At 64.1% G+C, this 55,254-nt stretch carries 61 protein-coding genes (2 of these 61 only partly in view); 46 read left to right on the forward strand and 15 right to left on the reverse strand.

Translation table 11 applies throughout. From position 1 onward, the window contains the following. On the forward strand, nt 1-208 hold the 3' portion of the coding sequence (locus ABH945_RS10930) for a LysR family transcriptional regulator (RefSeq protein ID WP_074762665.1). Its footprint begins 893 nt before the window's first position; 208 of the gene's 1,101 nt are visible here — the last part of the coding sequence; its start codon lies off the left edge, out of view; its stop codon occupies nt 206-208. 144 nt (nt 209-352) lie between these two features. Here ABH945_RS10930 and ABH945_RS10935 read toward each other — a convergent pair whose 3' ends face one another. From ABH945_RS10935 to dprA, 3 genes are all read right to left on the reverse strand, one after another. After that, nucleotides 353-3,043 (reverse strand): DNA topoisomerase III, encoded by a 2,691-nt coding sequence (locus ABH945_RS10935; RefSeq protein ID WP_429250576.1) that lies wholly within the window; start codon nt 3,041-3,043, stop codon nt 353-355. Between the two features lie 265 nt (nt 3,044-3,308). Next, complete coding sequence (locus tag ABH945_RS10940) at nt 3,309-3,686, reverse strand: thioredoxin family protein (RefSeq protein ID WP_074762667.1); 378 nt, start codon at nt 3,684-3,686, stop codon at nt 3,309-3,311. Nucleotides 3,687-3,757: 71 nt separating this feature from the next. Beyond that, the gene (gene dprA, locus ABH945_RS10945; protein ID WP_429250577.1) at nt 3,758-5,035 is read right to left on the reverse strand and encodes a DNA-processing protein DprA; all 1,278 of its coding nucleotides are present in this window, start codon (nt 5,033-5,035) and stop codon (nt 3,758-3,760) included. Between the two features lie 243 nt (nt 5,036-5,278). Between dprA and def the strand changes: the two genes are divergently transcribed. From def to ABH945_RS11045, 20 genes are all read left to right on the forward strand, one after another. After that, nucleotides 5,279-5,782, forward strand: coding sequence for a peptide deformylase (def, locus tag ABH945_RS10950; protein ID WP_074762669.1), 504 nt, complete (start codon nt 5,279-5,281; stop codon nt 5,780-5,782). A gap of 31 nt (nt 5,783-5,813) precedes the next feature. Further along, on the forward strand, nt 5,814-6,803 hold the full coding sequence (gene fmt, locus ABH945_RS10955) for a methionyl-tRNA formyltransferase (RefSeq protein ID WP_429250578.1): 990 nt from the start codon (nt 5,814-5,816) through the stop codon (nt 6,801-6,803). 113 nt (nt 6,804-6,916) lie between these two features. Then, entirely contained in the window at nt 6,917-7,570 is a 654-nt protein-coding gene (locus ABH945_RS10960; protein WP_429250579.1) for a LysE family translocator, read from the forward strand. 105 nt (nt 7,571-7,675) lie between these two features. Then, nucleotides 7,676-8,533 carry a zinc metalloprotease HtpX gene (gene htpX / locus ABH945_RS10965; RefSeq protein ID WP_429250580.1) on the forward strand — a complete coding sequence of 286 codons (858 nt, stop codon included), beginning with the start codon at nt 7,676-7,678 and terminating at the stop codon, nt 8,531-8,533. Between the two features lie 176 nt (nt 8,534-8,709). Further along, nucleotides 8,710-10,290, forward strand: a complete 1,581-nt coding sequence (locus tag ABH945_RS10970; protein ID WP_406867757.1) for an integrase arm-type DNA-binding domain-containing protein — start codon at nt 8,710-8,712, stop codon at nt 10,288-10,290. A gap of 343 nt (nt 10,291-10,633) precedes the next feature. Continuing rightward, entirely contained in the window at nt 10,634-11,290 is a 657-nt protein-coding gene (locus ABH945_RS10975) for a hypothetical protein (RefSeq protein ID WP_406867758.1), read from the forward strand. 58 nt (nt 11,291-11,348) lie between these two features. Continuing rightward, nucleotides 11,349-12,812, forward strand: a complete 1,464-nt coding sequence (locus ABH945_RS10980) for a hypothetical protein (protein ID WP_406867759.1) — start codon at nt 11,349-11,351, stop codon at nt 12,810-12,812. Continuing rightward, on the forward strand, nt 12,805-13,002 hold the full coding sequence (locus ABH945_RS10985) for a hypothetical protein (protein WP_406867760.1): 198 nt from the start codon (nt 12,805-12,807) through the stop codon (nt 13,000-13,002). The genes ABH945_RS10980 and ABH945_RS10985 overlap by 8 nt, the downstream gene beginning before the upstream one ends. A 113-nt stretch (nt 13,003-13,115) precedes the next feature. Beyond that, on the forward strand, nt 13,116-13,709 hold the full coding sequence (locus ABH945_RS10990; protein WP_406867761.1) for an ankyrin repeat domain-containing protein: 594 nt from the start codon (nt 13,116-13,118) through the stop codon (nt 13,707-13,709). Between the two features lie 207 nt (nt 13,710-13,916). Further along, nucleotides 13,917-14,162, forward strand: a complete 246-nt coding sequence (locus ABH945_RS10995; RefSeq protein ID WP_406867762.1) for a hypothetical protein — start codon at nt 13,917-13,919, stop codon at nt 14,160-14,162. A 1,003-nt stretch (nt 14,163-15,165) separates the two neighbouring features. Continuing rightward, entirely contained in the window at nt 15,166-15,630 is a 465-nt protein-coding gene (locus tag ABH945_RS11000; RefSeq protein ID WP_406867763.1) for a hypothetical protein, read from the forward strand. Nucleotides 15,631-15,761: 131 nt separating this feature from the next. Then, a complete protein-coding gene (locus tag ABH945_RS11005; protein ID WP_406867764.1) occupies nt 15,762-17,549 on the forward strand; it encodes a DUF5906 domain-containing protein in 1,788 nt (595 codons plus the stop codon). Between the two features lie 183 nt (nt 17,550-17,732). Next, the gene (locus ABH945_RS11010) at nt 17,733-18,143 is read left to right on the forward strand and encodes a hypothetical protein (RefSeq protein WP_406867765.1); all 411 of its coding nucleotides are present in this window, start codon (nt 17,733-17,735) and stop codon (nt 18,141-18,143) included. 93 nt (nt 18,144-18,236) lie between these two features. Continuing rightward, a complete protein-coding gene (locus tag ABH945_RS11015) occupies nt 18,237-18,578 on the forward strand; it encodes a hypothetical protein (RefSeq protein ID WP_406867766.1) in 342 nt (113 codons plus the stop codon). Between the two features lie 89 nt (nt 18,579-18,667). Continuing rightward, nucleotides 18,668-19,042: a hypothetical protein gene (locus tag ABH945_RS11020; protein WP_406867767.1), complete on the forward strand. Its 375-nt coding sequence runs from the start codon at nt 18,668-18,670 to the stop codon at nt 19,040-19,042. Nucleotides 19,043-19,054: 12 nt separating this feature from the next. Next, complete coding sequence (locus ABH945_RS11025; protein WP_406867768.1) at nt 19,055-19,672, forward strand: hypothetical protein; 618 nt, start codon at nt 19,055-19,057, stop codon at nt 19,670-19,672. Nucleotides 19,673-19,684: 12 nt separating this feature from the next. After that, nucleotides 19,685-20,266: a hypothetical protein gene (locus ABH945_RS11030; RefSeq protein ID WP_406867769.1), complete on the forward strand. Its 582-nt coding sequence runs from the start codon at nt 19,685-19,687 to the stop codon at nt 20,264-20,266. A 91-nt stretch (nt 20,267-20,357) separates the two neighbouring features. Then, the gene (locus tag ABH945_RS11035; protein WP_406867770.1) at nt 20,358-20,822 is read left to right on the forward strand and encodes a hypothetical protein; all 465 of its coding nucleotides are present in this window, start codon (nt 20,358-20,360) and stop codon (nt 20,820-20,822) included. Then, nucleotides 20,812-21,462: a hypothetical protein gene (locus tag ABH945_RS11040; RefSeq protein WP_406867771.1), complete on the forward strand. Its 651-nt coding sequence runs from the start codon at nt 20,812-20,814 to the stop codon at nt 21,460-21,462. Before ABH945_RS11035 ends, ABH945_RS11040 begins: the two co-directional genes overlap by 11 nt. A 435-nt stretch (nt 21,463-21,897) precedes the next feature. Beyond that, nucleotides 21,898-22,488, forward strand: a complete 591-nt coding sequence (locus tag ABH945_RS11045) for an antirestriction protein ArdA (protein ID WP_429250581.1) — start codon at nt 21,898-21,900, stop codon at nt 22,486-22,488. A gap of 144 nt (nt 22,489-22,632) precedes the next feature. On the opposite strand, the gene ABH945_RS11050 is transcribed toward ABH945_RS11045, so the two are convergent. Both ABH945_RS11050 and ABH945_RS11055 read right to left on the reverse strand, forming a co-directional pair. Beyond that, entirely contained in the window at nt 22,633-22,980 is a 348-nt protein-coding gene (locus ABH945_RS11050) for a hypothetical protein (protein WP_234774529.1), read from the reverse strand. Between the two features lie 22 nt (nt 22,981-23,002). Beyond that, complete coding sequence (locus tag ABH945_RS11055; RefSeq protein ID WP_406867773.1) at nt 23,003-23,614, reverse strand: AAA family ATPase; 612 nt, start codon at nt 23,612-23,614, stop codon at nt 23,003-23,005. Between the two features lie 608 nt (nt 23,615-24,222). Between ABH945_RS11055 and ABH945_RS11060 the strand changes: the two genes are divergently transcribed. The 18 genes from ABH945_RS11060 (at nt 24,223) to ABH945_RS11145 (ending at nt 39,805) form a co-directional block, all read left to right on the forward strand. After that, on the forward strand, nt 24,223-24,639 hold the full coding sequence (locus ABH945_RS11060; RefSeq protein ID WP_406867774.1) for a hypothetical protein: 417 nt from the start codon (nt 24,223-24,225) through the stop codon (nt 24,637-24,639). A gap of 176 nt (nt 24,640-24,815) precedes the next feature. Further along, nucleotides 24,816-27,413 (forward strand): DotA/TraY family protein, encoded by a 2,598-nt coding sequence (locus ABH945_RS11065; RefSeq protein ID WP_406867775.1) that lies wholly within the window; start codon nt 24,816-24,818, stop codon nt 27,411-27,413. Between the two features lie 239 nt (nt 27,414-27,652). Further along, nucleotides 27,653-28,036 (forward strand): hypothetical protein, encoded by a 384-nt coding sequence (locus ABH945_RS11070; protein ID WP_406867776.1) that lies wholly within the window; start codon nt 27,653-27,655, stop codon nt 28,034-28,036. Between the two features lie 15 nt (nt 28,037-28,051). Beyond that, nucleotides 28,052-28,450, forward strand: coding sequence for a hypothetical protein (locus ABH945_RS11075; protein ID WP_429250582.1), 399 nt, complete (start codon nt 28,052-28,054; stop codon nt 28,448-28,450). Continuing rightward, nucleotides 28,447-28,683 carry a hypothetical protein gene (locus tag ABH945_RS11080; protein WP_406867778.1) on the forward strand — a complete coding sequence of 79 codons (237 nt, stop codon included), beginning with the start codon at nt 28,447-28,449 and terminating at the stop codon, nt 28,681-28,683. Before ABH945_RS11075 ends, ABH945_RS11080 begins: the two co-directional genes overlap by 4 nt. Beyond that, the gene (locus ABH945_RS11085; RefSeq protein ID WP_406867779.1) at nt 28,680-29,090 is read left to right on the forward strand and encodes a hypothetical protein; all 411 of its coding nucleotides are present in this window, start codon (nt 28,680-28,682) and stop codon (nt 29,088-29,090) included. Before ABH945_RS11080 ends, ABH945_RS11085 begins: the two co-directional genes overlap by 4 nt. 4 nt (nt 29,091-29,094) lie before the next feature. Then, the gene (locus ABH945_RS11090; RefSeq protein WP_406867780.1) at nt 29,095-29,289 is read left to right on the forward strand and encodes a hypothetical protein; all 195 of its coding nucleotides are present in this window, start codon (nt 29,095-29,097) and stop codon (nt 29,287-29,289) included. Nucleotides 29,290-29,291: 2 nt separating this feature from the next. Then, nucleotides 29,292-30,320, forward strand: a complete 1,029-nt coding sequence (locus ABH945_RS11095) for a glycoside hydrolase family 3 N-terminal domain-containing protein (protein ID WP_429250583.1) — start codon at nt 29,292-29,294, stop codon at nt 30,318-30,320. 13 nt (nt 30,321-30,333) lie between these two features. Then, nucleotides 30,334-30,771 carry a hypothetical protein gene (locus ABH945_RS11100; RefSeq protein ID WP_406867782.1) on the forward strand — a complete coding sequence of 146 codons (438 nt, stop codon included), beginning with the start codon at nt 30,334-30,336 and terminating at the stop codon, nt 30,769-30,771. 13 nt (nt 30,772-30,784) lie between these two features. Then, nucleotides 30,785-32,452 carry a hypothetical protein gene (locus ABH945_RS11105; protein WP_429250584.1) on the forward strand — a complete coding sequence of 556 codons (1,668 nt, stop codon included), beginning with the start codon at nt 30,785-30,787 and terminating at the stop codon, nt 32,450-32,452. Between the two features lie 230 nt (nt 32,453-32,682). Then, nucleotides 32,683-35,790: an autotransporter domain-containing protein gene (locus tag ABH945_RS11110; protein ID WP_406867784.1), complete on the forward strand. Its 3,108-nt coding sequence runs from the start codon at nt 32,683-32,685 to the stop codon at nt 35,788-35,790. Between the two features lie 87 nt (nt 35,791-35,877). Beyond that, nucleotides 35,878-36,498 carry a hypothetical protein gene (locus ABH945_RS11115; protein WP_406867785.1) on the forward strand — a complete coding sequence of 207 codons (621 nt, stop codon included), beginning with the start codon at nt 35,878-35,880 and terminating at the stop codon, nt 36,496-36,498. Nucleotides 36,499-36,533: 35 nt separating this feature from the next. Beyond that, nucleotides 36,534-37,271, forward strand: coding sequence for a hypothetical protein (locus ABH945_RS11120; protein WP_429250585.1), 738 nt, complete (start codon nt 36,534-36,536; stop codon nt 37,269-37,271). A gap of 329 nt (nt 37,272-37,600) precedes the next feature. After that, entirely contained in the window at nt 37,601-37,723 is a 123-nt protein-coding gene (locus ABH945_RS11125; protein ID WP_275890702.1) for a hypothetical protein, read from the forward strand. A gap of 296 nt (nt 37,724-38,019) precedes the next feature. Continuing rightward, nucleotides 38,020-38,436: a hypothetical protein gene (locus ABH945_RS11130; RefSeq protein ID WP_406867787.1), complete on the forward strand. Its 417-nt coding sequence runs from the start codon at nt 38,020-38,022 to the stop codon at nt 38,434-38,436. Nucleotides 38,437-38,525: 89 nt separating this feature from the next. Next, complete coding sequence (locus ABH945_RS11135) at nt 38,526-38,825, forward strand: hypothetical protein (protein ID WP_406867788.1); 300 nt, start codon at nt 38,526-38,528, stop codon at nt 38,823-38,825. Between the two features lie 97 nt (nt 38,826-38,922). Then, nucleotides 38,923-39,228 carry a hypothetical protein gene (locus tag ABH945_RS11140; RefSeq protein ID WP_406867789.1) on the forward strand — a complete coding sequence of 102 codons (306 nt, stop codon included), beginning with the start codon at nt 38,923-38,925 and terminating at the stop codon, nt 39,226-39,228. 25 nt (nt 39,229-39,253) lie between these two features. Next, nucleotides 39,254-39,805: a hypothetical protein gene (locus ABH945_RS11145; RefSeq protein WP_406867790.1), complete on the forward strand. Its 552-nt coding sequence runs from the start codon at nt 39,254-39,256 to the stop codon at nt 39,803-39,805. Nucleotides 39,806-39,983: 178 nt separating this feature from the next. Here the strand turns inward: ABH945_RS11145 and ABH945_RS11150 are convergent, their stop codons facing one another. Together ABH945_RS11150 and ABH945_RS11155 are read right to left on the reverse strand one after the other, a co-directional pair. Then, nucleotides 39,984-40,313, reverse strand: coding sequence for a hypothetical protein (locus ABH945_RS11150; RefSeq protein WP_429250586.1), 330 nt, complete (start codon nt 40,311-40,313; stop codon nt 39,984-39,986). Between the two features lie 82 nt (nt 40,314-40,395). Beyond that, nucleotides 40,396-41,571: a hypothetical protein gene (locus ABH945_RS11155; RefSeq protein ID WP_429250587.1), complete on the reverse strand. Its 1,176-nt coding sequence runs from the start codon at nt 41,569-41,571 to the stop codon at nt 40,396-40,398. A gap of 114 nt (nt 41,572-41,685) precedes the next feature. Between ABH945_RS11155 and ABH945_RS11160 the strand changes: the two genes are divergently transcribed. Then, nucleotides 41,686-41,928: a helix-turn-helix domain-containing protein gene (locus tag ABH945_RS11160; protein WP_234774550.1), complete on the forward strand. Its 243-nt coding sequence runs from the start codon at nt 41,686-41,688 to the stop codon at nt 41,926-41,928. Here ABH945_RS11160 and ABH945_RS11165 read toward each other — a convergent pair. The 5 genes from ABH945_RS11165 to ABH945_RS11185 are packed head-to-tail and all read right to left on the reverse strand — an operon-like array spanning nt 41,925 to nt 43,372. After that, the gene (locus tag ABH945_RS11165; protein WP_234774551.1) at nt 41,925-42,170 is read right to left on the reverse strand and encodes a hypothetical protein; all 246 of its coding nucleotides are present in this window, start codon (nt 42,168-42,170) and stop codon (nt 41,925-41,927) included. The two genes, ABH945_RS11160 and ABH945_RS11165, sit on opposite strands and share 4 nt — an antisense overlap. After that, on the reverse strand, nt 42,167-42,535 hold the full coding sequence (locus ABH945_RS11170; RefSeq protein ID WP_406867793.1) for a hypothetical protein: 369 nt from the start codon (nt 42,533-42,535) through the stop codon (nt 42,167-42,169). The genes ABH945_RS11165 and ABH945_RS11170 overlap by 4 nt, the downstream gene beginning before the upstream one ends. Then, nucleotides 42,532-42,732, reverse strand: a complete 201-nt coding sequence (locus ABH945_RS11175) for a hypothetical protein (protein ID WP_234774553.1) — start codon at nt 42,730-42,732, stop codon at nt 42,532-42,534. Before ABH945_RS11175 ends, ABH945_RS11170 begins: the two co-directional genes overlap by 4 nt. Next, the gene (locus tag ABH945_RS11180; RefSeq protein ID WP_234774554.1) at nt 42,729-43,115 is read right to left on the reverse strand and encodes a hypothetical protein; all 387 of its coding nucleotides are present in this window, start codon (nt 43,113-43,115) and stop codon (nt 42,729-42,731) included. Before ABH945_RS11180 ends, ABH945_RS11175 begins: the two co-directional genes overlap by 4 nt. Beyond that, a complete protein-coding gene (locus tag ABH945_RS11185) occupies nt 43,112-43,372 on the reverse strand; it encodes a hypothetical protein (protein ID WP_205182967.1) in 261 nt (86 codons plus the stop codon). Before ABH945_RS11185 ends, ABH945_RS11180 begins: the two co-directional genes overlap by 4 nt. A 202-nt stretch (nt 43,373-43,574) precedes the next feature. Here ABH945_RS11185 and ABH945_RS11190 point away from each other — a divergent pair, with 202 nt between their 5' ends. The 3 genes from ABH945_RS11190 to ABH945_RS11200 all read left to right on the forward strand — a co-directional run bounded on the left by ABH945_RS11190 (nt 43,575) and on the right by ABH945_RS11200 (nt 46,397). Next, the gene (locus ABH945_RS11190; RefSeq protein ID WP_406867794.1) at nt 43,575-44,543 is read left to right on the forward strand and encodes a hypothetical protein; all 969 of its coding nucleotides are present in this window, start codon (nt 43,575-43,577) and stop codon (nt 44,541-44,543) included. 214 nt (nt 44,544-44,757) lie between these two features. Next, nucleotides 44,758-45,258 carry a DUF4365 domain-containing protein gene (locus tag ABH945_RS11195; protein ID WP_301234474.1) on the forward strand — a complete coding sequence of 167 codons (501 nt, stop codon included), beginning with the start codon at nt 44,758-44,760 and terminating at the stop codon, nt 45,256-45,258. Nucleotides 45,259-45,410: 152 nt separating this feature from the next. Continuing rightward, entirely contained in the window at nt 45,411-46,397 is a 987-nt protein-coding gene (locus ABH945_RS11200; protein WP_429250588.1) for a hypothetical protein, read from the forward strand. 15 nt (nt 46,398-46,412) lie between these two features. Here ABH945_RS11200 and ABH945_RS11205 read toward each other — a convergent pair whose 3' ends face one another. Genes ABH945_RS11205 through ABH945_RS11215 form a run of 3 tightly spaced genes read right to left on the reverse strand, consistent with a single transcriptional unit; the run spans nt 46,413 to nt 47,637 of the window. Further along, complete coding sequence (locus ABH945_RS11205; RefSeq protein WP_234774559.1) at nt 46,413-46,868, reverse strand: hypothetical protein; 456 nt, start codon at nt 46,866-46,868, stop codon at nt 46,413-46,415. Continuing rightward, nucleotides 46,865-47,194, reverse strand: coding sequence for a hypothetical protein (locus tag ABH945_RS11210; RefSeq protein WP_406867796.1), 330 nt, complete (start codon nt 47,192-47,194; stop codon nt 46,865-46,867). The genes ABH945_RS11205 and ABH945_RS11210 overlap by 4 nt, the downstream gene beginning before the upstream one ends. Further along, nucleotides 47,191-47,637: a hypothetical protein gene (locus ABH945_RS11215; RefSeq protein WP_234774561.1), complete on the reverse strand. Its 447-nt coding sequence runs from the start codon at nt 47,635-47,637 to the stop codon at nt 47,191-47,193. The genes ABH945_RS11210 and ABH945_RS11215 overlap by 4 nt, the downstream gene beginning before the upstream one ends. Before the next feature lie 981 nt (nt 47,638-48,618). Between ABH945_RS11215 and ABH945_RS11220 the strand changes: the two genes are divergently transcribed. The 3 genes from ABH945_RS11220 to ABH945_RS11230 all read left to right on the forward strand — a co-directional run. Next, nucleotides 48,619-48,951: a hypothetical protein gene (locus ABH945_RS11220; protein WP_234774562.1), complete on the forward strand. Its 333-nt coding sequence runs from the start codon at nt 48,619-48,621 to the stop codon at nt 48,949-48,951. After that, the gene (locus tag ABH945_RS11225; protein ID WP_406867797.1) at nt 48,948-51,536 is read left to right on the forward strand and encodes a type IV secretory system conjugative DNA transfer family protein; all 2,589 of its coding nucleotides are present in this window, start codon (nt 48,948-48,950) and stop codon (nt 51,534-51,536) included. The genes ABH945_RS11220 and ABH945_RS11225 overlap by 4 nt, the downstream gene beginning before the upstream one ends. Nucleotides 51,537-51,632: 96 nt before the next feature. Further along, nucleotides 51,633-55,254: the 5' portion of an AAA family ATPase gene (locus ABH945_RS11230; RefSeq protein ID WP_429250589.1), read on the forward strand. Its footprint extends 1,481 nt past the window's final position; 3,622 of the gene's 5,103 nt are visible here — the first part of the coding sequence; the start codon lies at nt 51,633-51,635; its stop codon lies beyond the right edge, outside the window.

Below are 55,254 nucleotides of genomic sequence, written 5' to 3' on the forward strand. Positions count from 1 at the left end.
CAGTCTGCTTGGCGAACAGTGGATCAAGGACGGGCTGGAGCGTCACACGACGTCGTCGTTTGATTCCGCCGACTCTTCGATGCCGCCGGAAGCATTCGACGGTGCTGAGCCGTTGTCGCGGCTGCTGGACAGCGAGTTGTCGCCGGTCTCGTCGAATCTGGCGAAGACGACGAATCGTCCTCGGCCGACGGCGTTGTCGCCGCTCTGAAAGATGGTTTAGTCGGCATGTGTCGCTGGTGAAAAAAAGGCGCAGTCACGTTAAGTGACTGCGCCTTTTTTTGGGCCATTGCGGAAGAGCGATTCAAGCAACGGGCTGGAAACAATCTGCGTTCCAGCCGTCACCGGCTCCCGATCAGGAGCCTGTTTTACGCGCTACCGCTTTCTTCGCAGGTGCTTTCTTGGCGGCAGCGGTTTTGGTCGCAGGCGCCTTCTTGGCCGCTGCCGTTTTCTTCGCCGCCACCTTCTTTGCCGGCGCTGTCTTCACGGCTACTGCTGTGCCTTCGTCGTCGGAGTCCGACTCTGCTTCCGGTGCGGACTTGGCAGCCGACTTGGCCGCCGCAGTCTTGGCGGCAGTCTTCGCCGACGGTTCCTTCTTCTCGAACTCGAAGCCGACCTTGCCGTCGGGCTGCCGGACGAGGAAAGCCTTGAAGTTACGGCCCGTGCGCGACGACTTGAAGTTGGTCAGCAAATCCGTGCGGCCTTCTTCGAGCAACTTCGCCATCTGCTCGCGGGCAATTTCCTGCTGCAAGATCACCTTGCCCGAGCGGAAATCGCAAGTCTTCGGGTTGGCAACCGAGTTCTCGCAGACGTAGCTCATGCCGTGCTCGAACACGCGGCCCTTGCACTTCGGACACGCGCCGACCGGCTGCTGGTCGGAGAAATCAGGCGGTTCGCCGTCTTCGCCGCCCGCATCCTGACCGAAGTCGAATTCGAGCTTGTAGTTCTTGATTTCGTCGTCGAGCGACAGCTTCAGGATTGCAGAGAACGGACGGCCCATCTTGCTGCGGAAACCCGACAGCGGTCCGATCGTCTTGTTCTGCAACAGCTCTTCGACTTCCGGGATTTCGAACTGACGGCCGCCCGGAATCTTCGAGATCGAGAACTCGCATTTCGAGCACGCGAAACGCCGGTAGTTCTCTTTCACCTGACCGCCGCAATTCGGACAAGGTGTCTGCAACGTCGCGTAATCACCCGGGATCGTGTCCGAATCGTATTCCTTCGCGCGCTTGACGATGGTCTGCGTCATGCGGGCGATTTCCTGCATGAACGCGTCGCGCGGCAGGTTGCCACGCTCCATTTGCGAGAGCTTGTATTCCCACTCGCCGGTCAATTCCGGTGCGGTCAGTTCCTTCACGCCGAGGCCGCGCAATAGCGTCATCAGCTGGAATGCCTTCGCGGTCGGAATCAGATCGCGGCCTTCGCGGATCAGATACTTCTCACCCAGCAGACCTTCAATGATGGCGGCGCGTGTAGCCGGCGTGCCGAGACCCTTGGCGGCCATTGCTTCGCGCAATTCGTCATCTTCGACGAGCTTGCCCGCGCCTTCCATCGCCGACAGCAACGTCGCTTCGTTGTAGCGTGCGGGCGGCTTCGTCACCAGTTGCTGGGCGGCGATCTTGTCGGTCTTGACCTTCTCGTCCTTCTGCACCGGTACGAGGTTCGCGTCTTCACCGCTGATTTCGCGGCCATAGACCTGCAACCAGCCCGGTTCGACCAGCACCTTGCCTTCGGTCTTGAAATGATGACCGACCACTTCGGTGATCCGCGTGGTCACGCGATATTCGGCGGCCGGGAAGAACACCGACAGGAAGCGCTTCACGACCAGGTCGTAAAGCTTCTGCTCGGGCTCGGACAAATTCTTCGGCGCCTGCGCCGTCGGAATAATTGCGAAGTGATCGCTGATCTTCGAGTTATCGAAGATGCGCTTGTTCGGCTTCACCCAGCCCTTGTCGAGCACCTGCTTCGCAAACGGCAGGTAGTTGTTGCTCTCCTTGAGCATGCCGAGCGTGTCCTTGACCGTATCCATATAGTCTTCCGGCAGCGCGCGAGCGTCGGTCCGGGGATAGGTCAACACCTTGTGCTTTTCGTACAGCGCCTGGGCAAGACCGAGCGTGTTCTTCGCCGAGAAGCCGAAGCGGCCGTTAGCCTCGCGCTGCAGGCTGGTCAAATCGAACAGTGCCGGCGACAGTTGCGTGGACGGTTTCGATTCTTCCGTCACCGTGCCGATCTGGCCGCGGCAGGCAGCGACGATCGTCTCGGCGGCAGGGAGCGCCCACAAACGCGAATCGCGCTTTTCCGGATCGAACTCGTCGCGCTTGAATTTCGGGTCGAACCAGCGGCCTTCGTAGAAACCGTGCGCGCAGACGAACTCCGCCTTCACTTCCCAGTAATCGCGCGGCACGAAGCGGCGAATCTTTTCTTCGCGTTCGACGACGATCGACAGCGTCGGCGTCTGCACTCGCCCGACCGTGGTCAGGAAGAAGCCGCCGCCCTTGCTGTTGAACGCGGTCATTGCCCGCGTGCCGTTGATGCCGACCAGCCAGTCCGCTTCGGAGCGGCAGCGCGCGGCATCCGCGAGCGGTTGCATTTCTTCGTCGCTACGCAGACGTGCAAAGCCGTCACGGATCGCGCCGGCCGTCATCGATTGCAGCCACAGACGCTGCACCGGCTGTTTGGCTTTTGCGTGCTGCGCGATCAGGCGGAAAATCAGCTCGCCTTCGCGCCCCGCGTCGCATGCGTTGATCAGACGATCGACGTCTTTACGCTTGAGCAGCTTCGTCAGCACCTTCAGGCGCGACTCACTCTTGGCGATCGGATTCAGATCGAAATGTGGCGGGATGACGGGCAGGTTAGCGAAGCTCCACTTGCCGCGCTTGACTTCGTAGTCTTCGGGCGCGGCAATTTCCAGCAAGTGGCCGACTGCCGAGGAAAGGACGTAGTCGTCGCTTTCGTAGTATTCGTCATGCTTGGTAAAGCCGCCCAAAGCGCGCGCGATGTCGTTCGCGACGGAAGGCTTTTCGGCGATGATCAGTGCTTTGGACATGACTCGATGTGAGGTTGGTAGATCCGGGTTGATGGCCTTGAGTGCGCTTTTGCTAGCGCGACCCTCGTTTGCGACCTTTGCGACCCATTAACGACCGCTTTATAGCACACGGCGCGAAGGCGGCGTGTCAAGTGCCATAAAATGCGCGCCATCATAATTGCGCGCTCTGTCATTGGGCAAGCAGCGTCAGACGTGCCGCGCGCTGTCTTGCGTAACGCTTCCGGCACCCTTTGCCGTCAAGCGCGGACGTCCGCTGATGGTTGCTCTAGGCAACCGTGAGCGCGGGCCGCAGCTTGGGCGCGCCGCTGACGCCGGGCACGGCCGTCAGGTCCGACAACATCCGTTCAACAATCGACGCCTGTGGCAAAACCGTACCGAAAAAACGTGTCGTGACCGAGTCTTCTATCAGGATGGTAGGGAAGTTCTCCACATCCAGATCGTCGAAGCGGTCTGCATGGTTTTCAATGTCGATCCATGCGAAACAGATATCCGGATGCCGGTCGGCCAGCTTGTCAAACGCGTCCCGGTATTCACGGCAGGTTCCGCACCATTCCGCGCACAGGCAGGCAACGAACAGTGTGTCGGGTTCGTTGACGCGCTCGGCAATCCGGTCTTGATCGGTGTCGAGGTTCAGCGCGGGCATGGGACGTTTTCCTTGGATACTTTGTTCAGGTGCTTTGGCGCGAATGTAGCACGGCCGATCCGGAACGGCGGTCAACCCTTATCAGCGCGAGCCTGTTTCGGGCTCGTGCGGACGAAGCGGCCGCCGGGCAGCACGGCCACCTGGCCGGCCAGTTCGAGTTGAAGCAGGGTGGTTTGCAAGGTCGAGTCCTCCATCTCGGTGCGGGCGGCCAGAATTTCAAGCGTGGCGGGGGAGTGGCCGAGCGCGATGAGGAGGCGGTGGGCCTCGGAATTGAGGGTATGGGCGGGCGCTTGAGGCCCGGATTCTTCCTCCTGCGCCGCGGCGCACACGTGCGAGCCCGCATGCTCACCCTGAATGCCTGCCGACGCGGATGCAGCAACCGGACGCTGCGATTCAGGGGTATCCCAAGGCAGCGTTTTCTGCGAAGTTCGCGCTGCGTTGACAGTCGGCCGACGTGCAAAGCCAAGTTCTTCGAGCACCTCGTCGGGCGTTTCCACCAACCTCGCCCCCTGCTTGATGATGCGGTGACAGCCGCGCGACAGCGGCGCGTGAATCGATCCGGGCAACGCGAAAATATCGCGCCCCATTTCATTGGCAAGCCTGGCGGTGATCAGCGAGCCGGAGCGCATCGCGGCCTCGACCATCACGACACCGCTGACGAGCCCTGCGATCAGCCGGTTACGCTGCGGGAAATTGGCGGCGCGCGCCGGAGTGCCAAGCGGCCATTCCGACAGGATCGCGCCCTGCACAGCAATTTGCCGCGCCAGAGCGTGATGCGCGGCCGGGTACACGAGATCCGCGCCGGTGCCGATCACCGCGACCGTGCCGCCGATGCCTTCAAGACCGCCCCGATGCGCCGCGCCGTCAATGCCGAGCGCCAGCCCTGACACGACGGTGACGCCCGCCGCGGACAACTCGCGCGCAAACCGCTCTGCATCTTCGACGCCTTGTGGCGTCGCGCTGCGACTGCCCACCAGCGCGACCGCCCGGTTGTGCAACAGATCGAGCCGGCCCTTTATATATAGCAGCGGGGGCGGATCGGGCATGGTCAGCAACGCGGGCGGGTACGCGGGATCATCCAGCGTCACGACCTGATTGCCGGGTTGCTCCTTCCATGCGATCACCGCGTCGAGCTGAGCGTCGAATTCGGGGGTTGTGGGAGCCAGTACGGCGCGTGCCGCAGCTTCGCCGGCGATTGCCGCCAGCGTCGCCTGAGTCTGGTTAAAAATCGCTTCAGGCAGACCTAGGGCGCTGAGCAGCAGACGCAGTGCGGCGGGCTTAAGCCCCGGTGCAAGCGACAGCCGCAGCCAGGCGGCAAGTTCGACAGAGGTTGCGGGGAGGGTGTGCATTGCGGGTCGCTCCTCTTGCAGGGCCTGCGGGCAGGCGGGCGCCATGCTAAAATTTTCATCATCCGAAATAACTGCGGCGCCGCGCCCACCCGCGCGGGCTCGTCGTTTAGCGCAAGTGGCGCGTTGAATCGAACCGGTTCGACAGCATCTATCCTCGGCGTATTGCGACGGGCTCACAACCTGGCCGAACGGCCAACGCGAGCCTTCTCCCGGTCAGCGGCGCCCAAAAATACACTCAAGATCATGGCTTTACTGAATATCCTCAATTACCCGGACAAACGGCTTCACAAGATCGCGAAGCCGGTCGAGAAGGTCAACGACCGCATCCGCCGTCTCGTCGCGGACATGGCCGAAACCATGTATGCCGCGCCCGGCGTCGGCCTCGCCGCGACCCAGGTCGACGTGCATGAGCGCGTGATCGTGATCGACGTGTCGGACACGCACAAAGAGTTGCTCGCGTTCATCAACCCGGAAATCATCTGGTCGAGCGACGAGAAGAAGCTGAACGAAGAGGGCTGCCTGTCGGTGCCGGGCATTTACGACAACGTCGAGCGCGCCGAGAAAGTGCGCGTGCGCGCGTTGAACGAGAAGGGCGAAACCTTCGAGCTGGACTGCGAGGGGCTGCTCGCCGTGTGCATTCAGCACGAAATGGATCACCTGATGGGCCGCGTGTTCGTCGAATACCTGTCGTCGCTGAAACAAACGCGCATCCGCAGCAAGATGAAGAAGCTCGCCCACGCGATGTAATGCGCGGCCACCTCGTCTACTGTTCCCATTCATGAGCCATTCGTTGCGCGTCATTTTTGCCGGTACGCCGGAGTTCGCCGCGGCCGCGCTGGCCGCGATTCACAGTGCCGGTTTTCCGGTGCCGCTCGTGCTGACCCAGCCCGACCGGCCCGCCGGACGCGGCATGAAATTGCAGGCAAGCCCGGTCAAGCGTTATGCGCAGGAGCACGGTCTAGCCGTTGCGCAGCCGACTTCGCTGCGCCGCGCCGGTAAATATCCCGAGGAAGCCGCAGCGGCTATCGACCAGCTGCGCGCCACGCCGCACGACGTGATGGTGGTGGCTGCCTACGGCCTGATCCTGCCGCAGGAAGTGCTCGACATTCCGCCGCTCGGTTGCATCAACATTCACGCTTCGTTGTTGCCTCGCTGGCGCGGCGCCGCGCCGATTCATCGTGCGATCGAAGCGGGCGACGCCGAAACCGGCATCACGCTGATGCAGATGGATGTCGGCCTCGACACCGGCGCAATGATCTCCGAAATCCGCACCCCCATTTCCGCCGACGACACCACCGCGACCCTTCACGACCGTCTCGCGCAAGACGGCGCGAAGCTGATTGTCGACGCGCTGCTCGAACTCGAGCGCAGCGGCAAGCTGGCGTCGACCCCGCAGCCTGCGGACGGCGTGACGTACGCGGAAAAAATCGGCAAGCACGAGGCCGCACTCGACTGGCGCAAGCCGGCCGAGGTCCTAGGGCGCCAGGTTCGCGCGTTCGATCCGTTCCCCGGCGGCGTGGGCACGCTCGAAGATGGCAGCTCGATCAAGATCTGGGCCGCTACGCCGATCAAGGCTGCGGGCAACGGCGGCGCGCCTGGAACGATCGCCGAGGTCAGCGCGGAAGGTGTTGCAGTGAACTGCGGTGAAGGCGCCTTGCGTCTCACGCAATTGCAGAAACCCGGCGGCAAGCGCCTGCCGGTGCGTGAATTCCTTGCTGGTTCCACGTTGGCTGCCGGACAGCGCTTTCAACTTCCCGAAGCAAATTAACAGCTTTGCCCTGTTACGAACATCGTCCGTCCGGACGATGTTCACTGCGCCCGCCGCATGGCCTGCCGCGCGTTAGAATCCTTCATGCAACAGCTTATGTTTCGAGGATTCCAATGTTCGGCATTACCCATTTCGAGTTTTTCATCGTCGCGGTATTTCTTCTGAACGTGACGCCCGGCCCCGACACGGCCTATATCGTCGGACGCAGCGTCGCTCAGGGGCGCGGTGCGGGCATGATGTCGGCACTCGGCATCTCAGCGGGTTGCTGCGTGCACTCGTTGGCCTGCGCATTCGGTCTGACCGCGCTGCTGGCTGCATCGACCACGGCGTTCACCGTCATCAAATTCGTCGGCGCAATTTATCTGATGTATCTCGGCGTGCGGCTGATTTTCGCCAAACCGTCGGCAGACGACGCAAACACGGCGACAGCGGGCGAAGTGCGCGCAGCCGGTGCACCCAAGTCGCTCAGGCAGCTTTTCCTGCAAGGCTTCTGGACCAATGTGCTGAACCCGAAGGTCGTGCTCTTCTTTGTGTCGTTCTTTCCGCAATTCGTCACGACCGGCAGCGATCATAAAACCTTCGCGTTCCTCACTCTCGGCGCGGTGTTCGTATTGATGAGCATGATCTGGAACAGCTTTGTCGCGTGGATCGCAGGCAGTGTGACGCAGCGCTTCTCCGGCAAGCCGTCGATGAAGAAGTGGCTGGATCGCGGTGTCGGCAGTGCGTTCGTCGGACTGGGTATCAAGCTCGCCACTGCATCAAGATGATTGAATTTTCTCTACCCGCCCATATCTAACAGTTCGCTTACAATCGGGCGACGCGATCACGCGGCGCAGAGATGAAGCCCGCACTTAGGGTAAGGAGTAGCAAACATGTTTAATTGGGTCAAAACCGCGATGTTGATGGCCGCGATCACGGCCCTTTTCATCGTGATTGGCGGGATGATCGGCGGGTCGCGCGGCATGATGATCGCGCTCGTGATCGCCCTCGGGATGAATTTCTTCTCATACTGGTTTTCGGACAAGATGGTTTTGCGCATGTACAACGCGCAGGAAGTCGACGAAAACAGCGCACCGCAGTTTTATCGCATGGTGCGCGAGCTGGCCACGCGCGCTAATTTGCCGATGCCGCGCGTCTATCTGATCAACGAAGACGCGCCGAACGCGTTTGCCACAGGGCGCAATCCGGAGCACGCGGCGGTTGCCGCTACCACCGGCATTTTGCGCGTGCTGTCCGAGCGCGAAATGCGCGGCGTGATGGCCCACGAACTGGCGCACGTGAAGCATCGCGACATCCTGATCTCTACTGTTTCGGCGACCATGGCCGGTGCGATTTCCGCGCTGGCGAATTTTGCGATGTTCTTCGGTAGCCGTGATGAAAACGGCCGTCCGTCGAATCCGATTGCCAGTATCGCTGTCGCGTTGCTGGCGCCGATCGCCGGTGCGTTGATCCAGATGGCGATTTCGCGTGCACGTGAGTTCGAAGCTGACCGTGGCGGCGCGCAGATTTCCGGCGACCCGCAAGCGCTTGCTTCGGCGCTCGACAAGATCCATCGTTACGCGAGCGGTATTCCTTTCCCTGTGGCCGAGCAGCATCCGGCCACCGCGCAGATGATGATCATGAATCCGCTCGCGGGCGGCGGCATCGCCAGTCTGTTCTCGACCCACCCGGCGACCGAGGAGCGCGTCGCGCGTCTGATGGAAATGGCACGTACAGGTCGTTTCGAGTGATTTGACAGCGTGCGGCGGCACCCCGTCCGGCCGTTGCCGCTGACCCTCGCGCTGACCGGTTTGGGTGGAAATAACCGGTTTTGACCGGGTAAGGAGGGATACGCGGCGGATACGCAGCAACATGATGATTGCGTATCCCTGTATTCTATGGGCTGACCCACCCTCACGCCCGCACCATGCCATCGCCCACCGCCGCCGGCAAAGTCCCGTTCACCGAAAAGACCATCGACGCCATGCGCCGCCTGCCGTTCGAGCAGAAGCCGGTGGGCCTCGACGCGAACGGCGCCCTCCTCACTGAGCCCGTGCCCGACGACGCGCGGGACTACTTCATCCGCGATGCGTCAACGCCAGGCTTTGCCCTGCGCCGGTACCGCACCGGGATTCAGACGTGGTACTGCGAGCGCAAACTGGCCGGACGGGTTTGCCGCTTCGTCTGCGGTGACTACCGCACAACCAGCCTGGGGCAGGCTCGCAAGGCCGCGCTGGCCGCGCTGGCGAAGATGCGCCAGGGCATCGACCCGAACCACGAGGTCGAGGCGAACACGCAGAAAACCATCGAACGCGACAGGGAACGCCGGTTGACGTTCGGGCTCATGCTCGAACGCGACGCCGAACGCCGATCGGCCGAGAAGGCGGCGGAGGGCAAGGCCGACACCAAAAACACCGCCCGCGATCGCAAGAACACCATCAACGTCGTGAAGAAACAAGCGATCTGGACCAAGCCGGTCGCCGACGTGACGGTGGACGACCTCACGGACCTGATCGGGGCGGTACGCAGGAAGCACGGCGATTCAACGGCGATCAAGGTCTGGCGGTACAGCCGCGCGGCGTTCGGCCGCCTGCTGTCGAGCGAAGCGCCGGACGTGCACGTGTTCGACGAGTTTTTGAAGAGTCAGGACACGGCCCTGCCGAAGCCCAAGCGGTCCCAGCGGTACCTTGCGACCGGCGAGCAGTCAGGCGTGGCCTGGTTGCGGTTCATCGCCGCACAGCGCGACGCTGAAACCGCCGTCAAGACCGGCCACCCGTGGACCCGGTCGGTGATGGCCGACGCGATCATTACCACGTTGTGCCTGGGGTTCCGCAAGATGGAAGCGTTGGCGCTGCGGGTCGAGGACGTGAACTTCGAAAAACGGTGGATACGCGTCACCGAGGACCGGGCCAAAAACAAGCGCGTGCACTACGCGCCATTGTGCCCGGGCCTGGAAGCCCTCTTGCGTGAGCGCATCGCGGCCAACGCGGCACCCCGCGGCCGGGACGTGGAACGCGCCAAGCGCGGCGTACCGATCCCCGTGAGCGAGTACGTGTTCCCGACCGAACGACGGACGGCCAAGAGCGGGCACATTCAAGGCGTCCAGTCCCTGCTCGACCTCGCCAGCGAGCAGTCCGGCACTTACGTGTCCCTGCACGACCTGCGGCGCTCGTACGGCGGGGAAATGTACAGCCTCATCGTCGGCGGCGACGCCTCGACCCGGGCCGACACGCGCCTAGTCAAACAAGCGCTCAACCACGTCGCCGAAGAAGACACCGAAATAACGCTGTCGTACGTCAACATCGACGCTCGGATCAACGCCCTGCGCCCGGCGGCCGAGGCCCATGAGCGCAAGATTTTCGGGCTTTGCGGCATCCCCGTGCCGGGCGTGGCCCCGGTGCCCGCGAACGACGCCACGGCCCTGCTCGACGCGCTCAAAGCGAGGGCGGCGGACGATCCCGCCCTGCTCGAACAACTGCGGGCGATGGTTGGCACGCTGCAACCCTGATCCAATCCCCTGCAGGGTGTAGGGGATTGGGCCATCCAAACCGGCGGAAATGACCGGGAACGACCGGAAGTCGCCGGTTGTTCCAGGAGCGTCCAAAACCCTAAAAAAACCGCTTGTACGGCCCTAACCTGGGCGCGTACAGTCCATTCACCGCGACGCCCGCCAGCGACGCCGCGGGGCTGGCAGAGCAGCGCCAGCGCGCCGTGAGGCGCACCTATGCGACTCGCCGGGAGGCAAGCCCGGTGCATCTCGCTCCACAGTTCGTCGTGTGGGGCCACCACGTAGCCCGTGGTGCGATCACGTCCAAGTGGATGTGATGCCGAGAATGCACCGGAGCCTTGCCATGCAATACCGTAACGCCCACGACGCCGCCCACGAAAAAGCCTGCAAGGGGCTGCTGGACGAGTGTTTTCCGCTGCCCGTCGTCTACCCGCTGATCTCCCACTTCCTGCCGATCGAGGCCATCCTCTGGATCGCCCTGCCGTATCCCTTGCGCATGGCACTCGTTCAAGCCCTCATGCAGTTCGACGAAAGCCTGCCCGTGGCGCGCGAGGGCACGGTCGCCTACGGCCTGCTGACGCTCGCAACGCCGGACCTTGACGAGGCCGAACGCCGCGCCCTGTACCTGCACCGTTCCAAGCGCTGCGCCAAGAACCGCCGCGACTTGGTGGCAACGCTGGCTCGTACCGAGCACCGCGCGCAGAAGGCCATCGACCACGTCACTGCCTTGTGGGCAGCGGCCGGCCAGCCCTTGACCGACGAAACCCCGGCGTACACCGGCTTTCAGTTCATGCGGGTGGCGGTTGCCATGAAAGCGCGTGACGATTTCGACGTGTTCCCGATGTTGAGCGCGATCCTGAACAGCATGGGCTTGCCCGACGACAGCATTCAAGGCGAGACGATCGACGCCAAGGTCGTGGCCTTTGGCGATCAGATCGGGTTCGACGATCACGTTGACGCCCCGTCGTACGCCGCGTCGGCCGGAGCCACCTTGCACTGATACGTTTGTTTGTATGTTTGTTTGATACCACCCAACGCACCATTCAGGAGTACTACACATGAGCATCGACCACGAAACGAACGAAGCCCTGAACGCCCTCGCCGCGCTGGACGAGGACACCGCCGAACGCGCGATCCGTGCGGACCGGGCGTACAACGAAGCGCAGTACGAATGGATCGAGGACTGGATCGCGGACAACGCCGACGACCCGGACGACGAGCAGCGCGACGACCTCCGGGACGAGGCGCAAAACACGCCGGATTACGAGGCGTTTTGCGACCAGGCGCGTGCGGACATCGCCGGGGAATACGGCATCACGTCCGACGTGCTGGACCACGCGATCACCCTGATGAACAACGAAAACGGCGAGGCGTTGCTGGACGAACGCCGCGCCGAACTCGACCCGGTCGGCAAAGCCATCGCCATGCTCGCCGCGCTCCCGGTCAAGATGCTGACCAGTTCGCTGGAAGCGGGCATTTTCTACAACGAGTTCGACGACGAACAACTGGCCGAGGCCGAGGCCGAGATCACGGCCGAACTGGCGGCGAGTCTTGGCGTCGACGGGGCGATGGTCAAAGCGGCGGCCATTGTGCTGGGGGCAGGCCGCTACGACGACCTGATCGAGCGCCATGGCAAGTGCGTCACCATGAACCACGCATACGTCGACGCGTTCATTCTCGTGTGCCTCGACGCCGCAACGTTCGATCGTGTGCTCGCCGCGCACAAGGCGCTCGACGAAGCCTGCGCGGCATGGCGCGACGACTGGTGCGAAAACGCCAGCACGTACCCGTTCCCGCCGGACAACGCGATGTACCGTGCGTTCACCGACGAGACCATGAGCGCGCTCGCCACGACGTACGACGTGGACCGCAACCTGATCGCTTTCGCCGACGACATCGACCGGCTCGTGGGGCGTGTCGGCTTCGACGAGGTGCGAGTGCTGTCCGCCGAACGCCTGATCGCCGAGGGCCGTGACCCGTCCGACGCCGAAGTGGTGCACGCCCGCGCCGCGCTGGCCGCGTTGCCCACCGACGCCGCGATGGTCGAGCGCGTGATCGCCGCCGAGCGTGCGTACAGCAGTTCGACGGCCCGCTGGTGCCTGGACTGGACGTACGCCCGGAACGCCGAAGCCGGCCTGCCGGAGGAGCAACCCGGGTACACCGCGTTCGCCCAGCGTTTGCTGGCCGACCTCGTGGCAGAGTACGACGTGACCGAGGCGCAACTGACGCACGCGGTGAGCAACAGCAGGCAATACCTCGGGCACGACGGCCTCCGCGCGAGCCACATGAAGCGTCTGGCGCCGCGGGTGGCCGCGTTCATGCTGCAGCCCGATGACGAGGAGTACGGGCCAGTGATTGTCGACACCGACCGCGATTTTCGCGACCAAAACGGCTACCCCGCATCTTGGGACGAACCGCAACCGCGGCAACGTCCGACGCCGAGCGCGGTGGTCGAGGCGATGCTGCGCGACCCGGCCGGCTCGTCGGACGAACTGCTTTTCGAGGGCTTGACCCATGACTGATTTCGAACGCTGGCTGATCGAAGTTTGGGACGGCCCGGTGACGCACGAGGCCATCAACTGGAACGGCCCGCAGATGTACCGGACGTACCTGGAAGTTTGCGCTGATGAGAGGCAGGCCATGACCGGCACCGAGTTCTACCACCGCCTCTGGTCGCTGGCCGAGGCAAACGAGGCGGCCCGCACCGCCTAGCAGCAACACCAGCGCAACGGCGCTTTCTCCGCGACCCGATGGGAGGCACGCCCGTCGAAATGCCCGAGTTGGTCGGGGCACTCAACCCAACCGCAGGACCAACGGAGAAGCACATGAGCAAATGCAATCGCAAGGCCGACGAAACGAAAAACCCGTCGAGCCGCCGCCCTGTGACGGCGCTTCGCAAAGCCGTCGCCGAGGGCGACAACCGTGCTGTTATCGCCCTCGCTCCCCAGGTGCCGAACATCCGTACCTGGCGCAACAGCGACGGACAGTCGCTCTTGCACATCGCAGCGGCGGGCGGCAACCCCTCGATCGCACGGACACTGCTGTTCTACTGCCTTGACCCCAGCGAGCCCGACAACCACGGTGAAACTCCCCGGAGCATCGCGCTCGAGCACGATAACGATGAGTTCGCCGACTTCGTGTCGGGGGATGAAATCTACGATTGCGTCGTGGCGATGGGCGATGCGCTGGAAAGTCAGGACCTGGACGCGCTCGAGGAAAGCATCGACGAATGGCACCGCACGCGCGGGCGCATCGAGAACCACGGCGGCGATGACGGCATGGGCACGTCGCCGCCAGATTTGGACGAACCGCTGTGCCGGATGTGGGACGGTGAGACGCTGGAAGACGTGGTGCAGCGCATCCAAGAACCGTTCCGCAGCGAAGCGTTGACCATGCTCGACGAACTGAAGGGAGGGTAACCGCCTTCACCACGTAGCAGCACCAGCGCGAAGGCCGCGCTACGGCTTGACGGCGTAACCCGTCAGTACGACAACAAAAGCACCACCAGCGCCACGGCGCTCATCCACGCGACCCGCCGGGAGGCAAGCCCGGCACACCGCCCGTTCGTCGGGGCCGTTCGTCCAATCCGGGGCGAACGTTCTCAACCCAACGAACGGAGGTTTTGCATGGCACGCGTTATTTTTAGCTCAAACAAAGAGATCAACGAGGCGGTGGCGAAACTTGTCCGGCAGGGATGGACGTACCACGACAAAGGGCGGCGCAAGCACGCCAAGATCGTCGCGGAAAACGGGCGGTGCATGACCATCCCATGCTCGACGCGCAACCGCAACGCGGTGAACGATCTTCAGCACAGGGCGCAACGCCTGGCCGCGTTGCCGTCGTTGACCGTGGCCGAGGGCATCGAGCCCTGATCGCTGCACCACGGACCACCACAGCCGGGCGATGCCCGGTTTTTTTTACGTCCACGCCGGCCACCGGACCTGCCGCCGGCCACGGGCGTCAGCAGGTTGCCCGGGCGCGCAGCGGCCCAGGATTTTGACGTTCGCGCCAGCGCACGGACGACGCCCAAAAGCACGAAAAACCCATCAGAAACGGCCGATCGGGCCGAAACCGGCCCAACGTATGGACAACACCGGCAAAAGCCTTGCCAGGCAAGGCTTGCAGCCTGTCCATACGTTGCAAAAAGCACCGACGACGGCTTGCCGTCGAACGGCCGGAAACCCTTGCCGGGCAAGGCGCTCAGCCCAGCGCACGACACTGTCCATACGTTGCCGGGCGGTTTTTCACGTATGGACAGCGCAAACCCACGCCCAGCATGGGTCTGGCGGCTGGTCAGACGTTGGGGGCCGAAAACGCAAAAAGTTTCTGTACGAATGTGCGTACCGCCCTGCCATGAGCGTACGGACAGCACCGTGACACCACACCAACCACAAACAATCTCCTACGTCTTTTCATCGTATTCATCCTCAAGGTATGGACAAATCTCTTAAAGCCTTATGGGGTAAGGGTTTCCGCTGTCCAGACGTTGTCCAGACGTTGAAACATGGTCTGGACAGGACCGATCGGAGCCTTGCCCAGCATGGGTTTGCGCTGTCCAGACGTTCAGCGGGGTTTTGCCGCCAGGTCTGGACAGGCTCGACGCTCGCCACCGGAAAACCGCCGCCAGCACCAACGTCAAAATCCTGGGCCGCTGGCGCGTCCGGGCGACCCGCTGACGCCCGTGGAGCAAGCGCCGAACCCAGGGTCCGCGGATGTTGACGGGGTCGCGGTTTGAGCGGAAGATTTCAATGATGCAGAGCCACCGGCACGATGTGACGCCGGGGGCAAGGACGTACCGCGAGCAGCCTGCCGCCCGGCGCAGGACGCGGAAAGCCGACCCACCTTGGGTCGTTTCCTTGCCGTTTGGGCCTTTGCATGACCACCACCCGCGCCACCGCCGAACACCTCGAGCGCACGACGGCCTTTCCCGGCCGCGCCGTGAGCTTTTTTGTTGCACAAATGCTTGACGGGTCCAGCCGTACCTGGTTTATTGAAGATGTAGCCAGCGCAGCCGCGCACGACGTTCAACCTTGGGCCGCCGCGCGCGGCCATGACCGAGAAGCCTTCCGGACTCAGAACCCGGAGGGCTTTTTTTCGTTTACCGCCGGAGGATTTGCCATGACCGCCACCACGACGAAGCCCAGGAAGATCAAGAGCCGCAAGGACGCGACGTTCGCCCTGCGCCTGTCCTCGCGGCTGCTCGACGAGTTCAACGCAGCGACCGAAGCGCGCGACACCCGCGCCGTCGACGTGCTGCGGTTCTTCATCGCGTCGTACGTGAAAGACCCGACGATTTGCCCGCTTGGCTTGCCGGAGTCGAGCGGCAGTGTTGCCGCCTGAAAAGGAAAAACGGCGCCTGCAAGCGCCGTTTGTGAAGAACGCCGTACCCGCTAAAGCACCGCACGTTCAGTCACCAGGTTAACCAGACTGAACGGCCTCGTCAATATCGTTTGATGGCAGGAGAGCCGAACATGTCGACCACCACGCCCGCTCGCACGCGCCCCGCGATTCTCGCTCGTCTGGCGCAGGACCGCCCGACCGCCGGCAAAACGGTGCTCGATTTCAACGCCGTCAAGGCCGCTGCCCGCGCAGAAGCGGCGAGCCCGGACCCGGAGCAAGTCGGCGTCAAGGCGAAACGCAAGGGTCGCGGCAAGGGTGCCGGACGCGCCAAAGCCGAGGTCCGCGACGACAGCGACGCATCGCCGGAGATGCGGTTCACTGACGAGCAGATGAAAAACCCGGGGTTGCGCGTCGGCGGCCCGGAGGACGAGGTGTTTTACCGGTACAACAAGGTGTACTGGGCCATGGTGCCCGACGCGGTGATGGTCGAGCAGGCCAAGGACTGGTTGCGTGACAACGAACCGAAGCATTACAGCAACGAGAGGGCGGAGCGGATGGTGAACGCGCTGCGCTCCACGATGGCGGTGCCGCAAAACGGCCGGTCGCTCACGCCGCCCACCAGCGACTTCGTGAACTTCCTGGACAAAGACCCGGACGCCGAGGAAGCACCGATTGTTGCGGAAGAGATCGGACCGGTCATGATTCAGACCGACAACAGCGTGCTGCAGATGGACGCCGCCGGCAACATCACCGTGCACAAGCCCAGCCCCGACTTCAAGACCCGGTCGGCGGTGCAGATCATGATGCCGAAGGCGCTGGTGCAGTCCGGCGGTGCGTTCGAACCCGCACCGTTGCCGGCCGACAGCCTTTGGCAGGGCTTTCTCGACAAGGCGCTGCCCGACCCGGAAACGCAGGCGTATTTCCAGGAAGCGATGGGCGCCACGCTCGTGACCAATCGCAACTTCCAGCGCATCTATTACCTCTACGGTTCCGGCGGCAACGGCAAATCGACGGCCCAGGCCGTGATCGCGTCGTTCCATCACAAAGCCGTGCCGTTTCGCTTCAGCGACTTCAAGCACAACTTCAAGCCGTCGGCGCTGATCGGGGCCACGCTCGTGACCATCAACGAGGCCACCGAGTGCGACCCGGACCTGTTGAAAGAGTGGGCGTCGCGCGATCCGCAACTGGTCGACCAGAAGTATGGCAAGCCCAAGCGGTTCGTGCCGGTCTGCTCGATCGTCGTGAGCCTGAACCGGCCGTTGCGCGGTTCCGACCACACGGAAGGCTTCGAACGCCGGGCGTACCCGATCCCGTTCACGGGCCGGTTCGACACGAAGGACGTGGTGCTCGACTTCGAGAGCCTGATCCTGAACAACCCGGCCGAGCGGTTCCATGTGTTCTCGTGGCTGCTTGCCGGTGCCCAGCGCGTTGTTCGTCGTGGCCGCCTGCTCACGCCGTCCGAGGCACCGCTGGCCGTGCGCGACCTGGCGCACAGCATCAAGGTGCAGACGGACCCGGTGTACTTTTGGTTCAGCGAGGCCGAGATGGTGCCGGCGGAGCAGGGCGCGATGACCAGCAAGAGCGCCGTGTACCAGTCGTATGTCGCGGCCATGATCGCCGCCGGGTACAAGAACCCGGTGACGGAAACCGCGTTCTGGATGCGTGTGAGCAAGTTGTTCCAGGAGAAGCACGGTCAGCCGATCGGCCCCGACGAGCGCGTGCGCGTCGAGGGCAAGCGGGTGCAGTGCGCCCCCATCCGGGTCGACGGTATCAACCCGGTCCGTGGTTCGCTGACCGCGCCAGCACCGCGCCAGCCGTCCGCGCCGGTGGTGTTCGTGGAAGCCACCGAGGAGCAGCAGCACGAGTTCGAAACGTTTGACGCAGCGATGGCCGCCGTGATCGCCAAGGCAAAGGGCTAACGACCGGGCGGGCGGCGGTGGCGTTCCGCAGCGCCCACCGTCGCCCAACTTTTTGTTGCTCAAATGCTTGACACTTTGGCGCGCTGGAGTTTTATTGGTTACATCAGCGCCGCACACCGCGCCCATCGTTCGAGCCCGTGACCCCACGGGCTCTTTTCGTTTACGACCTTGGAGAACCGCACCATGACGTACTTCTATCTGAACACCTACTGCATGAACGACCCCGACGAGCGGGCCTCGCTGGACGGTGCACTCACGGCCCTTGCGGGCTTGCCCGCCGGGTACCTCGCCACGGTGATCGCCGCACACGACGACTGGACGAACGCCATCGAGGCGTGGTGCAACGACTGGCGCGCCGCGAACGCCGACCGGCTCGACGCGTTCGACACGTCGGAGCCCGAGGAGCAGCCGGAGTACCAAGCGGCGTGCGAGGCCGAACGTCGCAACGTGGCCGACGACCACCACGTCACGGCCGAGCAGTTGATGCACATGGCGGTGATCGCGGGATGGGGTAACGAGGGCGTGGCGGAACTGCAAACGCGCAACGAGATGTTTTGGACCATCGCCGAAGCGCACGGTGTGGCGATCGACTGACCGCTCCGGCGCCAACGTCCACCCAGTGCCCGCCTGACGTGCGGGTCAGGGCGGTACCAGGCCAGCCCGGCCTGTTCACCGGAGCACATCGCCATGACCCTCGCACTCGCAACTCAAGAAGCCCTTTCGTTCAGCGACCGCGACGAACACACCACGCCCGACCCGAGCCCGGCACCGCAACCGGTTCAGTCGACCGCCGGCCTCTCCCTGCACGCCCGGTTCCTCGAGGAAGAAATCCAGTTTCGCACGGCCACCGTCGCGCCCGACATGACCATTCTGAAACTGCGCGCGCTCGCCTGGTTGCGCCGTCAGCCCGGTTACGACAACACCACGGAACACTGGCTGGACGTGACGGCCAGTGGCCTCGTCTCGTTCACGCGTCGCTGGCTGGCCGCTTACGAGGGCTTCCGCAAAGCGCCGGCTACGCCGAACTGACGCACGGCCCACCGTCCGACCCGGTGCCTGCCTGACGGCAGGTCAGGGCGGTACAGGGGGCCGCCGGCTCCCTTGTGATGGAGGTCGCCATGAACGCATCCCTCGAAAGCATCGGCGCGTGGATCGACGAGACCGCGCCGGAAGCCTTGAAACGGTCGCATTCGTGGATCGCACGACCCACCGGCACGGTGGCCGTGCCGTTCTGGTGGACACGTTTCCGGCAGGTCGCCACATCTACAGAGGTCCATCAGCACGCGATGCTTCGCCTGCTGCGCGATCGAGGTGGCATCGACCTGAACGGATCGCCGTTCACCCACGACGGTGGTGGCCCGGCCGGCGAAGCGTTGCGCGCGTTCCTGCTCGCCGAGCGCATCGAACGCGAGCGGACGGTGTTGCGCGAAGTCGCGGCCGAGGCCACCGAACAACCCACGACGACGGCGGTGCGTGGCCGGCGGCGGTTGTAACCGGAGAACAGAATGGAACCGAACTTATCCCCGGACGAACTGCAACATGCCGTCGACAGCGCTGCAGAACGACACCCGTTGTTGGTCGTTCTTGCCTGGCTGAAGGCAGGTGCCCGGCCGTCGCACCGAGGTTTGTTGAGTGCGGCGACCGAGGGTCGTACCGGCGCGTTCTGCGCTTTGTTGGACGCTTCGGACCACGAGATGGTGACCGACCTGACAACGTGCAGCGTCATGCTGGACAACGACGACATGCTGGACGCGTGGTTGGCCCGTGTGACGCCGGCCGACCTGAACCGGGGTGCGGTCGATCATCAGGCTCCGGCATGGTTCCGGGCATTCATGTACACGCCAAGCGTTGACGACAACGACCGGGCGGACCCGGCGCGCGTCGCGCGCCTGCCCAGCGTGCTCGCGAAGTTGCGCGACGCCGGGGCCAATCTGCAGTCCCTGGAGCACGACCCCGACATCGGGCTGAACGGGACCGCTGAACCTGACCCGCACTACGACGCGCTGCGTACGTTGCTGCGCATCCCCCACGAACGCGCGGTGCTGCGCGCCGTCGCTGATGAGGCGATGACGGACGGTTCCGCCGATCAACCGACGACGGCGACCGGTCGCCGTCGCCTTTGAACCGAGGCACCGATGGAACCGAACCTCAACCGTTGGCGACTCGAAAACGAGTTGGTCCTTGCGGTGATCAACGCGCCCCTGCTGGTTGTACTGGGTTGGTTGCATGCCGGATCACGCCCCACCTTGCGGGCTTTGGAGAATGCCGCCGAACTTGGCAGGCTGTCGGTGTTCCGCACCTTACTGGACCACCTCGACCGCTCCGGTCGTGCCACGCTGCCTGACCTGATGGATTGTGAGGCGATGCTGGATGACGACGACATGTTGGACGCCTGGCTCGAACGTCTGACGCCCGACGAACTGAACGAGCAAACCGGACGGTTTGATTATCCGGCATGGTTCGTCGCGTTCATCAACACGCCGGTCGTTGACCGCGAAAACCAGTATGACGGCGCGCGGGCTGCGCGCCTGCCTCACGTGCTGGCAAAGTTGCGCGACGCCGGGGCCAATCTGTTTGCGATGGGAAACGGTCCCGACGAGATCGGTTTCTGGCTCGACGATGATCCGCATTACGCGGCCTTGCGGATGTTGCAGCGCATTCGTCTGGAGCGGGAAGCCGAAGCCGAGGCAGCACGCGCAGAGTCCTCGCGGCCGTAGCCCGAACCGTTCAGCGCCCCCTTGTGCCCGCCTCACGTGCGGGACAGGGCGGTACAGGCGCCGCCCGGCGCCATCGACCGGAGAACCGCCCATGCTTCGCCACCTTGCTGTCCTCACCACGATCCTGCTGCCCCTGTCCGCCCACGCGGCTCCCAGTCTGACCATTGACCGGTCCGGCCAGGCTTTGATCGACCACCTGCCCATCGGCGTCCCGATTGGGACGCATGTCGACGTGTGCGACCTCGCGATGAAACCGCCGTGCCTGTATGCACCCAACGGCAACACCGACCGCGTGACCGTCCACGCCGTGCGCCTCAAAGGCTCCGAGGTGCTCTGGCTGTCGACGGTCGAGGGAAACGTCCCGTTCGACACGCTCAGTCGCCCCGACGGCGACTGGACCGACGTGTTCGCCGACGTGCTGATCGTGCGCGGCACCGTCGTCGGCGAGACGATTACCGTGCGCGACGGGCGCACGCGCCAGGAGCGGGCACGGATCGACGTGCCGCCGGGCGACGGCGCTGGCGTTCGCATCGTGGGAGAGCGCGATGCACGATGAGCGCATTTTCGACCTGGCCGACGTGAAGGCGCTGGGCGCCGCGTTTACGCCCAACGAGATCGCATGGGCCGCGATGCCAGCCTCGTGGCGCTGTGATCACACGTCGAGCGCCGTGGAATGGGAGCGGAACGTTCACTGGTTCTTCGACTTCATGGACGACGAGCCAATCGCCCTCAGCATTGCCGAGGATTTCGTCCGCTCCGCCGTCGGGGAACTTGCTCAGTCGGTTGGCGAGGATGCGTCGGTACAGTTCGCCCGCCTCGCACACGTCGAACGTCGCTACGTTGCGTTCCTGGGTGAACGGGCCGTGGGCCTGAAGGTCGGGCCGCTGTTCAGCCCACTCGAAGCGTCATGGCTTTGCCGCATCACACGGCCCCACGAACTTCGCGATCCGGAAAAGGTCGACGTGTTCCTCGCCTGGGTGAGCGACGCTTTGGGCGAACCGGGTGACCCGCTGCGCGCCCGACTGATGCTTGAAAACCCGGACGCGACGCTTGATCAAACCACCGTCCGGCGCGAGTCCAAAGCGCTGATTGAGCGCTACCTCAATGCCGAGGCCGCGGTTCTACGCCACGCGGCCGACGGGGCGATGGCCGAGCCCGCCAACGCCGAACGCGCACCGCGCCGGGCCAGGCTCTGACGCCGCAGGCAACGGGCGCCAGCGCAGGCCAAGGCGGCGCAAGCCGCCCGTTCCTTTCCCCTGTGGCACCACGAACAAAGGCCGGCGAACACCCGCCGGCCTTTGACCATCGCACCTCAACCGTCGACCTCGCGCGTCGACAATCCACCGTAACAACGGGAAGCGGTCACGTCAACACCCCAAACGAGCCGTGCGGTTCTCCCACGGCCGGCCGCGTTCGCCCCTTGTTCGTTGAAAAGCCGCCGGTATCGCCAACCGGCCGACGCATAAGCCATCCCGCCACGGGCAGGGCAAGGGTTCGCTGCGCGCCCGCCGGCACCCGGTCCTGCTACGCAGGCTGCGGCTTTGGCGTGCCCCTGGCCCTTGTATCGGGACGGCTTCGTTACGCGCCGGGCGATACCGACAGCAGACCTTCAACGAACAAGGAGCACCACCATGAACGCGACCGGCCAGAACCTCACGAACAGCAACGTCAACGGCCTCAACGGCGGGCTCCCCCAACTGCAGGTTGGTGAAACGACCTACCACGCGCAACCCTACAATCTCGACGCACGCGGCTTTTACTTCGCGAGCATGGACGACTACACCGCAAAGGCCGAGGCCAACACGGATCGCTGGGGCGCACCGGTGGAGGAGTACGAGCTGCAGTTCATCGACGGCACCGACGCAAAGGGCCAGTTGTTCACGTTGCTGGGCATCAACCAGGCCAACCTTGATGTTTGGTTCGACAGCGTGGTGGACCTTGACGAACGCGAACAGGCGGTCCTGTCGTACCTGGTGAGCGACCGCGGCGCAAAACTCGCCGACGCGCTCGACCAGATCGACGACGTGAGCCTCTACACGGGTTCGCTGGTGGAGGCGGCCACCGAGTTGTTCGACGAACTGTACCTGCACAACATCCCCGCAGCAGTCCGGCATTACGTGGATTACGAGGCTTTTGCAAGGGATCAACGCCTGGCCGGCGCCATGACCGAAACCGAGTTCGCCGGCACGACCTACACCGTCACCAATGCCGACGCGCTGTAAGCGGCCAAACGGGGCGCGCCGAGCCGTGCGACTGGTGTCTGATTTGTATCAAACAAACCAAACAAATCAAATGCACCAAACAAACCACACCAACAGAAAAGCCCCTATTTCAGGGGCTTTTTCGTGTTCCGCCACCGGCGTCGATCACTTCTCGTTCTCGACGTGGAGCGTTTTTTCTTCGGCAAGCAACTGGTCGAGCATGGCATCGGCCAGCGCAACCAACACGACGGTGGCACGCCCCCGGGCATACTTCTCGATCTTTTCGCGCAACGCATACGGGATTCGAACCTGCGTTGCGGCGGCATCACGCCCGCCGATCGAGGCCTTGCACATCACCACGGCATCGCCCGTTGCGCGGTCGCTCGTGCGCAGGTTGAAGAACGGTCGCTCCGGCGACTGGAAGGCAACGTTGAGCGCGACATCGGCCGCGGCGGCCATCAGGTTCTGCTCCGGCTTCGCGAGCCGGGAGAGGGAGTTACGGTTTTCCATCATGAGTCTCCGAAGGTTGAGAGGGTTAAGCGGCGGCCAGATCGACCAGGCTCGATACGACACGCTCGATTTCTGCGCGGGCCTCGTTCAAACCGCGAATACCGGATTTGTCCGCCCCGAAGATCGTGAGGCCACGCGCGACCGTCGCCTGATAGGCGGCTTTCCGCTTCTTGATGAACGGGCGGCCGACGAAGCCCGCCAGGAAACTCAAATCCGAGGTGTAAGCGGTTTCCACACGGTTCGGAAGCAGCAGGACGCGCCGGTCCTTTGCTTGCAGTTCACTTTGGCCCCGGATGGTCGAAGCCGCGTCGAAAAACGACGGGAGCACGGGCATCACGACCACGCCCGATTTCAGCGTTGCGGCCGCGACGGCCGGTGCGTAGGGTGCGTGATCGACGATCACGACATCGTAGCGATCCGCCCGCGCGTCCGAGGCGGCCACGTCGAACGCGGGCGCGAGGCCGCATTGCTTCGCCCGGGCTTCCCAGGTGCGTGCGCTCTGTTGAGCGTCCGCGTCCACGAGCAGCACGCGGCGGCTCGTGTCTTCCGCGGCGAAGAACGCCGCGAGGTTCAACGAAATGGTGCTCTTGCCCGAGCCCCCTTTGGGGCTCCACACATCAACGGTCAACATCGGCATGGTATGTACTCCTCTAGATTGCGGTGGATGGGATGTATCGTTTGTTTGATGTGTTTGGTTTGTTTGATACAAACCACGTTCTCGTACATCCCATCGCATGTCAACGGGTACGGTTCGAGTACCGTACCTAGAGAAATACAAACGATACAAATCAAACAAACCAAACACCGCCGTCCGTCCCACGGCCGGCCCTGCTGCGCGTTCCCACGCCGTTGCCTGGTCGCCTCGTTTCCGTCCACCGTCGTGCGCTCAAACCTGCCGTTGATCGACGCATAGCCCATACCGTCCGAGCCCGAGCAAGGGCGCGCGTTGCTTCGACGGGCACCCGATCCCGCGATGCGGGCGTGCGGCTTTCGTCGACCTCTTGCCGTCTTGTCCTGCTGGCCTGCACATGCGTCACGGCAGGCTCCAAAGCGCACAACTCAACAACGGAACGAGAGCAAGCGATGACCAGGCACCGGCAACACGCAGCAGAACCTCGACATGTCCCGCAGTTCCGCGGCCCCACGGCCCACCCAAGCGCAGCGATGAAGAACAACTTGAGTTTTTCGACGAACGTGCTGTACTGATCGCGTTAGCACCAACACTACAGAGAGCAGGGGAAACAGATGCGAGTTCAAGGACGTGTAAAACTTTTGGGCAATGGCCGCACCGACAAGTACGGCTGGACTATTCGATCGGTGGCCGAAATCGGCGATCGGGAAATCCGGGGCTTGCGGTACTCCCCGCGCCTGGGCAGTTACTTGAACCCTGGCGAAACCGTGGCCCTCGGCGTGCAACGCGTGCTCGGATCGCCCACGGTCTACGCCGTAGCGACCAGCGACGGGCGCGTGCGACGCGGTGGCGTGAGCGGCTTGCTCTTTCTATTGTTTGTGTATGCCATCGCGATGGCGGCCTGCGGCTTCCAAGTGGTGAATCATGGCTCAAACTACTACGGCCTGGCGATCGTGGCGCTCGGCTGGCTTGCAACCGGCCCGCTCAAGGCGTTGCGTTTGTGCCTATCGTTCGATCCCTTGCGAACTTAACAAAGCCGTATAACACGGCATCGCGAAGCGGCTACGGCCGCTTTTTTTTCGTCCGTGGACCGCGAATAAATGACCATCGGCGCTGGACTCCGCTCGGGTTTTTGATAGTACTGGTGTTGGCACCAACGCTTTTCGGGTGACCACCCTCGCTCTTTCACAACCTGCATGAGGCCACAATGCGCCGCTACTTCTTCAAATCCCTCGCCGGGCCGCTGGCCGTTTTTGCGTTGCTGTTCGTCAGCAACGCGCACGCCGCGGACATCTGGACGCCCCCATCGACCGACTGGCTCATGGTCAACGTCATGCCGCTCCTCGGCGGTGGTGCCGACGCGTCGACCAGTCCGTTCAGCAGCCTGTTCCTGATTTTCAACACAGCGATACTGTCGCTGGGCGGCCTGCTCGCGGCGTACGTCATGGTCACTGGCATCATGGCCACGGCGCACGACGGTGAGATGATGGGCCGCAACATGAGTTCCATGTGGATGCCGATCCGGACAATCGTCGGTACGGCGCTGATCCTGCCGGTCAAGGGTGGCTTTTGCCTGGCCCAGTTGATCGTGCTCTGGCTCGCGACGCAAGGCATCGGGCTCGCTGACGCGACGTGGAGTCAATACTTGTCGAACTACTCGACCGTCTCGGCGACGTACACCAGCCCGGCGCTCGACGCTAAAGCACGATCGCTCTTTCGAGCGCTCGTGTTGAGCAACGTATGCTACGAGAGCATTCGCGGAACTTACCAACGGGGGAACGCGGAGCAGCAGGCGACGGACAACTGGGCAAACGGCGGTGACCTGGTCGGGTCCGTCGGCACGAACTGGTTCAGCAACCTCGACGCCAACGGCGCCGGCACCGTCGGCTACACGTTCGGCAGCACTGTGGGCGACGACGCCGCGTCGGCGTGCGGCACGGTCACGGCGACGCTCAAAGGCAAGCCCGCGAGCACGGGCACCGCGGGCACCCAGACGGCCTCGGCACTGCTCAGCGTTGCGAGCGCAGCCCCGGTGATCGAGGCGGCGCACATCGCGGCCCTGAAGACGATGCAGACGGCTGCGGACAATCTGGCGAAACAGATCGTCAACAACGGCGCCGGCTCGGCCGCGATCCCTCCCGCAACGTTGAACGCGACGATCGCGTCGGCAGTATCGGCTTACGCATCGACCGTCAACAGCACGGCCAACAGCGCGTTCCTGGCCGCGATGTCGAGCAGCAACCTGTCCAGCAAAATGGCTGCGGACGGGTTCGCCATGGCCGGGGCGCAATACACGGTGTTGGTCCGGGCCAAAGCCGACGTGGCCGCTGCAGCGGCGAACGTGCCCACGGGCATCGACGGCATGAAGGCGGGTACGTCCAAACTGCTGGCCTGGTTCGACAATCAAGCGGACGCTGACGTGAAGAACACCGCGGCGATGTTCGACCAAGCGGACGCGCAGGCATCGGCGAAGAGCGGGGCGACGGCGAACAGCGATGACAACTTTGCGAAGGTCGTGAACCTGTTCGCGGGCCACGGCTTTTCGCTCAATGGCAGTTCGACGCAAGACCCTTTGATGAACGCGTACGACATTGGGCAGGGCCTGGTAACGACGGTGGAAGGTGCGGGCGTGGCCGCCATGTCGTTGAGCCAACTGGCCGCCATCCCCTGGGTCGGCAACGGCGTGAGCGCAGCCATGTCGCTGTTTTCCGGCCTGTTCACCGTGATTTTGCTCATGCTGTTGACCCCGGCGCTATTCCTCTGTTTTGTGCTGCCCATGATGCCGTTTTTCATCGTCAGCGCGGCGGTGTTTGGCTGGCTGGTGATGCTCTTCGAAAGCCTTGTCGCCGTGCCGCTGTGGGCCGTCGCGTTCCTGAGTCAAGGGCACGGCACGGACGGCATCGGCAGCCAGAAGCAGGGCCTGATGCTGATCCTGGACCTGTCGCTTCGCCCGGTCCTGATCACGCTGGGCATCGTCGGCGCTTACACGCTTGAACCGGTGTTCGGCAAGTGGGTGCAAGAAATGTTCGACGCGGCATTCGGTGCGACCAGCGGCGGCGGTGGGTTCTTTGAACTGCTGCGCATGTTGGCCGGTGCCGTGCTCTACACAGTCGCGCTGACGACCGCGGTGTACTTCTCGTTGAAACTCGTGTCGTCGGTGCCGGACAACGTCCTGAACTGGATCGGCAGCGGGGCCGGGGCCGTGCTGGGCGGTCACGCTGAAACGGCGTCACGCGGGCTCACGTCCGCCGCCGCGGCCGGTGGTGCAGCGGCGGGCAGCCTGGCCGGTGCGGCGGTGAAAGGCGCGGCCGGCGCGGGCGGGGACCTGCGCAAAGCCGCGCTCGACGCGAAGCGCGAGCAGGGCCGCGACGCGAAGTACGAGGAACGGGGCGTGGGGCGTGCTGTTGAGATCACCGACCCGAGCAAACGCACGCCGGCCAGCGGTGGCGAAGGCAGTCTGAAAGAGGCGCGCGCCAAGACTGATGGCAAGCCGGGCGATGCCGCCGGAAGCAAGGCTTCCGCCGAAGGGCCGGCCGTCACGCCCGTAAGCCCGGATCGCGGAGCGGCAACGAAAGAGGCTCCCGGACGCAGCACGGGCGAGGGTGGTGCAGGCGATGCGCCCACGACCGCGGACCGCCTGCAACGGCTGAACGAGGGCATGGAGCGCGTGCGCGAAATGCACAAACGCCTGGTCGACGACTCGACCAGCAGGGCCGATCCGTCCAACGCGTCCAGCGAACCGCGAAAGGAGCAGGACACCCCGCAGGAGAAACCGGTGGACGATGACAAGACCAGCACCGACTGATCCCCGCTTCACCACCGCATCGAAGGCCCGGGCAACCGGGCCTTTGTTTTTGCTGGACCGGCTCGCCAGCATCGAACCGTAAGTCGTGACCTGATGAAGACTCAGAAAGGCCCTGAAAACAGGGCCTTTTTTGTCGTACACGCTTGACAGCGGCATCGCCTGGAGCAACAACTAAAGCGTTGGTGCCAACGCTCACGCCGCAGCCCACTCGCTCTTTAACAACTTGCCCGAGGCCCCTCATGAACGACTTCCACCGTCGCACCGCCGACATGTCCGAAGCAGACCTTCAGCGCGCTTACCGCGCTTCATCGTTCACTGCATACATCGCCGGTTTTGCGTTCCTGTTAAACCTCACCTTTGCGGTCCTGTCTGCTGCCCACGGACATGCAAGCCTCGCGCTGGTGCTGGCTCGTGTCGGTGCAGCAGCGTACACCGGCGCCACGTGGTTCAGCGGCGCGTTCCGCGCGTTCATGCTTCGTCACCGCACGTTTGACGCACGCGCGCTCGACCTGTTCCGTTCACCCCTGGAGTGGTTCCCGTCGCCGCTGGCGAACATCGCCACGATCAACGGTTCAGGCCATGACGTGCAACTGCTGCCGGCCGACGACCGGTCCGGCAAGTGAACGGGAGCCCACACCATGTACTCCCTCGCACTCAACATCGAGCACGCAGCCGACTCGGATCAAGAACTCCCGGTCACGCTGCCGTGGCTGTCCGCAAAGATCATTCGTCGCGCAACGAAAACGAAAGCACAGCAAGCCCGTGCCCTCGTGCTGAAACGCGCCCGCGCACGCGCTGAACGTCGCACGGCACGTATCGCGCAGCAGGCGCAGGCCGCGGCTAGTGCGGCGGCTTTGCGTCAAATGCTCGCCGCATGGGACGCATTCCAGGCGGAAGCAACGGCCGAGTTCGAAGAGCGGGCACGCGCGCGACGCCTGGCCCGCCTGCTGCCCGACGTGCAAATCCCCACGTCGCTCGCGTGGCAATCGGCCATCGACGGCATCACGTCCACACCTACCGCCGCGGTGAACGCATGAAACTCCCGAACCTGTTCAACGCTCTTCGCTACGTCCGTCCGGTGCTTTTCGTTGCGCTGGTGACCGTCAGCGCCTGGCAAGCCCTTGCGCTCGTGCGCGAGCCGGCCGACGCCGCACCGGCCCACGGCGTTTTTGCAACCGTGTCGCTGGTGATCGCCGTCCGCTTGTACGTCGCAAAACGTTCAGGCCTCAACCGCGTGCTGGGCACGCTCAACGAGCGGAGCAAATCATGAAAAAAGCCCTCCCCATCGCCGCGATGCTGCTGGCCCTCGCGTCGACCGCCCGCGCCGAGAGCGAGGACGCAAAAAAGGCCGAGACGGCCGAGGTCGTGGCCCTGTCGCTGCTCTTGCAGCAAGCACAAGTCGCGTTGGCCCCGGCCAACGCGCTGGACGCGTTGCGCAAGGACACGGCCGTTTCGATCGCCGCGGTCGAGGCGCTGATGAAGCACAGCCCCACCATCGCCGACCCGTCGCTCTACTGGCCGGTCATGCAGAACCTGGACCGGCCCGGCCTGCTGGCGATCGCCCACGCTCACCAGGCCGCTGCGATGGCGGCGGCCACCGGAACGTTGGGCACCGACGTGTGGCTCGTGGCGGCGATGTGGTGCGCCAACGGCCTCGTTTCACGGCTCGGAGGGTGAGGCCATGAACAACATCGTCAAACACGGCCTGCTGCTTGCCGTTCTTCTCGTGTTCACGGGCCTGCTGTTCACCGTGCTCAACCACGCGCAATCGAACTCCAACGCTTTCAACCTGGGTTGCATCGTGGCCGCGGCGGCTCTTACGTTCTGCGTGCACATGCTGCTGAAGGACGAACCCAGCCGGGGCGAGGGGAAGTGATCATGCGAACACTCGCCATCGCCCTGACGTTGCTCGTAGCCCCGGCATTCTGCACCGCGGCCCCGTTGCCGACGGCGGACGAACTGCGGTCGTTGTTCGTGGTGGAGAACCCACCGCTCGACAGCCATCTGTTCGGTGCGCTGCTGATCCGCAACCAACTCGACGTTCGACCGTCGCTCGCGTGCGATCTGCGCAAGGCCCATCCGACCGTGTTGATCCTGAGCGACCAGGAGGGCGGCGTTGTGCGAAACCTGAAAAATCAGGAGGCACCGCCGCCCGCCTGGGACGCCGCAGTGATGACGCCCGCCGCGTTCAGCGCGCAAGTCGAACGGGCCGGCAAGGTGCTGGTCAACGCGTGCATTGACGTTGACAACGCCCCGGTGGCCGAAGTGTTCGACAAAGACCGCAGTTATTCGAACGACCCGCGGCAAGCCGCCGCGATCGCCGCGCGCTTCGCCAACGCGATGCAGTCCGCAGGCGTCGCTCCGGTTTTGAAGCACTACCCGGGGAAAACGGCCGCCTGCCGGCCCGTCAGTTCGTTGCCGGGTTTCGAGTTGCGAAAGGGCAGCCATGAGGTCGAGCGATGCGATGGTTCAGCCGCCGCCGTGTGGGCCATGGCCGACGCGTTCCCGCTGAACGCGGCCCCGATCGTCATGCTGTCGAACCGGATTTACCCGTCCGTTTCGCCACTGCCCGCCGTGCTCGACCCGGTGTACGCCCGCCATTTGCGCGCCGCTGGGTTCAGGGGCCTGGTGATGTCCGACGCGCTGTGGGAAGTGTCGAACCGGCCCGAGGCGGTCGTGCAAGCACTCAAAAGCGTCGACATCGTGGTCGTCTCGACTCCGCGCCGAGTCGACGAGGCCATCCCGCGCATCATCGCCGCGTTGCAGACCGGCGCGCTCGACCCCGACGACATGCGCGCCAAGATCGACCGCGTGGCCGCGTTCAAGACCGCGGCGATCGCCCGGCGCAAGACCTCGCCCATCGACTTTTTTTCGTCGTTGGGTCTCATTCACCCCGACCGACACTGACCTGGAGACCACCATGCGCAGCAACTTCATCACCACCGTCGCCGCCGCGCTGATCGCGCTCACGGCCCTGCTCACCGCCCCCGCGCACGCGCAAGTCATCAGCTCGCAGGGCTACTACCAGACGGCCACGTCCGGCGGTTGCACCGCGGTGTTTTTCTCGCTCACGACGTACGACGCGCGCATTGCGTCGGCGTCTGGCAGTTTCACGGACTGGACGAAGATCACCGACACGTGCGGGCTGGCCCCCAGCAGCCAGGCCGACTTTGCGGGCATGGGCTACTGCACCGCCGGTCCGGTGTCGGACTCCGCGTGGTGCTCTGTGAGCGGCGCCGTCATCCGGTCGTGGACCGTTTTCCCGAACTGCTCGCGTCAACTCGTCAGCGTGACCGACGGTGCGGTGTACAGCGGCAACCCGGCCGCCGCGTGCGTGGGCGCCGTGAACACCAACTGACCAGGAGACCGTCATGAGCACCACACATTTGCACACGCAAAACGCCTCGGTCGGCAGCGGCGACGAGCGCGACGATGCCACCCGTGAGGCGGTGGCGAAGGCCGAGGAACGTGCAAGGCAATACAGCGATCGAGGCATCACGTACCGTTTGATGGCCGTTCTTTCGTATGTCCTGGCGGCCATTGCCTTCCTTTGCCTGTTCATCTGCCTCCGCAACCACCCGTGGGCCGCGGGGGTGATCGGCTTTGGCATTATCGGCGCTACCGTCGTGGCCGTCCGCGTTGCGACCAGCCGATGGGAGGCTTGTCGCACGGTGGTTGAAGAAGAGCGTGACGAAGCGGCCAGGCTGGTGGGCGACATCGTGCTGGGCGGCGATGAGGTCGCGGACGACGACCGGCCCACGAACCAGCACGACGACGATGAGGACGACGACGATGAGGACGACGACGAGGACCACGCAATCGACTCGGACATCGCGCTCGACCGTTTCACCGACCGGGCGATGCGCCACGGCCGCCGCGCGGCGACGTGGCTGCTGATCGGCGTGCTGGCCGAGGTCGGCTTTTTCGTCGGTGTTTGCGAGGTCGTGGCGTCGGTACGCTCGCTCTGGCTCATCGTGCCGGCCGGGCTGATGACGAGCATTGTTATGTTTACGATCGCCGGGCTGATCAAAATACGCTGGGACCGGCATCGCGCGAAGATGGAGAGCGTGATCGAGGAAGCGATGGGCTGGCGCAGTGACGTGCAGCAAAAGGAACGGGACAAGGCCGACGCGACGGCGCGGTATTACCGCGGCCGGGCCGAGGAGGAGCGGATCGAAGCGCTGCGCGAAGAACTCACGTGGAACGTCGGCCCGGCCCCGGTGTACATCGACGCCGAGGGCCAACGCCACCCGACGGCCGAGCAGATCGCACTCGAGAAGCACGCGCGGCGCGAGTTCGGCGACCTCTTCGACTCGCTGGACGGGCCGGACGAGCAGCACGACGACGTGGAGTCGGACGACGTCCCCGTGGTGCCTGCGGTGCGTGCCTGGATGCAGCACTGGGCCGACATGAAGCCGGTTCGGCAACCGCGACCAGCACGGCTCGTGAAACGGCACAGCGACGCCGAGGGTCGGCGGCTTGAACGCGAACTGTGCCGGGCCATCAATAAGCACTGGACGGGCGCGTTTCACAAGCTGCTCGACGAGGGCGCGGACCCCAACGGATTCAACGGCAGCGGCAAGCCGTTGCGCATCGCTCTGCTGCGCGGACGGACGGAGTACATCAGTTGGCTTCTGGCGTTGGGCGCGGACCCCAACGGGCAGTGCTACGGCCGCACCATGCTCACGATCTTGACGAGGCAAATCGAAGATTATATCGACGAGGGCGATGGTGAAGGCGATGACTTTGAATGGCCGGAGCGCATTGAAATGCTCTCGCGATGGGGCGCGAACCCGCACGTCGAAAACAAGTGGTACGACGAGGACGACGAAAGCGAAGGACCGACCGCCTGGCCGTTCATCCTGAAGCGCCCGGTGATTTATGAGGCGTACATGAAAGGTCGCAACGCCTGGCTGCAGGCCGACCGCGACGCGTTGACGTTGCTCGACGAAGCACGGGAGCGCGCGGAACTCGAGGAGTTCGCCGAGGAGGTCGCTGCCCTGCTGAACCAGGCGCGCGGCGGCATGGGACCGGCCTGACGCCATGGCGATCGGCGCGTGAGCGAGTGAACAGGGCGGCGCAAGCCGCCCATTTTTTTTCCCGTTCGCCCAAGCCTGCCCCTGTTTTTCAGGGGTTTTGGCCCGCCCCGTTGACATCGAGTCCATCTGGAGCGACAACTAAAGCGTTGGTGCAAACGCTCCAGTGCCCGCAGGCAATGCGGGTTCGTGCGTACCAGACCGCCGGTCTGCTCTACGCTCGGAGCCTTTGCATGCAACGCATCAACCCCTCGTTCAACCTTCGCCGTTCCGCCGTCAGCCTGGCCGTCCTCACGGCCATCGCACTCACCGTCCCGGCCCACGCGCAAGTTTCCGTCACCGCTTCGCAGCCGACGCTTGACCTCAACGGCAACGGCGGCACGTCGATCGGCCCGGACACCACCACAACCATCGGCAACGTGACCAACAACGGCACCGACGACGGTTCTGCCGTGGGTGCCGACGGCCTCGACAACGCGGCCAGCATCACCACGCTCACCAACCCGACCGGCTCGACCATCAACGGTTCGACGTACGGCGTGAACAACACCGGGTCGATCGACTCGCTGACGAACAACGGCAACATCAGCGCGAGCGTCCCGTGGGGTGGCGTGCTCAACGCCGGCACGATCGGCACGCTCACGAACGGCATCACCGGTTCGATCGCCGGCCTGGAAAATCAGGCCGTCATCACGACGCTCGACAACGAAGGTGGTCTCCAGGATTTCGGCCCGTTCGCGGCGGTGCAGAACGACGCGGGCGCCAGCATCGCGACGCTCACGAACGGCAGCACCGGAACGATCGCCAACGCGAACGTCGACGCGCTGGACAATGCCGGCAGCATCGAGACGTTGAACAACGCCGGCACCATCGAGTCGGACCACGGCGATGGCGTGAACAGCACCGGCTTGCTCGACACGTTGAACAACAGCGGCACGATCACGGGCCAGACCGGGATCGACGCGGGCGGCACGTTCAACAACCTCAACAACACCGCCGCCGGCAGCATCACGGGCACGGGCACCGCGGCCGTGGTGATCGAAGCCGGCACCAGCACCACCGTCAACAACGCGGGCATCATCGCGGGCACCGACGGCAGCGCCGACGGTCTTGACGTGAACGGTTCCGGGAACGTCAGCGTCACCGGCAGCGGGTCCATCGCGTCGACCGGGGGCGTGGGCATGAGCATCGGCGCGGGCGCGAACGCACGCCTTGCGATGCAAGACACTTCCAGCGTTTCCGGGTCGAACGCAGCCGTGCAGGACAGCGGCGACCTGTTCCTGACGATGAGCGACGCGAGCACGTTGTCGAGCACGAACGGCTCGGCGCTGAACGTGCTGGCCGGCGCAAGCGCGACCGTGAGCACCGACCGCGGCACGACCATCACCGCCGCAGGCGCGGCCCCGACGATCGACGTGGCCGGCAACGCGGCGCTCACGCTGCGCGGCACGTTGAGCAACACCGGCACCGGCGCAGCGCTGCAACTCGAGTCGACGGCCCAAGCCGCGATCGAGGTGGACGGTCAGGCGCAAGGTGCGATCAACAACCTGTCGCCGAACGCGCTGGCGTTGACCGGCTCGTCGAACTACACGAACGGCAACACGGCAGGCGGTGAGCAAGGCCTGCTCACCGGCATCAACGGCCAGCAGTCGGTCATCAACAGCGTCGGGCAAGACCTGATGCTGAACCGCAACGTCGTGCTCGACGACACGGTGAACCTGGGTTCGAACACCCTGAACGTCGGCCCGGGCAGCAACCTGGTGGCGTTTCGCCAAGTGGACGTGAACGGCAACGTCGACGTTCAGGCTGGGGCCACGTTCACGTCGCAGGTGCAGAGCGCCGACGCGTATGGCCGTCTGATGGTCAGCGGTAACGCGACCACCGAAGGCGGTTCGACCGTCGCGCTCAAACCGCTCACGGCGTACAACCCGACCGCGGGCCAGCGGTTCGACATCATCAGCGCCGCGGGCACCGGCTCGTACAACACCGGCGCAATCACCGCCAGCGTGGAAGGTTTCAACGGCACCGTCACGCCGTCGACCGTCACGCACGACGGCCGCACGGACCTCGTGATCACGTTGAGCAACACGTCGACGACCAGCACCGGAACCGGCACGTCGACCACCACCACGCCCAGCAACACGACGACCACCGAACCGTCGGCGCCGGACTCCACCACGACCACGACCAGCCCGACCACGACCACGACCACGGGCACCACGACCACCACCACGCCAGCCGTGGCCGATGTGGCGACCTCGCCCGTCGCACGGGCCGCGCTCAACGGTGTGCTCGCTTACACCGGCTGGATGCCGGGCCTGCTGAACACGTACAACGCGGCCGTTGCGGCAGCGGCGACGAGCCCGGCGCAAGCCAACGCGGCCGGCGCACAACTCGCGCCGACCTCGCGCGCCGTGGGCGCTGGCCTCGTGCGCAGCATGGCCGACGGCCTGGCGTCGACCATCGGCGCTCGTGCCGACTCGACCCGGAACGACGTGAGCCAGCAGTGGACCGTGTGGGGCCAAGGCGTGGGCGGGGCAGCGCAACAGAACGGCAGCGCGGGCGTCGACGGTTACACCATGGGCTACGGCGGCATCGTCGTCGGTGCCGACCGCGCCGTGGGCGACCGGGCGCGTGTCGGTGCGATGCTCTCGTACGTGAACGGATCGGCGAACGCCACGGGCGACGCCGGCCAGCACGTCGGCGTGAACGCGCTGGGCCTGGCCGCCTACGGTTCGTACGGCAAGACGTGGTACGTCAACGGCAGCGTGGGCGTGTCCGAAAACGAGTTCAGCGAAAGCCGCAGCGTCGCGTTTCCGGGCGTGAACGCTGGGGCGTCGGCGCACTTTCACGGTGAGGCCGTGACCGCCAACCTGGAGACCGGCCTGCCGATCGCGCTGGCGCACGGCGTGACGGTCACGCCGCTGGCCGGCCTGTCGGCGGTGTACGTCAACCAACACTCGTACACGGAAAACGACGGCGGGGCAGGCGTGGCGCTGAACGTCAGCGGTGCGAGTACGACCGACGTGCGCAGCACGCTGGGCGTGAAGATCGAGCAGGGGTTCGACACGAAAGCCGGCACGATCGTCCCGTCGCTGCGCGTGGCGTATGTCCACGACTTCAACGGTTCCGCCCCGAGCACCACCGCGAACTTCGTGGGCGCCGGTGAAACGTCGTTCACGACCGCCGGGCTGGCGCAACCCGCGAACCTCGCCGACATCGGGCTGGGCGTGACGGTCTACCGCGCGCGCGGCCTGTCGTTGAGCGCACGGGCCGACCTGCAGATCGGGGCCGGCTACAAGGGCGAAAGCGTGATGATCCAGGCGCGCAAAGCGTTCTAGCCCAGCGAAGCGAAACGCTCCGGTGCCAGTCCTAATCGGGCTGGTTTTCCGGTACCGGGCCACCGGCCCGCTCACCGGAGCGTTTCCATGCCTCGCACCACCACCACATTCGCGCGGCTGTTTCTAGCCGCCGCTCTTGCCGTCGGCACGCAGGCTGCCATGGCCCAGTCCACCGGTTCCATCGCCACGGCGTTCAGCAACGCGTCCACGTCCTGGGTTGCGCTCATCAACCTGACCGTGGGCGTGTCGTTCCTCGCCGGCATCCTCATCTCGTGCGTCGGTCTGATCAAACTCAAGGACGTGGGCGATGGGCGAACGGCACTCAAAACCCCGCTCTGGATGGCCGTCATCGGCGCGGCGCTGATTGCGATGCCCGCCTGGATCGACACGATGACGCAGACCATGAGTCTGGGCACGAACACCGGCACCCAACTGCTGTCGCAAGCTGGCTCGTCCAGCATCCCCGGCATGGGCGACGCGATGAACGGCATCCTGCTGTTCGTGAAACTGCTGGGCCACCTGGCGTTCTTCCGCGGCCTGCTGATCCTGAAGGATTACGGCAGCGACAAGCAGGGCGCCGGTTTGGGCCGTGGGTTGACGCACCTGTTCGGCGGTGCGGCGGCGATCAACATCGAGGCCACCACCGCGCTGCTGGCCTCCACCTTTTTCACCGGAATCTCCCTGCCGGGTGGGCTGGGCAGTTTCTAAACGAGGGAAGCCCGGGAAGCCGGGCCTTTTGCACCATGACCATCGCGTGGCTCACGACCTTCAACAACCTGCGCGACACCGCGTTGCGACGCCTGGACACCATCCGGCGCCTTGGGAAACTGTGCGAACGGCAGGCCAGCAACGAGAACGAGCACGCCGCGTTTGCGACCGTCGTGCGTCTCGCGCAGGAGGACCATGACGACGCGGTGCGTGCGCTCGCGCAGCACGCGATGGCCGCACCGACGGACGACCTGCAAAGCCTGCCCGACGGGCCACGCCGACGCCTGGCCGGACGCGTGGCCGAAGTGGGCGCAGACGAGGCGGAGGCCACCCTGATCAACGCCGGCCTGGCATTGGGTGCATCGCCGTACCCATTGCTCGCGCTCCCGTCCGTTGTCGCACGCGACGACCTGCTCGACCTCGTGCTGGCCGGTTGCACTGCGGACGGCTTGAACGATGAGTCGAAAGACCCGGCGATGTGCCGCACGTGGGAAACCGTAGTGTTTCCGTACCGGGGAAGCGTGCAAGACGACGAGGCCGCATGGGTCGAACGTCTGGCGACCTGCGTGCTGCCTCGCCTGGCACGGGCCGGCGCGGACCTCGACCGCCCGACACTGGGCGCGCCGACGACGCGGCCCGAGCGCACCACGTTGAGCGCGCGGGAACAGCGGGCTCACGTGCTCGCGACCGCGCTGGTGCGTTACCAGGGCGAGGTGTTGCACCAGGCGCTGCCTGGGAACGGAGAAGGAGAGCAGCAACGCAGGAGGTTGTGAGAAAAGGCCCTGTTTCAGGGCCTTTTTTCTGTACGTCGGTTCGCTACGGATCGGGCCGAAGGCGGGTCGGGCGCGCACGCGCAAAAAAAACCGGGGCCGGAGGCCCGCCGAGGCTGACGCCCATCGCTGGCGACAGGGCCGACCTGCACACACCTCGAAACCGTGACTCGCTCACAGGACCGCCTTTTCTTCGACGCGTAGCACCGCCCGGCACCCGGCAAGGGTTCGCTGCGCCACGCCGTCGGCGTGCCCTGGCCTGGCGTCCGTTGATGCGGTGCTGAACCCGCGCCAAGGCGGCTCCGTCGAGCGGCCAGGAACGAGGAAACGCCATGTGCACAACGACCCGCAGACCCGCACCCGCTGAAGGCGACCGCCGCACTGTGGTGCTCAACGGCTGCCACATTTTCATGCTCTTCACCGGCGGCCGGTGGCTCAACGTCCACGTCGCTTGAACCAACGTCAAAAACAATGGGGCGCTTGCGCGCCTGGTCCGGCCTGCGGCCCGTTCCCTGCGGCCCCCGTTTCGCAGCGCATGATATTTGTATGTAGTCCGTAGCAAAAAGAAACACTTTTTTTCGCGAGTAAAACAAAATACCCGCTTACCGGCGTTGATTTTTTTCGGTAATACGAGACACTGACTGTAGGCAGCGCGCAACGCAAAGCCACTCAAACGCTCCCAAGCGCCCACCTGACGGTGGGTTTGGCGGTACCAGCACCGCCCCGGTGCTGACCACCGAAGGAGCCCATCATGGCCAAGAGCACCACCACCACCGACCTGTTGTCGATCTACGAACAGGCTTCGGCCGTCGCCACGTTTCCCGGCGTGTCCGCATCGCTCGGCGGCTGGAACGCCAAGGCGGTCCAGATCGACGTGACCGGCTACTCGCAGCAGTACGTCGAGAGCCCGGCCCACGACCCGGCCAACCTCATGTTCGTTATGGTGACGTACGGCCCGGGCAGCAAGCGCCCGCTCACGGTGTCTGAAATCAGTGAAGCGCAGTTCGATCGTTTCGCCGCGATCGGTTACGACCCGCGCTCGTCCGACGTGAGCGAAGCCGCCGCGATCCGCGCCGCGCTGGACCTGGCTGAAGGCATCGCGCCGAACGTCATTCGGCATCAAAAGGAGGGCAAGAAAGAGAAGGGCGGCGGTTACCGTTTCGCATAAGCGATCCACCCAACGCTCCACCCGTGCCCGCAGGTAATGCGGGTTTCGGGGTACCAGGCCGCCGGCCTTTCACTGAAACGGAGTTCACCATGGCACGACGCACCCCCGACTTCTACCTTACCGGCGATCGCACCGTCACTTACAACGAGAAAGAGGCCGTTTTGAAGTTTGAAGAGCCTAGTCTTTTGGAGAACGTGAGCGGGTGCCAATGGGAAGTGTCGACTCTGCACGAAGACGGCTACTGGACTCGCATTTTCACGTTTTACACGACGAAAGCGTCGATCGGCCCGTACCAGGTCGCCGAGATTTTCGAGGCACGCTGGCAAAAGCACAACCCGTACAACAACATCGATGAGTTGTTCACGGATTACTGGAGCTACGAGCACTGATAAGCCCGGCTCGCCGTCGCTCCCTTGTGCCCGCCCTCACCGGCGGGCGTGACGGTACAGGACCGTCGCGGTCCCACTTCCCTGGGAGTCCAAAACCATGCCGAAAGTCATCACCAGCACGACCGACCGCGTGAGCGGCGTGCACACCCTCCGCGCCGCCTCCCGCACTCTCATCGCAATGCTCGCGCTCGCATCACTGACCGCGTGCATGGACAGTCAAGAGTTGCGAAACAACGACTCGAAAACGGTCCAGTTGTACAGCGGTGGCAAGGTCGTTGGGCAATGGACGACGCAAGGCACGATCGAAATGACGCACAACGGGCAGGGCGCTTACTACTTCCGCGACGCGGCCACCGGGCACTTGATCCAGGTGACCGGCACGGTCGTCATCACCGCCTGGTAAGCATCGCAACATCATGGAGACCGTTATGACCACAGCGGCCGAACACGCCCCGCACAGCAGCGGCCTGACCCTGCGTCAGTTTGCCGAACGCTTCAAGGTTTCGCTTGCCACCGCCCGCAAATGGCTGGACGGCGACGCGCGACTCGACCAGGCGTGGGTCGAGTCGTTCGTGCCGCCACCGGGGCGCCACCGTTCGGTCATCGAGGCCATGGGGCTTCTGGCCTGTTCACAGGCCGCTGCGTTCGTCGGTCGCAGCGTGCCCACGTTGAGCCTCGCCGCACGGACCGGCGAACTGCCGTTTGTGCTGGTCAACGGGGTTCGTGCGTTCGACCGCGCGGACCTGACGGCATGGCTGACGGCGAAGAACACACCGCCCGCTGGCCCGTTGCTGTCGAACGCCGATGCCTGGCGCCTGCTCGGTTACGCGAACCGGGCGAGCATCACGAACCTCATCCGAGCCGGGACGTTGCCGGTGGTGCTCGACGAGCACGGCAACAAGCGCGTGAACCGCGCCGACGTGCTGGCCCTGGCCGAAAAGCGCAAAGCGAGGAAGGCGAAGCGGGAAGCACGGGCCTGAACGACGGAGCACCAAGCGAAAAGGCCCTGAAAACAGGTCCTTTTATGCGTTCATGATGCTCACTGACTTGCCCACCGCCTCGCGCCCGAGGGCGCGACGTGTGCACAACCGGACTCTTGCGTGCGGCGTGGCCGCGGTCCGGTTGCACACACGCGAGGGCCGTGGACAAGCCTGTCCTTCAGATGTCCCAGGCGACGAGCCGCCACACCAGAACGCCCGCGTTGAGCACGCCCAGCACCACCGCAGACACCGCCACGCCATGCTCGTGCAGCCACGGGGACAGATTCAGCAGCGCGGCCATCGCGAGCCACGCGCAGCCGGCGAGTCCAATCAACGCAAGGGTGCCGATGCCGTTGCCGAGGTTTCTCGCGGCCTGGCCGGCATACGCTCGGGCACCGCTGCTTTTCGGCCATCGCAACCGGTTCGTTAAACGTAACGCGCCAACGTTGCAGCCGGCGATGATGAGGGCGAGCAGGAGGAGTGCTATCGCAGACATGACAGTTTGCATGGTGATCCTTTTTCTTGTTGGTGTTTTTTTCGAGTCGTGAAAAACGGCCCCCGAAGGAGCCGTTGGAAACATCACCAGCAGGTCATTGCAACCAGACCGCAAGCCGATCGTGCAACGTGGCCTCAAGCGAGTTCGCACCGTCGGCCGTGTGCAGCAGCAGGGGCGTGCCGTCCGCGTTCTTGAACGTCGCGTTGAACGTTGTGTCGAACAGCGCACGCACGCGGTCGTCGACGGTGCCCGGCGTCGCCGATGCACACGCGTTGTACGTGCCCCCGGGCAACCCGTCGGTCATGCTCGCCGGATACGTCACACCGGCCGGAATCGGCTGGGCGCACAACGCTTCAGCGCGAGCGCGGAACGCGGCGAGAAACGCCGGTACGTTCGTCGCGCCGAACCCCAAGCCCGGACTTTGCAGCAAGTACTGGACGCTTGCCTGGTAAGCCGGGTACACGGTCATGTCGTCGGAGCCCGCTGCGGTGATCAAGTCCGCGCTGTCGACGCAGCCCAGCACCGTCGTTTTCGACGGCAACGGAGCGTTCACCGCCGACTCGGCCAAACCCTCGGCGAACCAGCGTTCCAGGGCACCGCCCGCGATCGGTCCCAGCAGAGCGTCATGGGCCACGTGCGTGAGTTCATGCTTGTACAGGTTTGCATAGCCCGAACCGGTGATGCTCGTGGCACCCGGATAGCGCGTGTCGAACTGTGGCGAGTCGATGGACATGACTTCGAACACGTCGCGGGCGCCGGAGCCCGTCACGCCCGTGCCGGTCTCGCCGATACTTTGACCGAGCGCGCTGTCGACGCACACGTTCACGCGCGTGCCGTCGTAACCCACGGTGCTCGTGCTCAGACCAAGAAACGCTTTGTCGTTCGCAATGCCCTGTTCCGTCAGGTCAGCGGCCAGCGCTTGTGCTTTGTCGCTCACTGTGGTCGTTGCGTAGACCACGGCGTTCGGCGTCACGTAGACCGTCGTGCTCGTGAGCCCGGCCTGGAGGCAGTTCGGTTGCACGGACGTGTTGAACGACGAGAACGGCGTTGTGTAGCCCGTCACTTTGTCGGCAGCGATGGACGCCGGCACGGCGTAGGCGTCGAGCAGTTTTTGACCGCCGGTTTCGCCCGTGGTCGTCGTGCCGGTGCCGGTTCCGGTGCCCGACGAACCACCGCCACCGCCACCACCACCGCCACCGCAAGCGGCGAGGGCCAAGGACACGGCCGCAGCCGCGGCCAACGTTTTGAGACTGTTTTGCAGCGTGTTCATAAAACCCCCGGTTTAAGTGGTCTGTTGCGTGTGGCCCGCAGCGGTTAAACGCTGCAGGATGTTACCAAATTAGGCCAAACTGGCCTATTCCCGCGTTGAGGGGAGCATGTCGCCATGCTTCCGTCCGTCCATCACCCCCGTTACCTGATTGTTCGGGCTCACTTGCGCACGCTGCGCAAGAGCGCCGGACTGACCCAGTTTGACCTCGCCACGTTGCTGCACGTCGATCAAACGTACATTTCCAAGATCGAACGGGGACAGCGTTACATCGACCTGCTCTTTTACCTGGACTGGTGCCGCGCCTGCGGCGTCGAACCGTCCGCGGCAGTGGCAGCGCTCACAAAAAAGGGCGCTTAGCCCGCCTCCCGCTTGTAAGTACCAGCCAGCCGCTGCTCGGCGGCCAGCCGCCGCGCCAAGCCGTACTCGAGGATCGCCAGGCGGTCTTCGCGCGAGTAGACGTTGTTGCCGTCCGCGTCCACGCCGACCGGCTCGCAAGGGCGACGCGGCAGCGATGCCTCCCGTTTTGCGGTGGGCCGGGACCACCTGCGCAGCGCTTCGACGACGTGACGCCACACCCTCGTGTTTTTTCGCGTGCTCATGATCGACTCGAAAGATCAGCGTAAGCCTGGCGCGCGGCAACGCGTTGCTCACTCCGGTACGTCACGCCGAGCCACCGGTCCAGGTTTTCTTCGTCCGTCCGATCCAGCCCGGACACGAGCAGTGCCATCGAACCCAGCAACAGCGGAAACGCGGCCAGCGCGAACGGCGGCGGCAGCAGGCCACGCAGCGTGAACAGCAGCACCACCACACCGGCAGCGGCCACGGCGCCCGACGTGAGCACGGCCACGCCGACGCCGGCCAACGACACGCCGCGCGCACGCGCCGGGCTTTCCGCAGGCACAGCCACCGGCTCAACGTCGTCGACGGTGTTGAACCAGGGGTCACGTTCGTTCAGTTCGTTCATCGCACGCTCCCGAAGTCTTTGTCGAAAACGAGTTGCACGAACATCGCCAGCTCCAGCAGGACGGCCGTGCCCCACGTCGTCAGCACCACTGGCCGTGGCGCGTCGAGGGCGATCATCGTGATGCCGATGACGATCAGCAGAAACGCCAGGCAAGCCGGCACGACGTAGTTGTAAAACATCGAGGTTGGTGTCGTCATACGACCTCCTTTAGGGACGCGCGCAACTCGTAAAGCCGCAACCAGGCGCGCGCATGGCCCCGGTTCGCTTGTTCAAGTTTTTCGACAGCACGGCCCGCGCGTTGACGCACCACGACCGCAACGACGACGGAGACGGTGACGATCGCAGCACCACCGGCACCTACGCCCCAAAGTTCGGCGGCCTGACGGGCGGACGCGTCCGGGTTGAGCGGGGTGAACGGCAACACCGCGTCGAGCAGCACGGCCAGGCCAGCGAACGCGGCGTACCCCGCCATCCGTTGCGCCTTGCGCAGCCGACGAAGCGTCCGACGGGCCGCGCTGCGCTCGTACTTGTACTTGTAGCGACGTGCGACGTAGCGCCGCTCGCGGTCGGACATGCTCATGACGTTGACCCAACGTTTTTCAAGGGGGTGCCGTGCAGAGCGGCGTAACGGTCGATGAACGCCCGGCGTTCGGCCGGTGTGAGGCTTTCCATCGCGAGCAGGGCGGCGCCGATGTAGTTGGTTCGGGTCACCGACTGGCGTTCACGGTCGACGTTTGCCCCGACACTGCGCACGAGCGCGAGGGACGCACGCCAGCGGTCGGCCGCGTGCTGTTCTTTCCAGCGATACCACCGCGTTGTCGATTTTGCTGATGCCATTCGAAACTCCAGGAAAAGCGTTGGTGCCAACACCTCTAGTACTACCAGGTACGTTCGGAGAGTCCAGCGCCAACGAGCGCTTTTGCTGGGAACGGACGAAAAAAATGGAGGCCGGAGGCCTCCTCGATCCGCTCACGCGGCCGATCGCCTGCGGCGGTCGATCGGGTAACATCGACGGCACAACAAGACCGAGGCTGGGGCGATGAAGAAGCACGAACCGATCTACAACGTGTACGCTTTTTTTGAGGCCGACGAACTTCGAACGGTGGGGATCAAGCAGTATTACCGGCAGGGAAACGACGCGAAGAAGATGGATTTTTTGCGGTCACGTGCAGAGGTCGATTTCGCGACGGTCGATCGGTTCCGGGTCGTCAACACGATGACGGCGATACAGTTCCAGGTGCGGCAACGGCTCGGGCAAGTGACCGAACTGTTTGAGCCGTTGTTCGCGGCCATCGGGGCCGGACCCATGCCGCTGTTTTGCATGACGTCGATCGTCGACGGCGTGCCGAAAACTGATGTCAGCGTGCCACTGGCGCCTCTCGACATGTCGAAACTGCCGGACGGTGTGGGGGAGCCTGGTCGAATGGACGACTACTTATTTAAATATCGCAACGAAGAGCAGGGCACGTTCGACATGACGGGCCTGATCCACGACGACTATTTCAAGGCGATCCGGCTGCTGTACAACAACGGCCACTACATCTCGTGCTTGAAGTTGTTGATGTCGTTCCTGGACACCGTGGCCTATGTCGAGTTCGGCGAACGCGGCCGTGGTGAAACGTCCGTCTTTATCGACTGGTTGCGCACGTTCGCTGACCCGACCCCGGCCGGGGCGACGCCTGAGGAACTGTGGGAGTTGCGAAACAGCTTGCTCCACATGTCGAACCTGGAGTCCCGGAAGGTCGCCGCCGGCAAGGTCGCACGACTGACGCCGTACGTCGGTGCCCAGCAATACCCGCCCAGCACCGACCCGATGATGAAGTACGTCAACACGTTCGGTTTGATCGAGGCGGTGGCCGCAGCGATCGCGCGGTGGATCACCTCGTACAACGACCACCCGAAGAAGATGCGCACGTTCGTTGAACGGTATGACCGGGTGGTGTCGGACGATCGCCAGGCATTCATCCCCATCCCACCGGCAGCCGGCGGCGCAGCGACCGCGGGCTGAACGCGTTTGTCGCTACAATCAGCAACAGACCCGCCAACACATAGACCAAAAATGGCAACTCTGTCGTCGATCCGAAGGACGGGCCAGAGCCCATTCACGTTGATCAGGTGGCAAAGCGCGAGCGTGGCTGGGGCAAGGGCCGTTACAATGTCGCAAACGTCGCAGGCGACGCCGCCCGGTTACGGGCAAGACGCCGGAAAGGGGATCGGGGTCGATGGACATCGGAAAACAAAAAGAGCAGTTCAACAAGGCGTACGTGCGAGCAATCGCCGCACAAGCGGGCTTCAATCCGTCGGAACTCGACGTGGACGACGACAGTGTTGACCTGGAACTTACGGGACGGGGCTTTAAAGGCCCGGTTCGCAACCCCAAGGTCCAGTTCCAACTCAAATGCACGTCACGTGACCTCGTGACCGGCGAGGTGATCCGCTTTCCGTTGTCGCGCAAGAACTACGACGACTTGCGCGGCAACGATGTCATCTGCCCGCGTTACCTGGCCGTACTGCTTGTGTCCGACGAGCCAGCGCACTGGGTCCAACATCATCAAGACCACATGAGCATGCATAACGCATGCTTCTACGTGTCACTGCGCGATCTGCCGGACACTGCAAACAGCACGACGGTGACGATTGACGTTCCGTTGAACCAACGCCTGACCACCGAGGCATTGACGCACTTGATGACCCTGGCGAGCAATCGAGGGAGCGCGCTATGAGCCGCGACGACTTGCTCAAACGCCTGGCCGACATCACGCCCGATCAACTGGCCGCTTACCTCGATCTGCGTGGCTGGCGAAAAGACGCGGACCTCGGGGCGATGGCGTCGGTGTGGCACCGACCGGAACCTCAACAGGAAGACGCCGAAGTTTTGCTGCCGTCGCTGCAACAGCGGGCAAAAGATTTTGGTCGGAGGCTGGTTGACGCCGTGACGGCGATCGCCGACTTCGAGGGGCGGCCGGTCCTCGACATCGTTCGCGATGTTGCCGGATATTTTTCGGATCGCGTCCGCGTTCGGGTGTTCCACTTCGACGTTGAAGGCGGCACGATCCCGCTCGACGACGGCGTGCTGCTGAACCAGCGGGCGCGCGACCTGATGGAAGCAGCCGCACTTGCGTCCACGTCGAAACGGCGTCAGTTCACGGGGCGCAAGTCCGACGAGATGAACGAATACCTACGATCGCTGCGCTTGGGTCAGACGGAAATCGGCAGTTACGTCGTCAACATCATCGCGCCGGTACCGGTCCAGCAAACGCCGCAACTGGGTTTGCCATCCGTGCCGACGACGCACCTGGTGACCGCCACCCTATCATCGGGGCTGCGTGCGCTCGACGATGCGATCGGTACGATCGCGAGCGGTGGAAACACCATCGTGCTCGACGAAGCCGTAAGCAATGGCGCCAGCGCAAACCTGTGCGATGCACTCGTGGGTTTGAGCGGCGCAGACCAGAAACGCGGCTTCGAGGTGACGATCACACCGGCCAGCAGCGGCCTGGAGCCGAGTTCGCCGATCAACTTCGTGTTCGACAGGGACAAGGTGGAACGCGTCGCGGAGGCCGCGGCCTACTACAAACGCGAAGACTATACGTTGTACGACCGGACAATCACCGGTTCCGTCGAGAAACTAGACCGGCCCCTAGCCGACGAGACCGGCACGGTCACGATCGCGGTGACGTTGAACGGTCAACCGAAAAACGTTGCTGTCGAACTCGACAAAGACGAGTACCAGCAGGCGGTTCTTGCGCACGGCGAAAAGACGTTGGTCCAGTGCCACGGCGATGTCCGCGTCATGTCGCGGGGCGCGCGTCTGGTCAACCCGCGCAACTTCAAAGTCATCAAAAACGGCGAGTTGCTGTAGTCATGTGAGCCGGTTTCACGATTGGACGGGTGCCGTCGGCTCGACGGGCGCGGCCAACGCACCTAAGCCCTTGGTCAAACCGGTCAGCAGGGCGTCGACCCGATCAAGGCGAGCGCGAACGACGGCCAAGGTGTTGCCCGTGGCTGCCTGGTGACGATCGAGGACTCGCTCGTACACCGCCGCGCTTCGTTTTTCGACCGCGGCCAGCACGTCGGCAACGGCAACGTCCGTTGCCGTCCCGAGCCGGTCCAACAGACCGCGCTCAAGATCGCCCCCGAGGTCGTGCAGCAAGCGCTCGAACATGTCACGCAGCGCGTCGCGTTGCGCCTCGGCCTTCGCCCGCTCGATCGCGGCGCAGCGCACGAAGTCCGCAAGCGGCTGGTTCGCGGCTTGGGCCGCTTTGTTCAGCAGGTCCAGTTCCGCCGCGCTGAACCGGATGTTTTTCTGGAAATCACGGGCCGGTCCTTTCATGCTGACTCCCGTTCGTCATTGGCCGGCGGGATCGCGGCAAGGATCATGTACTGCCGCATGTTGTTCGCCTGCTGACGTGGCGACAGCGCGTTGAACGCCAGCAGCGCCGCCCCCATGTAGTCGTTCAGGCCCGCCCGCGCGGTCGCACGGATCGACGCGGGCAGATCAACCGTCCGCCGCGACCACGCGACATACTCGGCGTGCGCAGCCTGCCCCCTTTCGTAGACCGTTCTGACGAGCGACGTACCGACCTGTCGACGCCGGCTTTTCCATCGGGCGCGGCATTGGGCCGCGCGCGCCGTGCTGGTGTTCGCGGTCGTGTTCATGCCACGGCTCCGGTGTCGCCGGTTGCGATGAACGCACCCAGCCCATCGAGCGTGGCCGGCCCCGTTGCTTCGACCGGCTCCGCCGTCGCAACGACGGCCGTCAACGCATCGGCCTCGAACTTCGCTGTCGTCACGATGTACTGCCGAATCAACTCCGCTTGTCTGTCCGGGTGTTGCCGCGCGAGAAGTTCGAGCGCGGCACCGGCCAGGTGCATCAGACCCGCATGAGCCAGCGTCTGCAACGCGGCCCGGTCTTTCGCCGACATCGTGGGGTTCTCGTTCAGCACATCGCGCGCGGTGGTTCGGATGGACGCCAGCCGTGCGCGGCTGTCGTCGAGCAGCGACTTGCGGATGAACACGCCGAGCGACGCACGCACAGGGGCCAACTTCGCGCGCGACTTGCGCATACGTTCGGCGTCGGAAAGGGCTACCTTTGATCGCATGACAGACCTCAATGGCGGTAAACAAGAAAACGCCCGCGGTTGTTTGGCCGGAGGCGTCTCGGTCTGGCGTGCACGTTGGCACGCCCTGGAAAATGTTGAGCGCGGTGCGTTGCGCGGACTGCTTCAACCAACATACATCGCTCACAGTAAAACGCAACACGTTACGTTCGCAGTTTTTCCAGCGACGTATTTACATATTTGTGCGCGTCGATCCCAGCCTGTTTTTCCCGCTCTGTTGCTTGCAACGGTCCAGCACGACGAATGCCAAAAGTGTTCAGCACGAACACGACACAGACCATGAAAACGGCGGCTCGTCCATCGCGTGCAGCATCGTTTTGAACACGACACGGGCCAACGTCTGGCCCTGGTTTGAACATGACACGCCGAGCAGAGCGAACACGACACGGCCAGGCAGTTCGAACATGACACGGTGAAGCAGGCGTACCGATCAAGAACACGACACGGGAACGCCAATGAACACGACACGAAAGCATGAAGGACGGGGATGAAAAAGCGAGGTTGAACATGACACGACAGAAGAGTCACCCCGTCAAAAAAAGCCCTCAAAACCGTGACCAGCGAACACGACACAAAGCCCGGAACCAGCGACCAGGCAAAACCGGGCGATCACGACACAAACAAAAACCCGAACTAGACACAAAAGCGGTGTCCAGTTCGAAAGTCAGACCCGAAAGGCACACAGCACATACAGCACCTGCGGTGGGCCCCAGTTTCGCGCCTGCGGCGCGCCGTGCGCTCCGCGCCCCTTTGATTGGCAAGGGTCTGCAGCGGATCGCAGCGGGTCCCATTTTCCAGCGGCCGAGCCGCTTCTAAAGCCGTGTGAAACCAGGTCAACGCCTTGCCGATGAAGCGGAGCCGCGAGCCGCTCATTTTTATGCATTCCTAATATTTCGGAGCGGCTTGACTCGCCCTTGGCTTTTGAGAAGCTAAAGGGGACCCTTTTGACGCCAGGAGCGCGCCATGGAAAAGCAAACCGTTCGTCTTGATCCGGCCGATCTGGCGCAGATCAAGACCCTCGCCCGGCACGACAACGTGACCGTCACCGAGTGGTGCCGTCAGGCCGTGCTCGACCGCCTCGCCGGCCAGTCCGTGGCCGCTACCGTGCAGAGGGAACTCGCCGTTTTTCACCGCACCGTCGCGGCCCAGCACGCCGCGTTTCACGCCGACATGGCCGCAAAAGAAGACGAGCGGTTCATGACCGTCGCGAAAAAAATCGGCACATTGCACATCGACATCGAGGGGCACCGCGTCGAACATCTGTCGTTGTCGATGACCGATGGAGGTGCCGCATGACCACGTCACTCGACCAGAACCTGGAGGACGAAAAACCCTATTTCCTGCCGCCGTTTTCAGTGCTGCCGCCCGGTACCTCGTCAACACGCGGAGTCATCTATTTCTCGCAAGCCCTGCGCGGGTCCGCCGTCGCGGGTGCCGCGGCGTTTTTCGGCATCGCGCTCGTGATTTGGTTCGCAGGCCACATGCTCGACCGCGCAACGATGTGGGACCGGGCGATGTTCGGGTACGTCATGAAGCTCTATTTTGAAAGCGCGGCTCACCTGATCCCGGCCGCGATCAACGCGCTCGTGCCCCACCCGGGACCGACCCTGTTCGACTCCGAAGCCGACCAGTTCCTCGGACTGATGCAGACGTATCCCGTCGCCATGAGCGTTCGGTGCCTGGTGCCGACCGCGGCCAGCATTGCTCTCTGGTTCGTGACGTTCCGCGCGATGCTCGCCCCGCAATACCACGCGCAACATGCCAGCGGCGCGCGGTTCCTCAAGGGCCGTCAGGCCGTGAGCGATCTCACGGCCCGCCTGCTCGCCTCGTCCAGTCACAAAGCCGCATGGGCGGCCGCGAAGGGTGACGCGCTCACCGGCCGGTGGCCGAGCGCGTGGCGCACGTACCGGAAAACCCGACGAGCCCCGAACTTCATCAAGTTCCACCCTGACCTGCCCATGGCGTCCAAGGATTATTTCGCCGCAGGGGTTTTGATGAGCGGTGCACCGGGAAGCGGCAAGACGCAGATGGCAAATACGCTCATCAGCCAGATCGTTGGCGAAGGCCCCTACGCGCACCTGGCACCCGAAGGCGGCCACAAGGCGTTGCTGTACGACATCAAGAAAGAGTTCACACGCATTTACGGTCGTCCGGCGATCCTGAACCCGGAGGACAAGCGGAGCATGGTGTGGGACATCGCCGCCGACATGGCCGACCCCGTCGCGGTGGCGGCGATGGCCGCAGCCCTGATCAAAGAAAACGAAAAGCAGCCGTTCTTCGACCGGGGCGCCAAGCAACTGTTCATCGGATGCGTCCAGTCGCTCTATGCCGATCACGGGCACAAATGGGGTTTCTACGAAATGGCGAACGTGCTGAGCCTGCCGGTTGACGACATGCTCGCCCTGCTGGACAAGCACGACCCGGTGGCACGCCAGTCGTACGACATGGCCTTCGCCATGGCGAAACAGAACCTTCAGGGCGGTGACGACAGCACGACGGTCAACAACATCAAAGCGGCCTTGAACGTGGCGGTGATGGTGATTTTCAAGTTGTCGCGTGCGTGGGGCCGACCTGGCAAGAAGGCGGTTAAGTTCAGCGTCAGGAAATGGGTGCAGGACGATTACACCGGACCCAAACAGGTGTTCATCCACGGCACGAAGGACAAAGACCTGCGCGCCTGGATCACCATGCTGTTCGACACCGCCATCCGTTCGATCGTGCACGACCTCGACGGGAACGAGCACGGACGTCATCTGTTCGTCGTTGTCGACGAGTTTCCAACGTTACCCGCGGCGGACTTTGGCGAACTGATGGCCGTCGCTCGCGACCGCGGGTGCGTGCCCATTTTGATGTTCCAGGACGAAAGCCAGCTCGAGCAGACCTACGGCCAGCACGGTGCCAAAACGCTGCTGACGATGCCGTCCATTCGGTTCTACGCGAAGATGCGGGCCGGCACCGACGGCCCGGCGAAAGCCGCCGAGACGCTGGGCAAGAACCGCATCGCAACGATCACCACCACGCAATCGGGCAGCGTGGGCGGTGGTCATCCCACCGTCAGCGTGGGCGCGCACACGGAAACCCGTTCGCTGGTGTCGCCCATCCAGTTGACGGCCGACTCGCTGATCGGCAAGCAAGGGCCGGAGGTGCGCGAGCGCTGGCAGAAGTGGCCGAACGGCTCGGCGATCCGCGCACTGCTCGCGGGCGTAGGCCCGCACATCTATCGCCTGGACTGGCCGATCATCGACACCGGTGCCATGAAGCGGCAGGCCAATCGCGAGGGCTTCGTCCCCGCCGACTGGACGAAAGATTTCGCCGACAAGCCGCCCGTCGTCGCAGCCGTAGGCGGCGCTCCGGTCGATGAGCCGCAGCCGCCGGCCGGGGAACCGGGCGTTGCAGTCGCGACAGCGCAAAACCCGGAAAACGCGCAGACACCCGCCGCGTTCGACGAGCGGGCGGCCCTCGACGACCAGCCGGACGGCATCGAACCGACGTTCGACGACGAACCGCCGCCGGGCCTATCCAGCGATGCCAGCCCGGACGGTGAAACGCCATACCGTTCCCGTGACGTGGTGATGGTCCCCATCGACGACGGCAAGCCGGCGGAGCGCCACGACCATGCGGACCACAAGCCCGCTGCCCACAAGACGAAGATCAACGACAGGGGCGAAGTCGAAATCGACGAGGACGATCCGCTCGCGGGCGTGATGGAGGACCTGGGCATCGAGATGGGCCTACACGCCGTTGGCCTGGGCGGCATCGCACCCGCGGTGGAGGTCGGTAAGGCGTTGATCGAGGCGATGAGCGGCAGCGGACCGCAACCGCCCGTGAAACTTGACAAGGACGGCAAGCCGGTCGGCAAGAAGGTGCTTTACATCCGGTGAACGAACGCGCTGTACCTATATAAGTACGGCGCGTTTGACATTCGGCCAGCGTACGAGACAGTAAAGCGTTGGCACCAACGCATGCAGGAGGCAGTCATGGTAGTGATGGAACCGATGGTCGACGGGCACGGCCACACCGCAAACGGCACGAACATGCTCGAATACCCGATGGAGGGGCAGGAGCAGGGATACTTGCTCGACGGGACGGAACAATCCATGTCCGCCTGGAAAGGGGGCTTGGCCGACGCGCTGGGCCTGACCGATCAACCGGTCGACGCGGCCGTGCTTCGTTTCCACGCCGCAGGCTTCGTTGGGGACGGCTTCAGCGACTGCAAGAACGCGGGAGTGCTGGTCGACCGTCCGAAGCTCGACAAAGACGGCAACCCGGTGCTCAACAAGAGCGGCGAGCCGGTGATCGAGAAGTGCCACAAAGCCGGTCACGCGATCGTGTTCAGCTTCGATAAGACGGTGAGCCTGACCTACGCGGCCAGCGCCGAACCCATGCGGGCCAAGATACTCGCGGCCACCGATGCCGGCGTCGACGCGGGCATGGACCTTATCCGCCGATACCTCGACAGCCGCGGCGGGAAAGGCGGTGAAACCAAACTCGCGACCGACGGGCTGCTTTACGCCACGTTTCAGCATTGGTCGGCGCGGGCCGGCGAGTCCGGCGAATACATGCCAAACGGCCACAAGCACGTGCTGCTCATGAACATGGCGCTGGCCGGCGGCGACGTGCAGGCGCTGAACGACGGCAGCCTGTACAACCGCAATCTGGCGTACGCTGCCGACATGGTGAGCAAAGCCGTCACCGCATCACGCCTGGCTGAACTGGGGTTCAAGTTCGAGAAAGTCATCGAACTGGACAGCGACGGCCGTGAAACCGGCCAGATCGACTACCGCATCGTGGGCATCGGTGAAAAGGCGATCAAGCTCACGAGCGAACGTCGTGAGGAAGCACTGGCTCTGGTCGAGAAGCACGGTGGGTCGCTGGGCGAAGCCCTGAAGATGGCACGCAAGAGCAAGGACACGGAACCGAGCTACACCGAACTGACGATGCCGGGCGGTGTGTGGGACACGCTGATCGGCAAACTTGTGGCCGACGGCCACATGGTTGCCGGGGCTGACCTGACGAAGCAGGCGGATCACATCGGGCTCGGGGCGCGCGACGACGCTACGATCATCGAAAACTTGCACAACAAAAACGGCGTGGCGTTCACCCGCGTCACCCTGCTGGGCGAACTCGCTAAAGAGTTAGGGCCGTTGTTTCCGACGATGGCCGACGCGCAGGAACGCGTCGTCGACGACTTCATGACCCGCAACAACCTGCGGCAGTTCGAGTGCGCGCCGCAAGCGGGCCTGGCGACGTACAGTTCACCGTGGTACGTCGAGCAGGAGAGCACGTTGATTCGCAGCGCGGGTGACCGATCGAAAGAGCAGGCCATGGCGCTCACCGCCAACGTCGACGACGCCATCGCCGCGTTCGAGGCAAAGAAAAGCGCCGAGGTCAGCGCTAAAGAGGGAAAGCCCATCACGATCACCATGAGCGACGAACAGAAAAACGTCGTGCGCACGATCGCGGCCGGTTCCGGAACCATGGCGATCGAAGGAAGGGCGGGCACGGGCAAGACGTTCAGCATCGGGTGCGCCACGGACATGATGAAAGCCGAGGGCTGGACCGTCTTTGGTCTGGCGCAGGGCAACGCCGCGGCTTACATGCTCGAAGCCGAGTCCGGCGCGTCCGGTTCGTCGATCGCGTCGTTCCTTTCCCGGGTGGACAATGGCACGATCGACCTGTCCAAAGGCCGGTTCTGCATCTTGGTCGATGAGGCCGGCATGATCGACGTACCCACCGGCCGAAAACTGCAAGCGTTCTGCGATGCGAACGGCGGGCGGCTGGTATTCATGGGCGATCGCGACCAGATCCAGGGCATGGGCGCCGGCAGCGCGATGGCCGCAGCGATCAACGGCGGCGCACCGCTCGCCTCGCTGCACGATATCAACCGGCAGCGCGGCGGTTCGGTCGTGCGCGACGCTGACGGTAACACGGTCCTGCAGACCACCGGCCAGAGCAAGGGCAAGGAACTGCGGCAGGGCAAGGCCATTTCCAACTTGCTGTACGCCCGCAAGGGAGCCGAAGCGGTCAAGGCGTTGCGGGCAGAGGGGATGATCGAAGAGGTCAAAGGTGGCCGGAAACGGGAAATCGAGGCCATCGCCCGGGCGTACGTCGAGGGCCGCGGCCCGCTCAACGAAACCGGCAAGAACGCAAAAATCGAGGTGCCTTTGCACGAGCGCATCGCACTGGCGGTCGACAACCGCACCGCCGACGCGATCCAGCGTGACATCCGGTTGTTCCGCCGGGAGCGTGGTGAACTGATCGGCCCCGACCACACGGTCAAGTCCGTCAACCATCGAGGCCAGACCACGCCGTTGACGGTGGCCGTCGGCGACCTGATCCGGTTCAACAAAAAAGCCATGAAGGTCGGCAAGAACGCGAAGGACCACCCGTACCAGCACACCGCCGAGGACAAGGCCAAGTTCGACAGGCGGATGGACTACCACGCCCGCACGATCGGCGACGCGCGGCGGGCCGGCCTCGACGCGAAGGCGATCGAGAGTCTGGAGCGGGAGCGGGACGGTGAAATCCGGAAGTACTACACCTCGACGATGGGCGTGCTCAACGGCACGAAAGCCATCGTCCGCGACCTGACGCAGGAGGCGAACGGGTCGCTGACGATCACCGCCGAACTGTTCACGGACCTGCCCCAGGACAAAGACCCCGACCAGTCCGGTGGCCGGCGCATCGTCACGTTCAACACCGAGCACTACGACCGCCTGCAACTCGCATACTGCGGTTCAAACTTCGCGGCGCAAGGCCAGTCGAAACAGGTGGCGTACGTCTTCGCCGCCGGTCTGACGGAGAGCCACGGAATCGTGCCGGCGCTGACGCGGCACAAGGATTTCATGACCATCGTCGGCAGCAAGGACGACATCGAGTCATTGACCGACGGCATCGCTAAAACGCTCGACAAGGGCCTGTACGAAACGATGGCGAAGGACCGGGCGACGCTGACCGAGGGCGGCCGGGAACGGCGGGCCGCGGTCGATGCGACCGTTGCGGTCGAGCGCCAGGCCGTGGCGACGAACGCCGAGGCGACGTTCGGCGCGTTCAACGTGCCCGTGCGAGCGACGGTTCACGACCGCCGCCGCGACGTGCTGCAGGCGATGGCCGCCGAGCACGTTCAACGCGTCGAACAGCACCGCGAGGGCGTGACCGTGACGGCCAGCCCGGGCGACTCGCGGGTGATGAACGACGCGATCCGACAGGCGTTGCGCGATGTGGGCAGATTAAGCGGGGACGACGTGGCGTTCCCGGTGAGCCATGGTCGGGCCGAGCCGGCCGCGTTCAAGGACGACGTTCAGAACGTCAAGCCCAAAGACGGCCCGGACAACCGTTACTTCCGCGGCACGCTGGTGAGCGTGGGCGAACGGCCGGTCAACCCGGACGATCCCGACAGCGCGATGAGCCCGTGCGCGGTGATCCGTTCGCGCAGCGGCCGGGAGTACACCGTCATGGGCGTGGACGTACCCGAAGCGATCGAGCGCGGTGGCGTCGAGCCAGGCCGGACCATCGAACTGAAAAAGGTCGAGGACGTGATGGTTGAGGTTATGAACCGTAAGACCGGCCTCGTGGAGACGCACCCACGTGCGACGTGGA

The organism is Paraburkholderia sp. GAS333, from assembly GCF_050435665.1.
Classification (GTDB): Bacteria; Pseudomonadota; Gammaproteobacteria; order Burkholderiales; family Burkholderiaceae; genus Paraburkholderia; species Paraburkholderia fungorum_A.

Excerpts from the sequence above, each read along its gene's own strand:
- ABH945_RS10935 (WP_429250576.1), bottom strand. The coding sequence starts at position 3,043 with ATGTCCAAAGCACTGATCATCGCCGAAAAGCCTTCCGTCGCGAACGAC.
- ABH945_RS10940 (WP_074762667.1), bottom strand. The coding sequence starts at position 3,686 with ATGCCCGCGCTGAACCTCGACACCGATCAAGACCGGATTGCCGAGCGC.
- dprA (WP_429250577.1), bottom strand. The coding sequence starts at position 5,035 with ATGCACACCCTCCCCGCAACCTCTGTCGAACTTGCCGCCTGGCTGCGG.
- def (WP_074762669.1), top strand. The coding sequence starts at position 5,279 with ATGGCTTTACTGAATATCCTCAATTACCCGGACAAACGGCTTCACAAG.
- fmt (WP_429250578.1), top strand. The coding sequence starts at position 5,814 with ATGAGCCATTCGTTGCGCGTCATTTTTGCCGGTACGCCGGAGTTCGCC.
- ABH945_RS10960 (WP_429250579.1), top strand. The coding sequence starts at position 6,917 with ATGTTCGGCATTACCCATTTCGAGTTTTTCATCGTCGCGGTATTTCTT.
- htpX (WP_429250580.1), top strand. The coding sequence starts at position 7,676 with ATGTTTAATTGGGTCAAAACCGCGATGTTGATGGCCGCGATCACGGCC.
- ABH945_RS10970 (WP_406867757.1), top strand. The coding sequence starts at position 8,710 with ATGCCATCGCCCACCGCCGCCGGCAAAGTCCCGTTCACCGAAAAGACC.
- ABH945_RS10975 (WP_406867758.1), top strand. The coding sequence starts at position 10,634 with ATGCAATACCGTAACGCCCACGACGCCGCCCACGAAAAAGCCTGCAAG.
- ABH945_RS10980 (WP_406867759.1), top strand. The coding sequence starts at position 11,349 with ATGAGCATCGACCACGAAACGAACGAAGCCCTGAACGCCCTCGCCGCG.
- ABH945_RS10985 (WP_406867760.1), top strand. The coding sequence starts at position 12,805 with ATGACTGATTTCGAACGCTGGCTGATCGAAGTTTGGGACGGCCCGGTG.
- ABH945_RS10990 (WP_406867761.1), top strand. The coding sequence starts at position 13,116 with ATGAGCAAATGCAATCGCAAGGCCGACGAAACGAAAAACCCGTCGAGC.
- ABH945_RS10995 (WP_406867762.1), top strand. The coding sequence starts at position 13,917 with ATGGCACGCGTTATTTTTAGCTCAAACAAAGAGATCAACGAGGCGGTG.
- ABH945_RS11000 (WP_406867763.1), top strand. The coding sequence starts at position 15,166 with ATGACCACCACCCGCGCCACCGCCGAACACCTCGAGCGCACGACGGCC.
- ABH945_RS11005 (WP_406867764.1), top strand. The coding sequence starts at position 15,762 with ATGTCGACCACCACGCCCGCTCGCACGCGCCCCGCGATTCTCGCTCGT.
- ABH945_RS11010 (WP_406867765.1), top strand. The coding sequence starts at position 17,733 with ATGACGTACTTCTATCTGAACACCTACTGCATGAACGACCCCGACGAG.
- ABH945_RS11015 (WP_406867766.1), top strand. The coding sequence starts at position 18,237 with ATGACCCTCGCACTCGCAACTCAAGAAGCCCTTTCGTTCAGCGACCGC.
- ABH945_RS11020 (WP_406867767.1), top strand. The coding sequence starts at position 18,668 with ATGAACGCATCCCTCGAAAGCATCGGCGCGTGGATCGACGAGACCGCG.
- ABH945_RS11025 (WP_406867768.1), top strand. The coding sequence starts at position 19,055 with ATGGAACCGAACTTATCCCCGGACGAACTGCAACATGCCGTCGACAGC.
- ABH945_RS11030 (WP_406867769.1), top strand. The coding sequence starts at position 19,685 with ATGGAACCGAACCTCAACCGTTGGCGACTCGAAAACGAGTTGGTCCTT.
- ABH945_RS11035 (WP_406867770.1), top strand. The coding sequence starts at position 20,358 with ATGCTTCGCCACCTTGCTGTCCTCACCACGATCCTGCTGCCCCTGTCC.
- ABH945_RS11040 (WP_406867771.1), top strand. The coding sequence starts at position 20,812 with ATGCACGATGAGCGCATTTTCGACCTGGCCGACGTGAAGGCGCTGGGC.
- ABH945_RS11045 (WP_429250581.1), top strand. The coding sequence starts at position 21,898 with ATGAACGCGACCGGCCAGAACCTCACGAACAGCAACGTCAACGGCCTC.
- ABH945_RS11050 (WP_234774529.1), bottom strand. The coding sequence starts at position 22,980 with ATGATGGAAAACCGTAACTCCCTCTCCCGGCTCGCGAAGCCGGAGCAG.
- ABH945_RS11055 (WP_406867773.1), bottom strand. The coding sequence starts at position 23,614 with ATGCCGATGTTGACCGTTGATGTGTGGAGCCCCAAAGGGGGCTCGGGC.
- ABH945_RS11060 (WP_406867774.1), top strand. The coding sequence starts at position 24,223 with ATGCGAGTTCAAGGACGTGTAAAACTTTTGGGCAATGGCCGCACCGAC.
- ABH945_RS11065 (WP_406867775.1), top strand. The coding sequence starts at position 24,816 with ATGCGCCGCTACTTCTTCAAATCCCTCGCCGGGCCGCTGGCCGTTTTT.
- ABH945_RS11070 (WP_406867776.1), top strand. The coding sequence starts at position 27,653 with ATGAACGACTTCCACCGTCGCACCGCCGACATGTCCGAAGCAGACCTT.
- ABH945_RS11075 (WP_429250582.1), top strand. The coding sequence starts at position 28,052 with ATGTACTCCCTCGCACTCAACATCGAGCACGCAGCCGACTCGGATCAA.
- ABH945_RS11080 (WP_406867778.1), top strand. The coding sequence starts at position 28,447 with ATGAAACTCCCGAACCTGTTCAACGCTCTTCGCTACGTCCGTCCGGTG.
- ABH945_RS11085 (WP_406867779.1), top strand. The coding sequence starts at position 28,680 with ATGAAAAAAGCCCTCCCCATCGCCGCGATGCTGCTGGCCCTCGCGTCG.
- ABH945_RS11090 (WP_406867780.1), top strand. The coding sequence starts at position 29,095 with ATGAACAACATCGTCAAACACGGCCTGCTGCTTGCCGTTCTTCTCGTG.
- ABH945_RS11095 (WP_429250583.1), top strand. The coding sequence starts at position 29,292 with ATGCGAACACTCGCCATCGCCCTGACGTTGCTCGTAGCCCCGGCATTC.
- ABH945_RS11100 (WP_406867782.1), top strand. The coding sequence starts at position 30,334 with ATGCGCAGCAACTTCATCACCACCGTCGCCGCCGCGCTGATCGCGCTC.
- ABH945_RS11105 (WP_429250584.1), top strand. The coding sequence starts at position 30,785 with ATGAGCACCACACATTTGCACACGCAAAACGCCTCGGTCGGCAGCGGC.
- ABH945_RS11110 (WP_406867784.1), top strand. The coding sequence starts at position 32,683 with ATGCAACGCATCAACCCCTCGTTCAACCTTCGCCGTTCCGCCGTCAGC.
- ABH945_RS11115 (WP_406867785.1), top strand. The coding sequence starts at position 35,878 with ATGCCTCGCACCACCACCACATTCGCGCGGCTGTTTCTAGCCGCCGCT.
- ABH945_RS11120 (WP_429250585.1), top strand. The coding sequence starts at position 36,534 with ATGACCATCGCGTGGCTCACGACCTTCAACAACCTGCGCGACACCGCG.
- ABH945_RS11125 (WP_275890702.1), top strand. The coding sequence starts at position 37,601 with ATGTGCACAACGACCCGCAGACCCGCACCCGCTGAAGGCGACCGCCGC.
- ABH945_RS11130 (WP_406867787.1), top strand. The coding sequence starts at position 38,020 with ATGGCCAAGAGCACCACCACCACCGACCTGTTGTCGATCTACGAACAG.
- ABH945_RS11135 (WP_406867788.1), top strand. The coding sequence starts at position 38,526 with ATGGCACGACGCACCCCCGACTTCTACCTTACCGGCGATCGCACCGTC.
- ABH945_RS11140 (WP_406867789.1), top strand. The coding sequence starts at position 38,923 with ATGCCGAAAGTCATCACCAGCACGACCGACCGCGTGAGCGGCGTGCAC.
- ABH945_RS11145 (WP_406867790.1), top strand. The coding sequence starts at position 39,254 with ATGACCACAGCGGCCGAACACGCCCCGCACAGCAGCGGCCTGACCCTG.
- ABH945_RS11150 (WP_429250586.1), bottom strand. The coding sequence starts at position 40,313 with ATGCAAACTGTCATGTCTGCGATAGCACTCCTCCTGCTCGCCCTCATC.
- ABH945_RS11155 (WP_429250587.1), bottom strand. The coding sequence starts at position 41,571 with ATGAACACGCTGCAAAACAGTCTCAAAACGTTGGCCGCGGCTGCGGCC.
- ABH945_RS11160 (WP_234774550.1), top strand. The coding sequence starts at position 41,686 with ATGCTTCCGTCCGTCCATCACCCCCGTTACCTGATTGTTCGGGCTCAC.
- ABH945_RS11165 (WP_234774551.1), bottom strand. The coding sequence starts at position 42,170 with ATGAGCACGCGAAAAAACACGAGGGTGTGGCGTCACGTCGTCGAAGCG.
- ABH945_RS11170 (WP_406867793.1), bottom strand. The coding sequence starts at position 42,535 with ATGAACGAACTGAACGAACGTGACCCCTGGTTCAACACCGTCGACGAC.
- ABH945_RS11175 (WP_234774553.1), bottom strand. The coding sequence starts at position 42,732 with ATGACGACACCAACCTCGATGTTTTACAACTACGTCGTGCCGGCTTGC.
- ABH945_RS11180 (WP_234774554.1), bottom strand. The coding sequence starts at position 43,115 with ATGAGCATGTCCGACCGCGAGCGGCGCTACGTCGCACGTCGCTACAAG.
- ABH945_RS11185 (WP_205182967.1), bottom strand. The coding sequence starts at position 43,372 with ATGGCATCAGCAAAATCGACAACGCGGTGGTATCGCTGGAAAGAACAG.
- ABH945_RS11190 (WP_406867794.1), top strand. The coding sequence starts at position 43,575 with ATGAAGAAGCACGAACCGATCTACAACGTGTACGCTTTTTTTGAGGCC.
- ABH945_RS11195 (WP_301234474.1), top strand. The coding sequence starts at position 44,758 with ATGGACATCGGAAAACAAAAAGAGCAGTTCAACAAGGCGTACGTGCGA.
- ABH945_RS11205 (WP_234774559.1), bottom strand. The coding sequence starts at position 46,868 with ATGAAAGGACCGGCCCGTGATTTCCAGAAAAACATCCGGTTCAGCGCG.
- ABH945_RS11210 (WP_406867796.1), bottom strand. The coding sequence starts at position 47,194 with ATGAACACGACCGCGAACACCAGCACGGCGCGCGCGGCCCAATGCCGC.
- ABH945_RS11215 (WP_234774561.1), bottom strand. The coding sequence starts at position 47,637 with ATGCGATCAAAGGTAGCCCTTTCCGACGCCGAACGTATGCGCAAGTCG.
- ABH945_RS11220 (WP_234774562.1), top strand. The coding sequence starts at position 48,619 with ATGGAAAAGCAAACCGTTCGTCTTGATCCGGCCGATCTGGCGCAGATC.
- ABH945_RS11225 (WP_406867797.1), top strand. The coding sequence starts at position 48,948 with ATGACCACGTCACTCGACCAGAACCTGGAGGACGAAAAACCCTATTTC.